This is a genomic window from Streptomyces sp. NPDC041940, from assembly GCF_055589465.1.
Genome location: NZ_JBVJBP010000011.1, coordinates 182916 through 239421, shown reverse-complemented (window position 1 = coordinate 239421; position 56506 = coordinate 182916). Strand labels below are relative to the sequence as shown.

Below are 56506 nucleotides of genomic sequence, written 5' to 3'. Positions count from 1 at the left end.
GGGTCGCCGTGTTCACGGACGGCGGGATGACCGCCGTTGGCCTCCTCGGGCACGTACACGCCCGGGTGCGAGGCGGTGAGCCGCACATCGTGTTCCCCGACGTCATAGGAGACGCGGACCGCGGCGGCACCGGCCCGGGCCGCCTCCAGGGTCTCGGCCACCACCAGGGCCACGAACCAGCCCCGGTGCGGAACCCGGGGGTCCTGGAGCACGGCGAGCGTCGGATCGTCGGGCTCGGCGAGCCGCGGCGCGTTCTCATGGGTGAGGACGGCGAGGACACCGGGCACGGCCAGGGCAGCCGCCGTGTCGACGCCGGTCACCCGGCCCCGGGCGACAGCCGCCGGCACGGGCCAGGCCTGGGCCCGGCCGGGGGAGTGGTACTCGGCGGCGTAGCGGGCGGTGCCGCTGACCTTCTCCCGTCCCTCCCGGCGCTCGGCGGGAGCGCCCACGCCGCCGGTCACGGGGTCCTCCTCGTGAGCGCCTCGTCCGCGAGCCGGGACAGCACGTCCACGGCGAGATTGCGGGCCAGCGGCACCTTGTAGGCGTTGTCCCGCAGCGGCCGCGCGGCGGACAGTTCGAGATCGACGGCGTGCTCGAACGCGGCGGCGGTCGGAGCGGCCCCCAGCAGCGCCTCCTCCGCCCGCCGGGCCCGCCAGGGCCGGTGCGCCAGCGCCCCGAAGGCGAGCCCGGCGTGGCCGACCACACCGTCCGACACCCGCAGCACCACCGCGACGGACGCGAGCGCGAAGGCGTACGAGGCCCGGTCACGGGCCTTGCGGTACGCCGACGGCACCCCGGCCGTGGCAGCGGGCAGCACCACACCGGTGACCAGTTCGCCGGGGCGGATCTCGGTGTCCTGCTCGGGCCGGTCCCCGGGCAGCCGGTGGAAGTCCGCCGCCGCGACACTCCGGGCGCCCTCCGGCCCGGACAGCTCGACCCGCCCGTCCAGAGCGGCCAGCGCCACCGCCATGTCCGACGGATGGGTGGCGATGCAGTGCGCGGAGTGCCCGAGCACCGCGTGATCGCGGTGGACACCGTCCCGCGCTCCGCAGCCGCTGCCCGGCTCACGCTTGTTGCACGGCTTCGACACGTCCTGGAAGTACGGGCACCGGGTGCGCTGGAGCAGATTTCCGCCGGTCGTCGCCGCGTTGCGCAACTGCCCCGAGGCACCCGCGAGCACCGCCTGCGACAGCGCCGGGTACCGGTCGCGTACGAGGGGGTGCGCCGCGAGGTCGCTGTTGCGGACCATCGCCCCGATCCGCAGCGCACCGTCCGGCAGCTCCTCCACCGCGTCCAGCGGCAGCCGGGTGACGTCGATGAGGGCGGCGGGCCGCTCGACGCCGAGCTTCATCAGATCGACGAGGTTGGTGCCGCCGCCGAGAAAGCGGGCGCCGGTGTGGGAGGCGTACGCGGAGGTCGCCTCCTCGACGCTCCCGGCACGGACGTAGGCGAACTCCTTCACGGGATCACGTCCTCCACCGCCTCGGCGATCCGTGGATACGCCCCGCAGCGGCACAGATTGCCGCTCAGCCGCTCCCGGATCTCCTCCCGGCCCAGCGGCACCGGCTCACCGGAGGGCGTCGCCGGGTCGGTGACGTGCGAGGGATGACCGGCCGCCGCCTCGGCGAGCACACCGGCAGCGGAGCAGATCTGGCCCGGGGTGCAGTAGCCGCACTGGAAGGCGTCACGCTCCAGGAAGGCCTGTTGCAGCGGGTGCGGCTCCTCACCGTCGCCGGACAGGCCCTCGATCGTGGTGACCTCGCAGCCGTCGAGGGCGACCGCGAACAGCAGACAGCTGTTGACGCGCCGCCCGTCCACCAGGACCGTGCAGGCGCCGCACTGGCCGTGGTCGCAGCCCTTCTTGGCGCCCGTGAGGCCGAGATCCTCCCGCAGGAGGTCCAGCAGGACCCGCCGGTGGTCGACGGTGAGGGTGTGGGGCTTGCCGTTGACGCGGAGTGCCGTCTCCGAGTGGTACTGGTCGTTGCCCATGTCGTGGAAGACCTTCCCGGGCGGGCCGTACTGCCGTACGGACCGCGTATCCACCTGGCCACGACTGACACGTGCGCCCCGCGAGGAAGGCCTTCTAGTGCTCGTCCCGGGACGAGGTCACGGGGCGCTGGGATTTGCCCTTGAAGCGTTCGAACGTCCGTGTGAGCTGCTGTAGCGGAGACCCGACGGGAGCACCGGAGGGCTGCTGCCGCGCGGGAGCGGCCCCGTCGGACTCCTGGTAGGCGGTGAGGGCCTCGTGGGCGCGCTCGGCCGCCTCCCGGTACAGGTCGCGGGACTTCGTCATGGCCTCCAGCGCGTCGGCGTACATGGCCACCAGACCGCGCTGGCGGTCCAGCTCCTCCTGGAGGTTCAGCAGGTGCCAGTCCTCCCGCAGCGCCTTGAGGGCGTTCTCGGCGCCGTCGGGCAGGGGCCGCGGCAGCGCGGCGAACCGCTTCACCGCGTCGACGAGGTCAGCCGGCTCCGAGCCGTCGAGGAAGACCGCCCGGACGGAGAAGTCCTCGGCGTCGTAACCCTCCGGTGCCGGGGTGCCGGGCAGTACCACGGCACCACCCCGCGGCACCTGCACGCCGGAGTCCCGCAGGGCCCAGTTGAGTCCCCGCGACTGCTGCGGGACGGCGCGGTGCTCCACCACCCGCTGCCGCAGGCCCGGGGGGAGCCAACGCGCCACCGGCCTGCGGCCCTGCTCGTCCGTGGTCATCGCCTCATGGACGACGACGTGGATGTGCCATCCGCCGCGCACCGCGTTGCGGAGCAGGCGCTTTGTCTCCTTGTCGTCCTGGGGGAGCGGATTGATCTCCCGCAGGGACAGTTCCACGGCGGCGTCCTGGTCCCAGGCGGTGTCCGGCTCCCGCGGCCAGAACAGACCGGTCGGCGACGGCCAGTCGTCGCTCCACGGCTCCTCGGCCTCGGCGACCAGGATCCACTCCTGCCCCTCGCCGTCCGGACCGGGCGTCACGCTCAGCCGGGCCCGCACGGTCACCCCGTCGCCGACCTGCCAGCGGGCCTCGAAGACCCGCTCCGACGGGCCGGCCTCGGCCTCGGGCAATTCCAGGAAGTCGTCGATGCCCTGACTGTCCTTGCGCTGCTGGAGCGAGCGCCGGAGAACGTCTTCCGCGGCACCGGAGGCATGACGGCCGCGCGCCAGCCACACCGTGGCGGGCGTCTGGGGACGGACGGTGGAGAAGATCGGCATGGGTCCATCTGTGAGCTGGGGGCAGGTGTGCCTGCCAGTATCGTCACCGCAGGCCGACCGGGATAACCCGGGGTCACACCTATGGGCGTACCCCTGATGAGCGCTGCCATGTGAGGTGCGCCCTGCGCACGGGGTGTGCGCGCCGCGCGCACACCCGTCGGTTCACACTCATGGCCCAGCCGACCCGCGCTCCCGACAATGGACCGCACGAGCAGGGCCCGCCCACCATCCGCATCGGGGCGGGTCCTGCTCGCCGCACCGGGAGTCGGAACCGGGTAGTGGAGATCCACTCAGTAGAACTCGACGGTGTTCACACGGTTGACCAGGTCCTGTCCGTCCAGGAACCGGGTGGCGTTGGCGGCGAAGAGTTCGGCGATGAGGCGGTCCTCCGACGCGTCGAGCGCGGCGGTGTGCGGGCTCACCAGCACCCGGTCGTGGTGCCAGAGCGGGCTGTCGGCCGGCAGCGGCTCCGTCTCGAAGACGTCCAGCGCGGCGAAGCCGACCCGGCCCGAGCCGAGCGCGTCGGCGAGGGCCGCCTCGTCCACGACGGTGCCGCGCCCCACGTTGACCAGCGAGGCCCCGGGCCGCAGCGCGTCGAAGAACCGCTTGCCGAGGAGGTGTTCGGTCGCCTCGGTTCCGGGGAGCGTGTTGACGACGGCGTCCACGGTGGGAGCCACCTCGGTGATGCGGTCGGGATGCACCACGGTGGAGACACCCGGGACGGTCACGTCCCTTCTGCTCGTACCGATGACCGTCGCGCCCAGCGCGTGCAGTGCCGTGGCCACGGCCCGGCCGATCCCGCCCAGTCCGAGCACGAGAACGGTCTGCCGGCTCACCTGCCCCATCGTCCAGCGTCCGCTCCATTCGCCCTCGCGCTGCTGGCGGTTGAGACGGGGCAGATCCTTGGCTCCCGCGAGCACACCGAAGACGGCGAACTCGGCGAGCGGACGTCCGTGCACCCCGGCCGACGTGGTGAAGAGGACCCGGCCGAGCTCTTCGGCGTTCAGGCCGGCGGCTCTGACCTGCCCGCCTCCGCCCGCGGCCATGGTGTGCACCCAGCGCAGACGCGGGTTGGCCCGGACGGCGCGAGCCAGGGCGGCCGGGTCCACATCGGGGATCCCGTACAGGGCGTCGGCCGAGTCGATCGCCGCCTCGTAGGCACGCTGCTGCTCCGGAGTACGCTGCCAGCCCGGCTCGCCCGAGAAGTCCGCGGGCCAGCGCATCGGGGGCAGCAGGGCGTGGTCGACGACGAGGTCGATCCGTGGCTCAAGACGCCGGACGAGCGCGGCGTTCTCCTCGGACAGCGGGGCCGCGACGGCGACGCGCAGGCGGCCAGGCACCCGGTCCCGGCCGGTCACCGGACGGCCTGGGCACGCAGCGCCTCTACCTCGGCGTCGAGCGCGGCCTCGCGGGCGACGATCTCCTCCACGGCCCTGAGCGCCTCCTCGGCGCGGTGCGGCGGGATGACGATGACGCCGTCCCCGTCGGCGGCGACGATGTCGCCCGGGTTCACCACGACACGTCCGATGGCGACGGCTTCGCCGATCGTGCCCGGGCCGTTCTTGAAGGGCCCGGCGGGGGTCAGCCCCCGCGCGAAGACCGGGACGCCGAGCTGTTCGATGATCGCGGCGTCGCGCACATATCCGTCGACGACCGCGCCGGCGGCACCGTGCACGGCGAACCGCTGGGCGAGGTTGTCGCCGATGACCGCGCGGCCGTCGTGGCCGAAGGCGTTGATGACGAGGACGTCGCCGGGGCGGATGTGCTCGAGCGCCTCGATCACGGCCTTGTTGTCGCCCGCGACGGTGAGGACCGGGAGTGCCGTGCCGACGGCTGTGGCGCCGTTCCAGATGGGGGCGATGCCTCCGTCGACGATGTTCAGCCGGTCGAGGGCGTCGCCGAGGTTGGCCACGGAATGGGCGCGGAACTGCTTGAGCACCTGCTCGTCGACGCGTTCCCACGCCGTGTGGACGCGCACGTTGTCCTGGGTCATCGCAGAGTCCTTCCAGAAAATGCGAAAGCTTTCGCGTTTCGCGTCAGTCAGTGTGCATCCATCGGACGTGCGGCACAAGGGGTGGCCGATGGGGGCGGTCGGGGCGCGAGCGCGAGTTCGACGAGAGGGTGAACACATCCTTGACCGCCCGAGAATGCGAACCTATTCTCATTCGCGATTCCAGTCGCAACTCGGCTCCGGTGCTGCTCCGCGGTCTTCCACCGCGACACTTCCGCCCGCCCCCTCAGGCGCGGGCCGCATGCGAACAGCGCCGAGTCACCCGCCCCTGAGGCACTGTCACCGCTTTCCCCTCCTGGTCCCACCTCCGTGGGCGCATCTCGGCGCATGAGCGATCACCGGCACTCCCTCCGCTCGGCGCACGATCCTCAGGACACCGTCCCCGGAGTCCGCGACACCGAAAGTGAACGCGTATGACAACGTCAGATCGGCTCGACATCCCCTCAGACCGTGACGAGGCATCCTCGGAGACGCCCGGCGCGGCAGCGGTCGACGTCGTCTCCGCCAACCGCAAGGTCGTCCGCAAGGCCACCGTCGCGGGCTCGGTGGGCTCCTTCGTCGAGTGGTACGACTACGGCATCTACGGCCTGCTCGTCACCTATCTCGCGATCAACATCATGGGAGAGGCCGAGGCCGGAGGCCTCTTCCTCACCAACGTCGGCTTCCTGGTCAGCTTTGTCGCCCGCCCCTTCGGCAGCGTGATCTGCGGTTACCTCGGCGACAGGCTCGGGCGCAAGAGCCTTCTCGCGGCCCTCCTGGTACTGATCTCCGCGGCCACCGCGGCCATCGGCCTCATCCCCTCGCACGCCGCCATAGGCGTGGCCGCGCCCGTCCTTCTGGTGCTGCTCCGGGTACTGCAGGGCTTCTCCGCCGGCGGCGAGGTGGCCGGCGCCATGTCCTTCGTCGGCGAGTACGCGCCGGACGCCCGCCGCAACTACATGATGAGCTTCATCGCCGTCGGCTCGTTCGTCGCCCTGATGTTCGGCAGCGCCTTCTCCGCCGTCCTCATCACGACCCTCGGCGACGACTCCATGACCTCCTGGGCGTGGCGGGTGCCGTTCCTGCTCGCCGTACCGCTCGGCTACGTCGGCTTCTACATCCGCCGCCGGCTGGAGGAGACCCCGCACTTCAAGGCGCTGCGCGAGCAGAACACCGTCGTGCGCAACCCGCTCAGGGAGGCCTTCACCAACCGGCGCCATCTGAAGGCGATCGTCCTCACGATCTTCCTCCCGGCCCTCAACGGCCCCGGCTACTACCTGCTCTTCGTCTACATGCCGACCTACTTGAAGACCTCGCTCGGCGAGCACAACTTCTCGATGCTGCGGGCGCTCACGGTCACCGCGGTCAGCCTGGTCGCCATCGTCGTCTGTATCCCGTTCATGGCCCGCCTGTCGGACCGGATCGGCCGCAAGCCCGTACTCGCCGGCTCGGCCGTGGCCATGGCCGTCGTCTCGTACCCGATGTTCCGGCTCATCACCACCGGCGAGTTCGGGCTCGCCTGCGTCGGCACCGTCGTCCTCGCGATCGCCTTCTCCGGGCACGCCGCCGTCGTGCACACCATGCTCGCCGAGATGTTCCCGACCACCGTGCGCTACTCCGCCTACAGCATCGGGTTCAGCCTCTCGACGATCATCTTCGGCGGCAGCGCCCCGCTGGTGATGACCGAGCTGATCGAGTCGACCGGCTCCAACCTCGTCCCGGCGTTCGCCTCCATCATCACCGCCCTGATCACCCTGGTCACGATCGCCTTCCTGCGCGAGACCAAGGGCCGGCCCCTCGCGGCCCGCTGAATCATCCCCCCCCCCCACCAGGAGAGACACCATGGGAATCAACTCCGTAGCCGTCGTCGCCGACCTCGGCGAGAGCTTCGGCAACTACACGATCGGCGACGACGGCGCCCTGCTCGGCCTGGTCACCTCGTCGAACATCGCCTGCGGCTTCCACGCCGGTGACCCGCGCATCATGGACCGGACGGTCGCCGACTGCGTCGCGCGCGGCATCGAGCTGGGCGCCCACCCCGGCTACCCCGACCTGGTCGGCTTCGGCCGCCGGCTCATCGAGGCGTCCGAGGAGGAGATCCGCACCGACGTCCTCTACCAGCTCGGCGCCCTGGACGCCTTCGCGCGGGTGCACGGCGGCACCATCAGCCACGTCGCCCCGCACGGCCGGATGGGCTCGATCGCGCAGACCGACGCCAAGCACGCCCGCGCCATCACCGACGCGATCGCCGCGTACAACACCGACTACATCGTCATCTGCCAGCGCGGCCTGCTCGCGGAGGAGTCGCGCAAGCGCGGACTGGAGGTCGGCTACGTCTTCCTGGCCGACCGCGGCTACGGCGACGACGGCATGCCCGTGCCGCGCTCCCACGAGGGCGGACTCATCCACGACCCGGAGCTGATCGGCGAGCGCTCGGCCCAGGTCGTGCGGGAGGGGACGGTGCGCTCGGTCGACGGCAACGTGGTCCCGCTCGGCCACGACGCCGACGTCCTGCTGCTGCACGGCGACCATCCGACCGTCCTCGCGAACGGCACCGCACTGCGTGCCGCGCTCGACAAGGCGGGCATCCAGGTGGGAGGCCTGCGCGAGGTCCTGGCACAGAAGGCGGAGGTCGCGCTCGCCGGCTGACGGCGGGGCGCACCAGGTGATGACCACAGCACAGTACGGCGACCTCACCGTCGAGCCCTACGGCGACTCGGCGGTGATGGTGACCATCCCGCACGCCGACCAGGCCGTCCGCAGGGCCGGGATCGTGGCGTTCCGCGACCGCTTCCTGGCGCACCGCCCGCACGGTGTGCTCGACGTCGTCTCCGGTCTCGAATCCCTGCTCATCGAGTTCGACCCGCTGGAGACCGCGCACCCGCACGTGGAGTACGCGGCGCGGCTGGTGGCGCGGTGGGCGCCGTCGCCCGCGGACGCCCCGGCCCGCGCACGGCAGGTGCGGACGTTCGCCATCCCCGTGGTCTTCGACGACGACACCGGCCCCGACCTGGTGTCCGTCGCCGAGGAACTCGGCCTGGACACCACCGATGTCGTCGAGGCGATCGCCCGGTCCACCTTCACCGTCTGCCTCCTCGGGGCGGCGATGGCCCCGATGATGGACGGCCTCAAGGTGCCCCGGCCGGTGCGCCGGAGGGCCGAGCCACGCACGGACGTCGCCCCCGGCGCCGTCATGATCGCCGGGACCAACGCGATCATCCAGCCGTTCCCCGGCCCGACCGGCTGGCGGGTGGTCGGACGCACACCGCACACCATCGTCGACATCTCCCGCCCGGACCCCGTGTCGTTCGGCACCGGCGACGTCGTGCGCTTCGTCCCGGTCTCGCGGGACGAGGCCGAGGCGCTCGGCGAGGGCTTCCTGCTGCCGACGGAGGTGGCCGTATGACGACCGTGACGCTCGACTTCACCGGCACCGGATGGATCACCACGTTCCAGGACCTCGGCCGCAGCGGCACGGAACAGCGCGGCGTTCCCACCGGGGGAGCGGCCGACCAGCATTCGGCGGCCGTGGCCAGTCTCCTCGTGGGCAACCCGCGCGGCGCGACCCTGCTGGAGAACCTCGGCGGCGAACTGGCCCTCGTGCCCGACGCCGACGTGCTGCTCGCGGTGACCGGCGCGCCCGCCCGGGTCACCGTCGCGGGCTCGCCCGCCGACAGCTGGTCGCCGCTGGTGGTGCCCGCGGGCCACGAGGTGCGGATCCGCGGGGACATGAGCCGGGGGACCCGCACCTATCTGGCGGTGAACGGAACACTGAGCACCGAAACGCTCCTGGGTAGTGCCGCCCCGGATGCCCGGATGGGTTTCGGGCAGACCGTGGCACGCGGCTCGCGCGTCCTGCTGGAGACGGAGTTCCGGGGGTTCAGGCGCCGCCCGTTCGAGGCGCAGTTCTTCCGGCTCCCCGTGCCCGTCCCGCGCTTCGACGACGGACCGTGGGTCGTCGACGTCGTCCCCACTCCCGGCATACGGACGATCGCGGGGATCCGCGAGGTGATCGAGGAGGCGACCTACGTCGTCACCCCGCGCTCCGACCACGTCGGGCTCAGGCTCGACGGACCGGTGCTGCACCCGGACACCGACACCGAGATCGTGTCGCACGGCGTGCCCGTCGGGGCGCTGCAGATCCCGCACGCGGACGAGCTGATCGTCCTCGGCCGCTACCGGAGCCTGACCGCCGGCTATCCCGTCGTCGGTGTCGCCGCGCGGGCGTCCCTGCCCCTGCTCGGGCAGGCCGGGCCGGGGCGGGAGCTCAGATTCCGCTGGATCGACCGCGAGACCTCGCTGCGCCGGTTCGCCCGCCGCGAGTCCGAGGTCCGCGCGCTCGCGAGGGCGGCGGCCGAGGCATTCGGCGCACTCGGTTTCACCCCGCCCCTGCCCACGTCCTTGCCCGAAGCCTTGCCTCGAACAATCTGAGAATCTATTCTCATATGCAAGGTGAATCTCATATCACCCATGGAGGAGGAACGGTGACGACATCGTCCGGCGCGATCGCGCTCATCACAGGAGCCGGCAGCGGAATGGGGCTGGAAACCGCCCGGCTGCTCGCCCGGGACGGTGCCGCCGTCGTCCTCGTCGGCCGCAGACAGGAAGCCCTCGACTCGGTCGCCGACACGATCCGCGCCGAAGGCGGGACCGCTCTCGCCCTCGCCGCGGACATCACCCGCGCGGACGACGTGAGCCGCGTGCTCGACCGGGTGCGGAGCGAACTCGGCCCGGTCGGCATCCTCGTCAACAACGCGGGCAGCTCCTCCACGGTGCTCAACCCGCAGTGGCTCCCGCACGACGAGTGGCGCCAGGTCCTCGACGTGAACCTCACCGCCGTCTTCCAGCTCACCCAGGCCGTCCTGCCCGACATGCTCGACCGCGGCGCCGGGACCATCGTCACCGTCTCCTCGCTCGCCGCCGTCAACCCCAACCTGCTCGGCGGTGCCGCCTACGGCGCGGCCAAAGCGGGCGTACGCAACTTCATGACCTTCCTGCACAACACGTTCCGCAACCAGGGCCTGCGCGCGATCACCGTGCTGCCGGGCGAAGCGGACACCCCCATCCTCGACAACCGCGCCCGGCCCCCGGCGCCGGAGGAACGCGCCGGCATGGTGCGGCCCGAGGACGTGGCCGAGGCCATCCGCCTGGCCGTCGCACTGCCCCAGCGCGTCGTCCTCCAGGAGATCGTCGTCGCCCCCACCCGCCAGCGCGACGTCTCCGCCGACCTCGAGATCAGCCGCCGGGCGGGCGCCCCCGCCGACACCGCACCGCACGCCTGACACCCCGTCACCAGGAGGAGCGCATGCCGCCCACCGTCACCACACAGCCACCCCTGTACGACACGGCCGCCGCCGTCGCCCGGATCGCCGCCGCCTCCCGCCGGACCCAGCAGCCGCAGTCCCGGTCAGACCTCGTCTCCCTCGCGATGGGCGAACCCGACTTCGACACCCCCGAGCGGGTGACCGAGGCGGCCCACGCCGCGCTGCGCGCCGGCCGCACCCACTACTCACCGCTCCTCGGCGAACCGGCCCTGCGCGAGGCCCTCGCCGCGAAGCTGACCGCCACCGCCGGGACCCCGGCCTCCGCCGGCGACGTCCTGATCACCCAGGGCGGCACCGCCGGGCTGGCCGCGTCGATCCTGTCCCTCGTCGACCCCGGGGACAAGGTGGTCGTCCCCGACCCCACCTACTCCCTCTACGGCGACCTGGTCGCGATGGCCGGCGGCACCGTCGTCCCCGTCCCGCTCGCACCCGACCTGCACTGGGACCTCGACCGGCTCGCCGACGCCCTCACCGATGCCAAGCTCTTCGTCTTCTGCAACCCCGTCAACCCGACCGGCATCGTGCACAGCCGGGAGGAACTCGAAGCCCTCGCCGCCCTGCTCGACGGCACCCCCACCATCGTCATCTCCGACGAGGCGTACTCCGACCTCGACTACACCGGGCGCCCCTTCACCTCGGCCCTCTCCGTCGACGGCCTGCGCGAGCGGACCGTCTACTGCCAGACCTTCTCCAAGAGCTACGCGATGACCGGCTGGCGCGTCGGCTACCTCTGGGGTCCGTCGCCGCTCGTCCAGGCGGCCGCGCGCGTCCACAACACCTTCAACGGCTCCGTCAACACCGTCATCCAGGACGCCGCGCTGGCCGCGGTGGAGAGCTGCGACGACGACGTCGCCCGGATGCGCGCCGCCTACCAGGAGCGCGGCGAGCTCATGCGCGGGGAACTGGCCGCCATCCCCGGCCTCACCCTCAGCGCACCGGAAGGCGCCTTCTACCAGTTCCCGCGCTACGACATCGATCTGCCGTCCGTGGAGGTCGTGGCGGCGCTGCGCACGCGGCACGGCGTCGCGGTCCGGCCCGGGAGCGAGTTCGGAGCGCGGGGTGAGGGGCACCTGAGGCTGTCGTACGCTGCCAGCCCGCAGTCCATCACCGAGGGTGTCCGCCGCCTGGCCGCCGGTCTTTCGGCCCTGCGATGAGCACCGTCCCGTACACGACGAGGAATCGACCCATGCGCAGTGACACCGAGCGCAACCGCAGGCACCTCATCAAGGCAGCCGCGCGACTGTTCGAGAACTCGCCCACGCCCGTCAGCCTCGCCGAGATCGCCAAGCACGCCGAGGTGTCCACCGCGACGGCCTACCGCCACTTCTCCTCCGTCGAGGAGGTGCTGCACGCCTTCCGCGCCCAAGTGGGCTCCGAACTGAAGGACTTCAGCGCAGCGCAGACCACCCGCGGCATGACGAAACTCGAAGCGGTGTCGAGGCACTGGGTCTCCCTGGTCCTCGAACACGGCGGCGCGATGGCCCAGATGCGCTCGCATCGCGGCTATCTCGAGCGCCTGCGCGAAGGAACCGGCTACCTCGCGCCGCAGGCCGAGGCGCTCGCCGAACCGCTGCGGCAGACCACCGAGGAGCTCGGCCTGGAGGACCTCGGCGACGAAGCCCTCTATCTGTGGAACGCGCTGTTCGACCCGCGCGACATCCTCGACCTCATCAAGAGCGGACGCACCGAGGACGAGGCCGCGGGCCGTCTGGTGGCCGCACTGCGCGGCGCCCTGACCGGCTGGGCGGCGGCGGACGAACTCCCCCGCGACTGAACGGGAAGACCCGGGGCGGCGGCTCCTCCGCCGACGCCGGACCGCGCCGCTTCGCGCCCGGCGGTGAGTATTTCGGCGCGCTCGCGCGTGGTGGTGGGTGTCCGCCATCGCGAACAACCGAGCATCCGGCCGGCACGGGTCCGGCCCGCACCTGAGCGAAGAGAGACGACGCACATGGACGTCAGCGCCCGCATCGAGGCCGTCTACGACACCCTCCGCCGACGGGACCCCGGTGAAACGGAGTTCCACCAGGCGGCACACGAAGTCCTGCACGCCATTGGCCCCGTGCTGCGGGCTCACCCGGAGTACGCCGAGGCCCGGATCGTGGAGCGGCTCTGCGAGCCCGAGCGGCAGCTGATGTTCCGGGTTCCGTGGGTGGACGACCAGGGCACCGTACGGGTCAACCGCGGTTTCCGGGTGGAGTTCAACAGCGCGCTCGGGCCGTACAAGGGAGGCCTGCGCTTCCACCCCAGCGTGAACCTCGGCATCGTCAAGTTCCTCGGCTTCGAGCAGATCTTCAAGAACGCCCTGACCGGCATGGCGATCGGCGGCGGCAAGGGCGGGTCGGACTTCGACCCCAAGGGCCGCTCGGACGGCGAGGTCATGCGCTTCTGCCAGGCGTTCATGACGGAGCTGTACCGCCACCTGGGCGAGCACACGGACGTGCCCGCCGGGGACATCGGGGTGGGCGGCCGCGAGATCGGCTACCTCTTCGGCCAGTACAAGCGGATCACCAACCGCTACGAGGCCGGCGTCCTGACCGGCAAGCCGGTCGGCTGGGGCGGTTCGCACGCCCGCACCGAGGCAACCGGCTACGGTGCGGTGTACTTCGCCCAGGCGATGCTCTCCACCCGCGGTCAGGACTTCGACGGACGCCGGGTCGTGGTCTCCGGGTCGGGAAACGTCGCCGTCTACGCCGCCGAGAAGGTGCATGCCCTGGGCGGGCGCGTGGTGGCCTGTTCCGACTCCTCCGGGTACCTGGTCGACGAGGACGGCCTGGACCTGGATCTGCTCAAGGAGGTCAAGGAGGTGCGCCGGGCCCGGCTCTCCGCCTACGCCGAGGCGAAGCCGACCGCGCGGATCTCCGCCCGGGGGTCGGTCTACGACGTGCCGTGCGACATCGCCCTGCCGTGCGCCACACAGAACGAGCTCGGCCGGCAGGACGCCGTCGCGCTCGTCAAGAACGGCGTACTCGCCGTGGCCGAGGGCGCGAACATGCCCTGTACGCCCGAGGCGATCGAGGTGTTCCGCGAGGCACAGACTCTCTTCGCCCCCGGCAAGGCGGCCAACGCGGGCGGGGTCGCGACCTCCGCGCTGGAGATGCAGCAGAACGCCTCACGCGACAGCTGGACCTTCGAGCGGACGGAGGAGCGGCTCGCCACCATCATGGGACAGGTGCACGCCCAGTGCCGTGTCACCGCCGAGACCTACGGCGGCGACGCCGACGACTACGTACTCGGCGCCAACACCGCGGGCTTCCTCCGCGTCGCCGAGGCGATGACGGCCCAGGGCGTCGTATAGGCGGCCGGCCGGCGTCACCGGCCTGCGGCGGACCCCACGGCGAGGACACGATCACGCAGGACGGGGAGTTCGGAGCGGATCCGGGCGACCTCGCCCATGTCGACCTCCACCGACACCGTCTCCGCCGCGGTGCCGGCCTCGCCCAGAACGGTCCCCCAGGGGTCGACGGCCACGCTGTGCCCGCCCTGCCGCATCCCGCCATGGGTGCCCGTGGCGCAGCAGGCCAGCAGGAAGACCTGCTCCTCCAGGGCCCTCGTGCGGGTCAGGAGCTGCCAGTGGGCGAGCCGGGCCGCCGGCCAGGCGGCGGGCACCACGATCAGCTCCGCCCCCTCGTCGATCAGGCCCCGGAAGAGTTCGGGGAAGCGCAGGTCGTAGCAGATGGCGAGGCCGATCACCCCGAATTCGGTGGGCACGGTGACGATGTCGCCGCCCCCGCCCATCATGGTCGCCTCGCCCGTGTCGAAGCCGTACCGGTGGATCTTGCGGTAGCTGCCGCGCAGGTCACCGGCCCGGTCGAAGAGGAGCGCGGTGTTGTAGAGCGTCCCGTCCGCGTCCCGCTCGACGATCGACCCGGCGTGCAGCCAGACCCCGGCCGCACGCGCCGCCGCGGACATGGCCTCGGCGGTGGGGCCGTCGACCCCTTCGGCGTCGCGCCCCCAGCCGTCGTACGACCAGGCGCCGGCCGTCCACAGTTCCGGCAGGACCACCAGATCGTCGCCGGTCCGGCCGCGGACCAGCGAGGACGCCCTGCGGCGGCGTTCCTCGGCGGAGTCCGTCGCGTCCACGGACAGCTGTATCAGCGAGGCTCGCATGACTGTCACCTCCGGGAAAACCCGCTCCCTACGAGCGTAAGGAGCCGGACGCGCATCCCGCCTGTTCTCAGGGCTCGCACACCAGGCCGGCGATGTGCGCCATGACCGTGTCGAGGATGCCCGACCAGGCGTCGTCGTCGCCGAGCACGAGATAGTTGAGGGTCAGGCCGTCGGTCATGGCGGCCAGGTAGCGCGCCAGGACCGGGGCGGGGACGCTCAGGCGCAGGCCCATGGTTTGGCGCAGCTGGTCGATGAGCTCGATGTACGTCTCGGCGTACAGCTCGTACTGGCGCCGCGCCAGGTGCTCGAAGCCGGGCTGGCGCAGCGCGTACTGCGTGAGCTCATAGGTGAGCATGTGCTCGTCGGGATGGGCCCTGACGTGCTCCCAGTACGCCTGGAAGCCCGCCCGGACGGTCTCCTCGAGGGTGGCCCTGGGGCGCAGGGCCTCCTTCACCACGGTCACGTAGTGCCCGGTGATCGTGGTGATGACGGACTCGATCAGCTCCTGCTTGGAGTCGAAGCAGTAGTGGAAGACGCTCAGCGAGACGCCCGCTTCGGCGGCGATGGACCGGGTCGTCGTCCTGGGGACGCCGTCCCGGGCCATCGCCCTGATCGCCGCTTCGGTGAGCTGTCGCCGCCGCTCGGCGGACGGCAACCGTGCCATGGAGCCCCTCTCGTGGGTGTCAGCCGCCGTGGACCCCGACCTCGTAGAGGGAGTAGCCCCAGTCGGTGCCGCGTTCCAGACCCTGGACGCGTACGTACCTGGCCGGTGTGGCGGTGAATCTCGCGGTGTCCAGGCCGCCGTCGCCCGCGGTCGTGGACCAGGCGGTCCGCCAGTTCTCCCCGTCGGTGGAGAGCTCGATCCGGTACGACTTCGCGTACGCGTCCTCCCAGTCGAGGGTCACCTGCTTGACGCGCTTCTCCGACCCGAGGTCGAGCCGGTACCACTGGTCGTCGCTCCAGTCGCTCGCCCAGCGGGTACCCCGGTCGCCGTCGACGGCCCGGTGCGGCTTGTAGCTCGTGAACAGGCTCCACTCCGAGGAACTGGCCGACGTGGCCGCGCCGCGCGCGAGATCGGCCCCGGCCTCGTGCTTCTCGGAGGCCCCCCAGGTGTCGAGGTAGGACTCGGCGCCGCGGAAGAGGTCGTCCACCACGTCCTGGCCGCCGACCCGGCGGATGTCCTCGATCCAGTCCGGCACGAGACCGTAGTGGGCGGCGCCGTCGGTGTTCAGGTCCCAGGTGCGCTGACCGGTGGTCTGCCGGTCGATCACGGAGCCGCCGTCGACGCTCTTGAAGGGATACGTGACCTTGTTCGGGGCGTCCGCGCCACGCGGGCCAGGCCAGCCGCCGACGCCGTTCATGTCGGTGCCGTACCCGTAGCCCACGCCGTACTTGTCGCGCAGGGCCTCGGTGCGCTTCGCCTCCGAGATGAAGCCCTCGGAGCCGTGCATGTACTGGGCGATGAAGCCGCCCAGGCCGTAGACCCGCTCGGTCCAGTCCAGGTCCATCCAGCTGTGCGAGGAGAGCACGCCGGGGTAGGACTCGGCCTCGAAGATGTCGAGCACCCGGCCGGTGGCCTTGACGCTCATGTGGTCGATCTCCAGCATCATCCCGCGCTGCATCATGCCGCGGACGGCGTACTCGCCGAGTCCGGTGAGTCCTCTGACGTTGCACTGGGCGCCGGCGCTGTACGAGGGGACCTCCTCGCCGGCCGGAAGCTTCTTCTCGGCCGCGGCCGCCGAGGCGTTGCCGATGGGGTTGTCGGCTTGCGGCCCCTTGCACTGCTCCGTCTTCCAGTACGTGCCCGTCGACAGGAACTGCCCGACGTTGATGGCCGTTCCGAGCGAGCCCGAGTCGAAGCGGACACCGCACAGCGCGTTGTCGAACTTGTGGCACAGGAACATGCTGCGCACGCCCAGCGAGTACAGCTCGTCCAGGCCCTTGTCGATGTCGGCCCTGCTGCACTGCGCGATGTCGAGGATCTGCTTGCAGCCGAACGGCTCGGAGGTCTCCACGCCGAGGACGACCGCCAGTTTGCCCTGCTCGGCGACCTCGCGGGCCTGCGCGCTGTCGGTGACGATCCGGAAGAAGCCCTTGCCCGGCCCGCCGTAGATCTTGTCGATGTAGGCCTGCATGTCGTACGTCAGCTTGGCCTGCAACCGGATGGACGTCATCTCGTCGCAGCCGCGGTCCTTGAAGAAGTAGACCGAGCAGATGACGCCGTTGGTGACGAGGTCGTTGACCAGCACCCGCTGGCCGCCGCGCCAGGCCCGCTCCACCCAGGCGTAGTAGTTCTGCTGGTGCGTCAGCGAGTCGTGGGCCGGCCAGTCCTTGAAGGTGGGCCAGCCGTTCGGGTCGTGCTTGCCGTCACCGCCGTTGGTGATGAAGTCGAAGATCGCGAGCGAGCCGTCCGGGTAGTGCTCGGGGCAGTCCTTGAGGGCGTCCGCGACGCCCTGCTCGGAGAACGGCTTTCCGCAGATCAGACGGCCGCCGAAGGCCTCGTTGGAGAAGATGTGGTCGTGCGCGTCGACGAAGCCGCGCACCTCGCCCCGGGCGTCGGTGCCGCTGAAGGGCTCCCCCGTGACATTGACCCCGGAGTCCGGCGCGGGCCGCGCGGTCGGGTTCCACCAGTCGGTTCCGGCCGCCGAACTCGGCGTGGGACCGAGTGCGATCGACAGCACGAGCAGGAGGAGCGACACAACGGTGATGTTCTTGCGTCTGCGGTACGGGCGTCCGGAACTGGTCACAGCCCACGTCCCTTGGTCGGCGGGATGGCGGGGTCGACGTATCGGGCTGTCCTGAGCCTTGTGGGCCGGGGAGCGACAGCCCGATTGTCATGACCTCGCCCATGGTGCGACGAGGATGACCACTACCGCCGTACGAGTCAAGAGTCCGGGACAGATGACCTACTGACGGGTCATCAGAACGACATCACGGGCGAGAGCCGGATCCGCGTCGGCCGAGCCGTCGGCGCAGGGCCGCCGCCAGTCCGACCGGCGCCACGCGCAGCACCACGGCCCCCTCCGAGCACCGGGGGAGTGGCTTCGCGTAATAGGGGCGGCCGAACCGGGCGGCGCGGAACCAGCGGGTGCCGGTCATTCCCCTCAGAGGCGGGACGGGAATCCGGCTGTCCGGCTCATCCGTACGGAGGGTCAACGTCCACCGCCCTGGAGGCAGTCTCCTGACCGGCAGGCGTGCGGTGAAGCCGGTGCCGCCGCCGTCCGGCGTGTACCGCAGGGGCACCTCGCGCACCGAGCCCGAGTCGCCTTCGGCGCGCAGGGCCGTGGGTCCGGGGCGGCCAGCGGCTTCGCCGGTCAGGCGTCCGGTGACGACGAGCGTGCCGGGTGCGGACGTGTCCCAGGCGATCCCGGTCACCCGGCAGAGCGGCTCGTCCTCGGTCCGCCGGATGTCCAGGGAGAAGTTCCCGTACGGAGTGAAGAACGGGCGTGCGGTGGTGGCCACGACCTCGTGGTGCGGCGGGGCGGGCCTCTCGCCGTTCGCGTCCGTCCGGGTCTGCCGGAGCCTGACGATCCGGCTGACTCCCTGGGCACGCACATCCAGGTGGAGGTCCCACACCCCGGCGCCCAGCGGCGCGCCCGAGTCGACGGTGGTCAGGTCCACCTCGGCGAGGAAGCCGGTGGCCTGGTCGTCGGGTCGCTGGGAGGCGGTCCGGACGGTCACGGGCACCCGGATGTCCGGGTGCGGGAAGCCACGCGGGCGCAGGATCAGCCGGGTGGTGGGTTCCAGGTCGCCGAGAGACTCGATACGGGCGTGGCCGGCGAGCCGGAGCACACCGCCGTCGCCCGTCCATACCGCCTCGGCCAGTTCATGGCGGACCGGGAGCCGGTCCGTGGCGTCGAAGCAGGCGTCAGGGACGGCCTTCGCGGGGTCCCGGAAGAAGGGATGGCACCAGTAGACGCGGCCCTTGTCGACGACGTTGCCGCGCGCCGCGTCCTCCTTGGCGTGCCGGGCCACGGTGAGAAGGTCCTCGTACCGGTCCGCGCGCAGTAGGTGGACGATGAGCCGGTCCGGCGGGGCGAGCTGCTGGAAGACACCGTCGGTCACATAGGTCAGTGCCCAGTGCCGGAACTGCGGATAGAAACGCTCCCGGGCCTCCTCTTCGCTCTCCTTGTGCAGCAGGCCGCGCAAGGGCCCGCACAGCTCCCACTCCACATGGCGGCGCATGATCTGGTCCCGGCGCGGTCCGGGTTCCAGACAGCGGGCGACCGTCTCGAAACACAGCCGGGTGCCGTCCATGCGGTGGGCCAGGCCGGCGGCGGTGAGGGTGAGGTTGTTGCCGTTCTGGCGGTTGCGTGAGTAGTAGCAGTCATAGTCGGCCACGACCGAGATGCCGTCGGCGTTGAGGAAGGCCGCGGCCGTGAACGGCTTGTCCTCGCAGTTGCGGTACGGCGGGAACCTCAGGTCCAGCCGCTCGATCAGCGAGCGCCGGAACAGCTTCCAGCAGCCGAGCGTGCGGTAGGCGGCGGAGGAGAAGACGTCGGTCCGGGGCTGGTTGTGCGAGAAGACGGCCGTCGGTACGGCTCGTCCGCCCACTGACACCATCTTGCCGAGGACCACGTCGGTGCGGTTCTCGTCCGCCATCGCGACCATGCGGCGCAGGGCGTCGGGGCCCAGGTAGTCGTCGGAGTCGAGGAAGAAGACGTAGTCACCGCGGGCCCTGTCCAGACCGGTGTTGCGCGGGCCTCCGGCGCCGCCGCTGTTGGGCTGGTGGACGACGCGCAGGCTGGGGCAGGAGCGCGCGAGCCGGTCCAGCTCGTCCGCTGTGCCGTCGGTCGAGCCGTCGTCGACCGCGATGATCTCGATCCTGTCCAGGCCGAGCGTCTGCTCCATGGCGGAGGTGACGCACTTCGTCAGTTCCGGCATGGAGTTGTACGCGGGGATGATCACGCTGACGCGAGGCGGATTCGTACGGAGCATGACGACTCCAATCTCCTCGGAGCTTCCGGCGCGTCCCGGCCCGGCCGCCCCGCGAGAGGCGCCCTCCTACGCCGACGGAGTGGGTGAACCACCCGTTCGGGCGTTGCGTACGAACAGCGCGTGCAGATCACGCACGGCCCGGGGGACCGAGACGGCGTGGCGGCGCTGCAGCACCAGCAGCACATCGGTCTCGTCCCCCGCCAGCGGCCGGACCGTGAGGGTGCCCCGCCGCTCCAGGGGATCGCCGAGGACGCTGAAGTCGGGCAGCACCGTCGCCCCGAGCCCCTCGGCGACCATCAGCTTGCCCATCTCGGCGCCGTCGGTGGAGTACGAGAAGGACGGTGTCCGGCCGCGCAGCAGCCGGTGGACGTAGCGGTGCATGACATAGCCGGACCGCATCACGATGAGGGGCTCGGCGAGGAGACTGTCCACATCCACCGCGTCCAGGGCCGCCAGCGGGCTGTCCGGGCGTACGCACACCACCGGCCGGCCGCGCAGCAGCTCGGTCGTCTCGAAGCCGGGCGGCATGTCGTCGCCGTGGAGGTAGTTCACCAGCCCCAGGTCGAAGGCGCCCTCCAGCAGACCCCGGTGGATGTCGGCCTGCTGCGCGCCGACCACCTCGACCTGGGTGGCCGGATGCGCGGAGCGGAACTCCCGCACGGTCGGGATCAGCAGCGGCACAGTGGCCGTGTTGACCGTGCCGAGCCGCACCATGCGGCTGACGCGGTGCTGGTCGCCTGCCGCGCCGCGCAGCCGGTCCACCGCGTCCAGCACCGTCATGATGTGCGGCAGCAGTTCCCGGCCCTCGTCACTGACCTTCGCCCCCGACCGCTTGCGCTCCAGCAGGTCCACCCCGAGCTCCCGCTCCAGATTGCGCACGGTCTCGCTCAACGCGGGCTGGGACAGGTGGAGTTCCTCGGCGGCCCGCCGCAGCGAACCGAACCGGGTGACGGCGGCGATGTATTCCAGCTGTTCTATGCGCACGACAGGAGACTGCGTCCCCCGCGAGCCCGGTTCAAGGGAATCCCTGTCACAACCTCGTGAATACCGACTCTCACCATGTGGAATCACCACCGGGTCTTCTTGACCGGCCGGACCCGCACTTGGTTGGATCGTCGACATGAAGCGACCGGACCTCACGCAGCGACGCCACGTCGATCTCGCGCGTGTCTCCAGCTCCTGCTGTCGCAGCCGCGTCTGAGCGCAGCGCACCGAGGGAAACCCTCCCACTCGCTTTCTGCGCCCTCTCCCTTCCTGAATTCCGGTCCCGGACGTTCTCCGTCGTGCTGACGGCTTTCCCGGTACCGCTGTTCCAGCGCGCCTGAATTCCCCTCGCGAGCACGTTCTCGTGCCGACGCCTGTGTGTTTCGCGTGCCTTTCCGCTCTCCCAGGAGTCCCCCATGCCCGTACCGCCCGCATCCGACCCCGTCCGCTTCGCCTACTGGGTGCCCAACGTCAGCGGCGGCCTCGTCACCAGCACCGTCGAGCAGCGCACCGACTGGGGCTACGACTACAACCGCGAACTGGCCGTCCTCGCCGAGAACAACGGTTTCGACTACGCCCTCAGCCAGGTCCGCTACATGGCCAGCTACGGTGCCGAGAACCAGCACGAGTCGACCAGCTTCAGCCTCGCCCTGCTGCTCGCCACCCAGCGCCTCAAGGTCATCGCCGCCGTCCACCCCGGCCTGTGGCACCCGGGCGTCCTCGCCAAGCTCGGCGCGACCGCCGACCACCTGTCGAACGGCCGGTTCGCCGTCAACGTCGTCAGCGGCTGGTTCAAGGGCGAGTTCACCGCCCTGGGCGAGCCGTGGCTGGAGCACGACGAGCGCTACCGGCGCGCGGAGGAGTTCATCACCGCCCTGCGCACCATCTGGACCCAGGACCACGCCGAACTCGCTGGCGACTTCTACCGGGTGCGCGACTTCTCCCTCAAGCCCAAGCCGCTGAACACCCCCGAACGCCCCCACCCCGAGATCTTCCAGGGCGGCAACTCCACCGCCGCCCGCGCCATGGCCGGCCGGGTCTCCGACTGGTACTTCAGCAACGGCAAGGACTTCGACGGCGTCACCGAGCAGATCGCCGACGTACGCGCCTCCGCCGCCGAAGTGGGCCGTACGCCCCCCAAGTTCGGGCTCAACGGCTTCCTCATCGCCCGCGACACCGAGGCCGAGGCCCGCGAGCAGCTCCGCGAGATCGTCGCCCACGCCGACACCGAGGCCGTGCACGGCTTCCGCGACGCCGTCCGGCAGGCCGGACAGTCCACCGGCGACGGCAAGGGCATGTGGCAGGACTCGAGCTTCGAGGACCTCGTCCAGTACAACGACGGCTTCCGCACGGGCCTCATCGGCACGCCCGAGCAGATCGCCGAACGGATCGTCGCCTACAAGCGCCTCGGCGTCGACCTCTTCCTCCTCGGCTTCCTGCACTACCACGAGGAGGTCGAGTACTTCGGCAAGCGGGTGCTGCCCCTCGTGCGCGAACTGGAGGCCCGGGAACCCGACTTCGAGCCCGCCGCGGCCCACGCCTGATCACCGCCCGCCCCGAGCAACAGCCACGAAGGGAACACCCCCATGGCCACCATCCTGACCGTGTCCGGCAGCCCCTCCGCCACCTCCCGCACCCAGCGACTGCTGCGCCACCTCGACTCCCGGCTCACCGCCCAGGGCCACGAGGTGATCCCGCTGGACGTCCGGAACATCCCCGCCGAGGCCCTCCTCGGGGCGGACTTCCGCCACCCCGAGATCGTCCGGGCCACCGCCCTGGTCGAGCAGGCCGACGGGGTCGTGGTCGGCACCCCCGTCTACAAGGCCGCCTACTCCGGGCTGCTGAAGTCCCTGCTGGACCTGCTCCCGCAGTACGCACTGGCCGGCAAGACCGTCCTGCCCCTCGCCACCGGAGGATCCGTCGCCCACGTCCTGGCCATCGACTACGCCCTGCGTCCCGTGCTGAGCTCCATGGGCGCCACGCACATCGTCCCGGGCTGGTTCACCCTCGACAAGGACATCACCGTGAGCGACGACGGCTCCCTGACCGTTGCGCCCGGCTCGGCCGAGGCCCTGGCCCAGGTCACGGACCAGTTCTCCGCCGTGCTGGGCGGCCGTACGACCGTGCTGGCGGCCACCGGATGACCACGGCCCATGTGATCGCCGACGACGCCGAGGCCCTGGCCGTCGCCGCCGGCCTGGCCGCCGACTTCCGCAAGGAAGCCGCCGAACGGGACGTACAGCGCAGGCTCCCGCACGCGGAGCTGGAACGGCTCTCCGCCTCGGGCCTGCTGGCCGTCAGCGTCCCGGCCGGGTTCGGCGGCGCGGACGTCCGCACCGGGACGCTCGCCGAGATCTTCCGGCTGCTGGCATCGGCCGACGCCAGCCTCGCCCAGATCCCGCAGAGCCACTTCGTCTACGTCAACGTGCTGCGCCGCCAGGGCACACGCGCCCAGCAGGAGTTCTTCTTCGGCGAGGTACTGCGGGGCAGGCGGTTCGGCAACGCCCAGTCCGAGGCGGGCACAAAGCACGTCCAGGACATCCGCACCAGGCTCGCGCGGCGCCCGGACGGCTCCTACGTCCTCGATGGCGTCAAGCACTACTCCACGGGCGCGCTGTTCGCCCACTGGATCCCCGTCCTGGCCCAAGCCGACGACGACACGCCGCACGTGGCGTACGTGCCGCGCGACGCCCCCGGCCTGACGGTCGTCGACGACTGGGACGGCATGGGGCAGCGCACCACCGCCAGCGGAACCGTCCGCCTGGAACGGGTGCCCGTCCCCGCCGACCGGGTCCTGCCCCACCACCTCACCTTCCAGGGACCCCAACTCCACGGTGCCGTGGCCCAGTTGCTGCACGCTGCCATCGACGCGGGGATCGCCTCCGGCGCGCTGGCGGAGGCCGTGGAGTTCGTCCGTACGAAGAGCCGCCCCTGGTTCGAGAGCGGGCTGGAGACGGCCGCGGAGGACCCGCTGCTGATCCAGCGGTTCGGCGAACTCGCGATCCGCCTCCGGGCGGCGGAGTCCCTGCTGCGGGAGGCCGCCCGTACGGTCGACGCCGCCCGGGACGACCTGACCGACGACTCGGCCGCCGAGGCCTCGATCGCGGTGGCCGCCGCCAAGGTGACCACCGCGGAGACCGCCGTCGAGATCGGCAGCGCCCTCTTCGAGGTCGCCGGCACCCGCGCCGCGCTCGACTCCCTGGGCCTGCACCGCCACTGGCGCGATGCCCGCACCCACACCCTGCACGACCCGGCCCGCTGGAAGGTCCAGCACATCGGCCGCTACGTGCTGAGCGGCACCCGGCCGCCCCGGCACGGCCTGCTCTGACCACCCCCTCTTCTGAACACCCCCCTGACGATCGGAGATCTCCCGTGTCCCTCACCTTCCACTGGTTCCTCCCCACCAACGGCGACAGCCGCCATGTCGTCGGCGGCGGCCACGGCACCCCGGCCACCGCCTCCGGCCGGGACCGGCCGCCGACGGTCGCCTACCTGAGCCAGATCGCCCGCGCCGCCGAGGACCTCGGCTTCGTCGGCGCCCTCACCCCCACCGGCGCCTGGTGCGAGGACGCGTGGCTGACGACGGCGATGGTCAGCCAGAACACCGAGCGGCTGAAGTTCCTGGTGGCCTTCCGACCCGGCTTCGTCTCGCCCACGCTCGCCGCCCAGATGGCCTCCACCTTCCAGCGGCAGAGCGGCGGACGGCTGCTGCTCAACGTCGTCACCGGCGGCGAGAGCCACGAGCAGCGCGCCTACGGCGACTTCCTCGACAAGGACGCGCGCTACCGCCGTACCGGCGAGTTCCTGCAGATCGTGCGGGAGCTGTGGGAGGGCAAGACCGTCGATCTGCACGGCGAGCACCTCCAGGTGGCGGACGCGACGCTGGCCCGGGTGCCCGACCCGATTCCCGAGGTCTACTTCGGCGGCTCCTCGCCGATCGCCGGAGAGATCGCCGCCCGGCATGTGGACGTGTACCTCACCTGGGGCGAACCGCCCGCGCAGGTCGCCGAGAAGATCGCCTGGATCAGGAAGCTGGCGGCCGAGCAGGGCCGCACCGTCCGCTTCGGCATCCGGCTGCACGTCATCACCCGCGACAGCTCCGAGCAGGCCTGGGCGGAGGCGAACCGGCTGCTGGACGGCTTCGACCCGGAGACCGTGGCGTCCGTGCAGGCCGGACTCGCCCGCAGCGAGTCCACGGGGCAGCAGCGCATGCTCGCCCTGCACGACGGCGGCGACCGGGACGCCCTGGAGATCCACCCCAACCTGTGGGCCGGCATCGGCCTGGTGCGCGGCGGGGCGGGCACAGCCCTGGTCGGCAGCCACGACGAGGTCGCCGAGCGCATCAAGGAGTACGCGGCCCTCGGCATCGAGGAGTTCGTCCTCTCCGGCTACCCCCACCTGGAGGAGGCCTACTGGTTCGGCGAGGGCGTCCTGCCGAGGCTGGAGGCACAGGGCCTGTGGAAGCACCCCTTCCCGCAGGTCGCGGCCGCCGCCCAGGTCCCGTTCGCGGGTGCGGGAAACCCACGATGACGCAGGTCATCGCCGACGACGCCGAGGGCTCCAGAACGGGCCCACCGGCACCACGCTGCGCGAACGTCTGCACGGCCCGGGCAGCGGACCTCGGGTCGGGGCCGACCACCCGGCGGCCGAGTACCGCGAACGGGCCGCGCAGGAGCGGAAGCCGGCCGGGGACCACCGGGTGACCCCTCCCTGGCCGGGGCCGCGGTCCAGGCCGTGCGCGTCCTGCTCGCGCCCTGCGCGACGGACCGGGCGGCGTAGTCCTAGGACCAGGCGACCCACCTTCCCCGCAGCCGGAGCGGCCCGGCGCGGGGAACATGGAAGGCATGGCCAGCAACGTCGATCTCAGCCAGTTCCTGCGCCGATGCCGTGCCCGCATCGCGCCGCGGTCGGTGGGCCTGCCGGAGGGCGGGGCCTACCGGCGCGTGCCCGGCCTGCGGCGTGAGGAAGTCGCGCAGCTGGCCGGTGTCAGCACGGACTACTACACACGGCTGGAGCAGGGCCGCAACATCACTCCCTCGGACAGCGTGCTGGGGGCGATCGCCGAGGCGCTGCGCCTGGACGACGCCGAACGCGCCCACCTGTTCGACCTGACCCGACCCAAACCCGCCAAGGCCCGCCGCGGCGCGCCCGCCGTGCAGAAGGCGCGGCCCGGGCTGCGCCGGTTCCTGGACTCCTTCGGCGACCACGCGGGATTCGTCCTCGGCCGGCGGGGAGACGTGCTGGCCACCAATCACCTGTGCCGGGTCCTGATGGCCGACTTCGACGCCATGCCCTACCGCGAGCGCAACCTGACCCGCTGGATCGTCCTGGACCCCGAGGCGCGAGAGCTGTACGCGGACTGGCAGACGATCGCCGCGGAGATGACCGCGATCCTGCGGCTGGACGCGGGACGGCACCCCGACGACACCCGCACCGCCGAACTGGTGGGGGAGCTGACCATGAAGAGCGAGCACTTCCGCCGCTGGTGGGACGACCACAAGGTCCTCAACCGCACCTTCGGCCAGAAGCGCTTCCGTCACCCCGTGGTGGGCCCGCTGACCATCGACTACCAGGCGTTCACCATGCCGGGCGAGGAGGACCAGACCCTGTTCCTCTACATGCCGGCGCAGGACCAGGCCTCACAGGAGGCCTGGCAGCTGCTGACCAGCTGGAACGCCGACGAGACCACCGTACGGCCCGAACCCGCCGACCCTTCCCCGACAGAACGGAGCACCCCGTGAGCGGCACCGCCTCCCACCCTCACCGTCCGCTGGCCCTGGTGACCGGAGCCTCAGCAGGCATCGGCTACGAACTGGCGCTGCTGCTCGCCGTCAACGGCTTCGACCTGGTCGTGACGGGCCGCAGCGAGGACACCGACAAGGCGGCCGCCGAACTGGCCGCACACGGCGGCGAGGTCAAGGCCGTACGCGCCGACCTCGCCGGGTCCGACGGCGTGGAGACCGTCTGGCGCGCCGTGCAGGAGACCGGCCGGCCACTCGAAGCGGCCGTCCTCAACGCCGGGCGCAGCATCGGCGGAGCCTTCCTCGACACCGACCTCGACGACGAACTGAACCTGATCGATCTGAACGTCACCTCCGTGGTCCACCTGGCCAAGCACGTCGCCCGGCACATGGCGGCCCACCGGCGCGGCCGCATCCTGATCACCTCATCGCTCTCCGCCACCCTGCCCACGCCCTACGAGACCGTCTACGGGCCCTCACGCGCCTTCACCCGCATGTTCGCCCTCGGCCTGCGCGAAGAACTCAAGGAACACGGCGTCAGCGTCACCACGCTCATGCCCGGCGCCACCGACAGCGACTTCCACGCCCGCGCCGGCATGAACAACACGGCCTTCGGCCCCGGCATGAGGAAGAACAGCCGCAAGGACGTCGCCCGTCAGGGCTTCCTGGCGATGATGGACGGACAGGCCCAGGTCGTCGGAGGCGACCGCGCGACCCGGCGCACGGCCCTCAAGCACCGCTTCCTGCCCGAGACTCTCAAGGCGGCGCGACACGCTCGCCTGGCCGATCCGCGCCGCTGAGCTAACCGAGGCCGCGGAGGAGGCGACGCCGCGGGAGTTCCGTCGGCCGGGCCGCGGCTAATCTGCACGGGTGACCACCGACCTGACCCTGCTGCCGCGTGTCGCCTATCGCGGACAGGAGGTCACCGCGCCCCGGCTCCGGGGCCTCCTCGCGCTGCTCGCGGGCGACTTGCGCACCGGCTGCAGCACCGAACGGCTCGTGGCGGGGCTGTGGCCGGACGCGTTGCCGGAGCGGCCGGCAAAGGCGGTGCAGGTCCTCGTGTCCCGGGCGCGGGCCCAGCTCGGCGCCGACGTCATCGCGGGCACGCCGACCGGATACCGGCTCACCCTCGCCGAGGACCAGGTCGACACCTCCGCCCTGCTGCGGCACGCCGCCACCGGAGCGGACCGGGCCAGGGCCGGAGACCACGCCGGATCGCTGGCGGCGGCCGAGGCCGGGCTCGCGCTCTGGGAAGGCACCCCGGTCGACGCCGGCGACACCGACGACCCTCTGGCCGCGCTGCGCGCCGAGCGCGTTCCCGTCCGCGGCGCGCTCGTCCGCGCGCGGGCCCTCGCGCTCGCCCGCCTCGGACGGCACGCGGAAGCGGCCGGACCGCTGGCCGTGGCCGCCGCGGAGCATCCGCGCGACGAGGAAGTGCTCGCCGAACTGCTGCGCGGCGAGGCCGCGACGGCCGGCCCGTCCGCCGCGCTGACCCGGTACGAGGCCTACCGCCGTGAGCTGCGCGACGAGCTCGGCACGGATCCCGGCGCCGCGCTCAAGGCCGTTCAGCGGGAGCTGCTGCGCGGTGAGGCGCCCGCGGTCAGACACGGCGTGCCGCACGAGCCGAACCCGCTCCTCGGCCGGGACGAGGACATCGCCGCGGTGGAGCGGCTGCTGCGCGCCTCCCGCGCAGTCACCGTCGTCGGGCCGGGCGGCCTCGGCAAGACCCGGCTCGCGCACGCCGTCAGCCGCCGGGCCGAGCAGCGCGTGGTGTATTTCGTACCGCTCGCCGGTGTCACCGAGGACGCGGACGTGACCGCGGAGGTGGCCTCCGCGCTCGGCGCGGGCGAGGGACGGCCCGGTGCCGGAATGAGCGGCCACGACCCCGTGTCCGGCATCCTCGGTGTGCTCGGCTCCGGGCCCGCGCTGCTGGTGCTGGACAACTGCGAGCAGGTCGTCGCCGGCGCCGCCGGCCTCGTCCGCGCGCTGGTCTCGTCCTCGAAGGACCTGCGGGTGCTCGCCACCAGCCGGGCCCCGCTGGGCCTCACCTCGGAGGCGGTGTACGCGCTGCCGGAGCTCCGACTAGCCACCTCCGTCGAGCTGTTCACCCAGCGAGCCAGGGCGGCCCGGCCCGGCGTCGAGCTGCCGCCGGACGCGGTGGCCGGGCTGTGCCGCCACCTCGACGGGCTGCCGCTCGCCGTGGAACTGGCCGCGGCGCGGGTACGGGTGCTGTCGGTGCCGGAGATCGCCCGCCGCCTCGGCGACCGGTTCGCGCTGCTGCGCGGCGGCGCGCGTGACGTGCCGGAACGTCACCGTACCCTGCACGCGGTCGTGGACTGGAGCTGGAACCTCCTCGACGAGGAGGCCAGAGCGGCGCTGCGCCTGCTGTCCGTCTTCCCCGGCGGCTTCACCGGCGAGACGGCGGAACAGGTCCTGGGCGAGGACGAGGACGCGCTGTTCCTGCTGGAGCAACTGGCCGACCAGTCGCTGCTCACCGTCGCCGACACACCGGCCGGCGTGCGGTTCCGGATGCTGGAGACCGTACGGGAGTTCAGCGCGGCCCGGCGTACGGAGGCGGGCGAGGACGAGGAGGCCGTCGGCCGGTTCCTCGACTGGGCGCGGGACTTCGGGGTCGCGTACCACGACTGGTTCTTCGGCTCGGGACCGCTGTCCGCCTGGGAGCGCATCAGGGCCGAGCAGGACAACCTCGTGTTTGCCCTGCGGCACGCCCTGGCCCGTACGGACGGCCCCACCATCGCCGCCCTCACCGCGGTCCTCACCGCCCTGTGGTCGACCGGCTCCAACTTCACCCGCCTCACCACCCTCGCCGCGGAGACCGGTCCGCCCCTGTCGCACTACTACCCCGAGCCCGAGTACGTCGAAGTCGCCCGTGCCGCCGCGGTGTTGTCCACGGCGACCCTGTTCATGGGCTACGGCCCGCACGTCGTACGCCAGCTCGTCACCCTCCGGCGGCTGCCCCCGGCCCCGCCGGACACCCTGGTGCGCGCCATCGCGGTGGTGCTGGGCGCGGTCCCCGAGATGCTGCCTCCCGACTACGAGGTGCTGCGGGGGCTCTGCGACAGCGAGCAGCCGCTGCTCGCCGGCATCGCCGAGTGCGTCGCCACCTACGTCTGGGAGTACGAGCACGACATCGACCGCGCGCTCGCCTCGGCCCGCCGGATCGTCACCGCGCTGGGCCCGGTCGAGAACCCGTTCCTGCAGGTCATGGGCCACGCCCGGCTGGGCGAACTGTGCCTGAGGACGGAGCAGGGCGAGGCGGCGTACGAGCATCTCAAGGCGGCGCTGGAAGCGCTGCCCCGGCTCGGTGACGAGCACGACTCCATCGGCGTACGCAGTGGTCTCGTCCTCGCCTGCCTGCACCGCGGCGACCCCGACGAGGCCGAGTACTGGCTGCGGCAGGCCGAGGGCAGCCCCCCGCAGCAGGACGACTTCCACAGTCCCGGCCTCGGCGGGCGCGCCGAGATCGCGCTCTCCCGCGGGCTGACGGAGGTCGGACTCGGCCTGTGGCGCGGCGCCGTGGAGGGGATGGCGGAGGTCGGGCCGGTGGACGGCGGCGATCCCTTCCTCGACCGTTGGGTGCTGCAGATCCGGTCGGCGGCGGTGACGGCGCACGCGCACGCCGGCCGTCTCGAGCCGGTCGCGGACGTGGTCGACCGGCTGCGCCAGGAGCTGCGGACCATGCTCGACGGTCCGGCCGGATCGCCCATGGAGCTTCAGTACGGGACGGCGCTGCACGCCCTCGGCATGGCGGGACTCGCCTCCGGCGACGGCTCGGCCGTACGGATGATCGCGCTGGCCGAACGGCTGCGGGTGCTGCGCGACTACCAGCCGACGATGTCGGCGGCCCGGGCCCGGCAGGCGGCCGAGAACGCCGACAGGGCGGCCTACGCCGACGCGGTGTCGGAGTACGCCGCCCTCGAGCGGAACGAGTTGCGGGATGCGGCCCGCGCTGTCATGGCGGTCGCTGCTACTTCGGGTCGCGGTTGAACTGCGCCGTCGACCAGCGGTAGCCGAGCGCGCTCAGGCCGACGCACCAGGCGACGGCGATCCAGCCGTTGTTGCCGATCTCGGTGCCGAGGAGCAGGCCGCGCAGGGTCTCGATGGCGGGGGTGAAGGGCTGGTACTCGGCGATGGGCTGGAACCAGCCGGGCATGGTGCCGGCCGGGATGAAGGCGCTGGAGATGAGCGGGAGCAGGATCAGCGGCATGGCCATGTTGCTGGCCGCCTCCGGGTTCGGGCTGGCCATGCCCATGCCGACCGCGATCCAGGTGAGGGCGAGGGAGAACAGGGCGAGCAGTCCCACCGCCGCGATCCATTCCAGGAGCGTGGCGTCCGTGGAGCGGAACCCGATGGCCACGGCGACGGCACCGACGAGGACCAGGCTGGCCATCACCTGCAGCACGCTGCCGACGACGTGCCCGATGAGCAGCGAGCCTCGGTAGATCGCCATCGTCCGGAAGCGGGCGATGAGCCCCTCGGTCATGTCCATGGAGACGGCGATCGCGGCCCCGATCACGGTGCTGCCGATGGTCATCATCAGCAGGCCCGGGACGATGTAGGCGATGTAGTCGGAGCGGTCGGCGCCGCTGCCGCCGATGCCCGCGCTCATCACGTCGCCGAAGATGTAGACGAAGAGCAGGAGCAGCATGATCGGCGTGAGCAGCAGGTTCAGCGTCATCGACGGATAGCGGCGGGCGTGCAGCAGGTTGCGGCGCAGCATCGTGGACGAGTCGCGCACGGCGAGGGCGAGGGAACTCATCGGACACTCTCCTTGGACTGGCCGGACTGGCCGGACTGGCCGGACTGGCCGGACTGGCCGGACTGGCTGGGGACGTTGGTGGCGCCGGTGGTGCTGGTCAGGGCGAAGAACACGTCGTCGAGGTCGGGGGTGTGCACGGTCAACTCGTCGGCCTCGACGCCGGCCGTGTCCAGCCAGTCGAGGATGGAACGCAGTTCGCGCTGGCTGCCGTCGCTCGGGATCTGCAGGGCGAGGGCCTCGTCGTCGCGGGTGACCTCGCGCAGGGCGGAGGCGGCCGACCGGTAGGCGTCCGGGTCGGTGAAGCGCAGCCGTACATGCCCGCCGGGGATGAGGCGTTTGAGTTCCTCGGCGCTGCCCTCGGCGGCGATCGTGCCGTCGTTCAGCACCGCGATGCGGTCGGCGAGTTCGTCGGCCTCTTCCAGGTACTGGGTGGTGAGGAAGACGGTCGCACCGTCGGAGACCAGCTCACGGATGATGCCCCACATGTTGTGACGGGAGCGGGGGTCGAGGCCGGTGGTGGGCTCGTCGAGGAAGATGATGCGCGGGTTCCCGACCAGGGTCATGGCGAGGTCGAGGCGCCGCTTCATGCCGCCCGAGTAGGTGGAGGCCGGTTTCTTCGCGGCGTCGGTGAGGTCGAAGCGTCCCAGCAGCTCGGCGGCCACTCGCCGGCCCTCCTGCCTGGGCAGGTGGTGCAGGTCGGCCATGAGGAGCATGTTCTCCTCGCCGGTGATCAGCCCGTCGACGGCGGAGAACTGCCCGGTGACACCGATCGCGGCCCGCACGGCCTGCGGGTCGGCGGCCAGGTCGTGTCCGCCCACCCGCAACTCGCCGGCGTCGGCGGTGATGAGGGTGGAGAGGATCTTGACGGCGGTGGTCTTGCCGGCACCGTTCGGACCGAGCAGGGAGAAGACCGTGCCGGCCGGCACCGCCAGATCGATGCCGTCGAGGACCGTCTTGTCCCCGTAGGCCTTGCGCAGCCCCTGGGCCGCGATGGCGAGAGAGTGCGATGTCGTGGTGGTCATGCCGCAGAGCTTGCGGCAGGGCGCATTCAGCGCGGTTTCACGATGGTTTCAGTGCCCTGGAACCGGGCGGCGGAGCGAGACGGCGATCTACGCTGCCGCCGGAAGGCCGGGCGAGACAGACCGGCATGGGCTGAGGGCGGCGCGGGGCATCGGGTGGGGTGGGAACTGGGGGCGGCCGGGCCTCGCGGTCGGGATGCTGACAGCCGTCATCCGCGTGTTCGCCCTTCCGGGCCCGAGCGTCTTCCGCCTCCTGGTCGCCGCGCTGATGCTGCCGCTCGGCGGCCGGCTCATCGCCCGGACCCCGTACCCCCGTACCCCCGTACCCCCGGAGCTCCGGGGGTACGGGGGTACGCCCCGGACGGTCACGTGCCTGGCCCTCGTGGTCGGCGTCTACGGCATCGGCGGCGGCTCGATCCTCGGCCCCGTCCTGGTCGGGCGCGGTGTCCCCGTCGCCGAGGTCGCCCCGGCCTCCACCTTCGCCACCTCGGTGATCGGCGCCGCCACCTACGCCCTGCTCTCCCTGGCCCACAGCGGCAGCATCGCCCCCGACTGGTTCCTCGGCCTGTCCTGCGGCCTCGGCGGTCTCCTCGGCGGCTACCTCGGAGCCCGCCTCCAGCCGCACCTGCCCGAGCACATCCTCCGCCTCGTCCTCGGCACTCTGGCGACGGCGCTCGGCGCCCTGTACGCGGTCGACTGTTGATCCTGGACGAACCGACCTCGCAGATGGACGCCCGGGGCGAGCACGCCATCTTCCTCGTCTCCCTGTCACAGGACCGGTGAGGCCGCGGCGGAGCGCTTGCCGACGGCAGGCGCGAGGACGATCGCCACGGCGGTGAAGGCGAGGACGACGATCATGGCGACGCGCAGCCCGTAGTGCTCGCCGAGGAAGCCGAGACACGGGGGCCCGACGAGGAACGCGACGTAGCCGATCATCGCCACCAGGCTGACACGCGCCGCCGAGTCGGGCCCGGAGTCACCGGCCGCCGAGAGGGTGACCGGGAAGCCGAGCGAGGCTCCCAGGCCCCAGAGGAGAACGGCGGCCCCCGCGAGGACGGCCGAGTCGGCGAAGACGACGACGGCGATTCCCAGAGTCGCGCAGACGGCGCTGGCCCGGACGACGGGGGCGCGGCCGAGCCGGTCGATGAGGAGTCCGCCGCCGAAACGGCCGATGGTCATGGCGGCGGCGAAGCCCGTGTAGACGGCTGACCCCAGGGCGGGGTCCGTGCCGTGGCCGTCGACCATGAGCAGGGGCAGCCAGTCGTTGGCGGAGCCCTCGGCCAGCGCCATGGCGAGGATGACGCCGCCGATCAGCAGCAGCCGCGGGTCCTTCCAGACCTTCACCTCGGTCTGCGCGGCGGCGTCGGGCCGCGAGCCGTCGTCGTCCCGGGTCTTGCCGACCGCGTGGGGGATGGCTCGGAAGGCATGGGCGAACATGACCGCTGTGACGGCGGCCATGCCGGTCAGGTGCCACTGCACGGGCCAGGAGACAGCCGTGCACAGAATGCCGAACGCGGCCCCCACGACCGTGCCCAGGCTGAAGAAACCGTGGAGCGTGGGCAGCACCGTCCGGCCCGTGATCCGCTCGACGTCGGCGCCGTCGATGTTGATCGCCACCTCCCCACCGCCCATACCGGCCCCGAAGAGGAACAGTCCGGCGGTGGTCGCGGGGGCGGAGGAGAGCATCGTCCCGCCGCCGATGACCGCCATGCTCACCATGACCAGCAGCGTCGCCACGCCCATGACGGGCCGGGTGCCGAACCTGGCCACGAGCGTTCCGGAACTGAGAATGCCGATCATCGAGCCGACCGACAGCCCGAACAGGACGATGCCCATCTGCGCCGTCGAGACGCCGAGTTGGTCCCGGATATCAGGTGTCCGGGTCACCCAGGAGGAGATCGACAGTCCGGGTATGAGGAAGAAGAGGAACAGCGCCGCTCGGCGGCGGCGTGTGGCCAGGTCCATCAAGAAGCTTGCTCTTTCCAGGGGTGCGTCGGACGTCCGATCGTAGTCATGAGGAGAGCCGGGCAACCCGCTCCGACCTCCGAACCGCTCCCCCCCGCGGAGCCACGGACGAGCGGGACGATCAGAGAGGAGGGTGCGTGAGCACCCAGGACAACATGCCGGACGGACGGGGCGCACTGGGTGGTGTGCGCATCGCTGACTTCTCCCGGGTTCTCGCGGGACCCTACGCCACCATGCTCCTCGCCGACCTGGGCGCCGACGTGGTCAAGATCGAGCGGCCGGGCGTCGGGGACGACACCCGGGCCTGGCGGCCTCCGGCGGACCACGACGGTACGTCGACCTACTACCTGAGCGTGAACCGGAACAAGAGGTCGGTCGTCCTCGACCTGGCCACGGACACCGGCCGCGAACAGGCACGGTCCCTGGTCGCCGAGTGCGACGTGGTCGTGGAGAACTTCCGGCCCGGCACGATGGAGCGGCTGGGCCTCGGCCACGAGGAGCTGCGTGCGCGGCACCCGGAGCTGATCTACTGCTCGATCAGCGGCTTCGGCAGCGGTGCCGGCGCCGCGATCCCCGGCTACGACCTGCTCGTGCAGGCCGCCGGAGGCCTGATGAGCGTGACCGGACAGGCCCACGGGGAGCCGGTGAAGGCGGGTGTGGCCCTCGTGGACGTCATCACCGGGCTGCACGCCTCACTCGGCATCCTTGCCGCCCTCCGGCACCGGGACGCCACCGGCGAGGGGCAGCTCGTGGAGGTGAACCTGCTCAGTTCCCTGCTCTCGGCCATGGTCAACCAGGCCTCGGCGTTCGCCGTCGCCGGTGTGGTCCCGGGCCGCATGGGCAACGCGCACCCGAGCATCGCCCCGTACGAGACCTTTCCCACCGGGGACCGTCCGCTGGCCCTCGCGGTGGGCAACGACAAGCAGTTCGCGGTCCTCGCCGAGGTCGTCGGCGAACCCGGTCTCGCTCTCGACGACCGGTTCCGCACCAACGCCGACCGGGTCGCCCACCGCACCGAACTCGCGCGGATCCTGACCCGGCTGCTGAGCACCGAGGGCGCGGACCACTGGTCGGCGGTCCTGCTGGCTGCCGGAGTACCGGCCGGCCCGGTCAACAACCTGGACGAGGCGTTCACCTTCGCCCACGAACTCGGCCTGCCCGGCGTCGTCGACCTCCCCGCAGACGCCGACGGCTCTGAAGGAGACAGGCCCTCCCGTCAGGTCGCCCACCCCCTCGCGCTGAGCGCCACGCCCGCGCGGTACCTGCTGCCCCCGCCCCTGCTGGGACAGCACACCCAGGAAATCCTCCATGGCGTCACTGGCCGTGAAACCGACTGACCCGGACCGGCGCCTCAGGGAGTGGCGTCTCAGGGAGTGGCGTCGAGGTCCACTTCGATGTCCTCGGCGTCGGTCCAGAATCCGTCGTCCGCGTCCTGGAGCCGGGCGGCGGCGTGGTTCATGTGGAGGCGTGCGGCCGTGCGTGCCGCCTCGGCGTCGCGCGCCTCGATGGCGGCGAGGATGGCGTGGTGCTCCGCCCGGACCGCTTCGATGAAGTCGTTCCGGCGTGCCTCGTTCGCCCGTGTGACGCGGATACCGCTGCGCGACACATCGCCCAGGTACCGCAGCGTCGAGACCATCACCGTGTTCCCGGTCGACTCGGCGATCGACCGGTGGAAGGCGAGGTCCTCGTCCACGCCGTCGCCGCCGGCCGCGACCGCCGAGTCGATCGCGTCCAGCGCCTGACGCATCCGTGCGAGGTCGAGGGGTGTGGCCCGGGTGGCCGCGAGATGGGCCGCCTCACCCTCCATGGCGCGGCGCACCTCCACGATCTGCAGCACCTTCGCCTTGGTGTCTGCGGCCTCCAGGTCGAGCGGGCGGGTGCGCCGCGGCAGGACGAACACGCCGATGCCCTGGCGCGGTTCGATCAGGCCCGCGTTGCGGAGCCGCGACAGCGCCTCGCGCACCACCGTGCGGCTGACGCCCAACTGCCTGACCAGCTCGACCTCTGTCGGCAGTCGGTCACCCTCGGCCAGCCGCCCCGACTCGATCTCCTCCGAGAGGGTCGCGGCGACCTGATCCGCGAGCCGGACGGGACCGCTCACCTTAGAAAACATGGTTTTCAGTCTATAGGCCCGGGTCTCGTCGTTCCGCTTTCCACTAGGCCTTGACCAGGACCGCGTCGGGGTGGTCGGCGAGGTAGTCCCGCACCACCGATTCGAAGCTCGGGTCGGGCTCCAGCCCGAGCGCTGCGGCGCGCGTGTTGTCGAAGACGGAAGGCCACGATCCCACGACCGCCTCGACCACGGGATCGGGCGCGACGGTCACCAGATCGGCCGCGGCGTCGCCCGCCACCCGTCGCAGCGTGGCCAGCATCTCGGCGACCGTGACCGTGAGGGCGGGGAGGTTGACGGGCAGTCCGCCGTCGAGCCGGCCCTTCCCGCTGCCGCGCTCGGCTTCCGCGATGCGGAGGATCCCCTCGACGGTGCGCCGCGGTGACGCCAGGGCCACCCGCAGGTCGGGGCGTACGGGGCAGATCGCGGGGAGGCCCGCGAGCGGCTCGCGGACGATGCCCGACAGGAAGCCGGAGGCGGCGGCGTTCGGCTTGCCGGGGCGTACGGACACGGTCATCAGCCGGGCGACACGCCCGTCGATGAAGCCCCGGCGCGTGTAGTCCGCGACCAGCTGCTCGCAGACGAGCTTCTGGATCCCGTAGCTCGACCGGGGCGTGGGCAGGGTCGACTCGCTGACCACCGGCGGGAGCGGCAGTGCCGGGTCGGAGCCGTAGACCGCGACGCTGCTGGAGAACACCAGGCGCGGCGCCGGCCCGCCGGAAGCCGACTGGGCCCGGGCGGCTTCCAGGAGGGCGCGGGTGGTGTCCAGGTTGGCGCTCATCCCGAGGTCGAAGTCGGCCTCGCACTCGGCGGAGACGGCGGCGGCGAGGTGGATCAGCACGTCGACCGGCTCCGCGAACACCTCGTCGAGACACTCGACCAGGTCACCCCGCACGATCTCCACCAGGGGATCGGCCGCCTGCGCCGCCCCGGCCGGCACGAACCGGTCGGTGAGCACCAGTTGATCGATCGGCGTACCACCGAGCGTCCGGGTCCTCAGCAGGGTGTCGGTGATCTCGCGTCCCAGAAAGCCGAAGCCGCCCGTGATGACGATCCTCATGCGCTGTCTCCTCGGTAGTCGTTCAGCCAGCCGAGGCCCTCGCTCGTGCCGGCCCGGGGGATGTACTCGCAGCCGATCCACCCGTCGAAGCCCAGGTCGTCGACGACGCCGAACAGATGCCGGACGTCGAGCTCGCCGCTGTCCGGCTCGTGCCGGTCCGGTACGCCGGCGATCTGCAGATGGCCGACCCGGCCGGTCGGCAGGTCGCGGCGCAGCGTCGTCGTGAGATCGCCTTCGACGATCTGGCAGTGGTACAGATCGAGTTGCACCTTGAGATTCGGGGCGCCCACCTCCCGCACCACCGCGTGGGCCTCCGCCTGCCTCGACAGGAAGTAGCCCGGCATGTCGCGGCCGTTGATCGGCTCGACCAGGATGTCGACGTCCGACCCGGAGGCTCGCTCGGCAGCCCACTCCAGGTTGGCCAGGTAGGTGTCGCGGTGCTGGGCCAGCTCCTTCGGAGTCACGCCCGGCGGCACGAGACCGGCCATCACGTGCAGCCGCGGGCAGTCCAGTGCGGCGGCGTACTCGAGAGCCCGGGCGATCCCGGAGCGGTGCTCCGCCTCGCGGCCGGGCAGCGCCGCGATGCCGCGTTCTCCGGACTCCCAGGCCCCGGGAGGTGCGTTGAAGAGCACTTGCTCAAGGCCCTGGTCGTCGAGCCGGCGCCGCAACTCCTTGCTGTCGTAGGCGTAGGGGAAGAGGTATTCGACGGCGGTGAAGCCGTCCGCCGAGGCCGCGGCGAAGCGGTCGGGGAAGTCGTGCTCGGGATACATCATGGACAGGTTCGCTGCGAACCTCGGCATGCTGGCTCCTGTGGGAGACCGGGAGGGACCGGTCAGCGGTTGACGGTCTGCTTGTCGGTGGTGAGCACCGCGGCGGCGCCGACGACGAGACTGAGTGCCAGGACGTACATCGGGAGCGATGTCGAGCCGGTGGCGTCCTTCACCGCGCCGATCATGTAGGGACTGACGAAGCCGGCGAGGTTGCCGACCGAGTTGATCACGGCGAGGCCGACCGCGGCGGCGGTGCCGCCGAGGAACGCGGTGGGCAGCGACCAGAACAGCGGCGAGCAGGTCAGCACACCGGCCGCGGCGACGGACAGCGCGACCAGGGACAGTGCGGTGGACCCGGACCAGCCGGCCGCCAGCGAGAAGCCGACGGCGCCCATGAGGCTCGGGACGACCAGGTGCCAGCGGCGCTCGCGGCGCTTGTCCGCCGAACGCCCGAACAGGTTCATCGCGACGAGAGCCGCCAGGAACGGCACCGCGCTGAGCACGCCGATCGCGAGGTTCCCCTCGATGCCCGTGGACTCGATGAACGTGGGCATCCAGAAGGTCAGGGCGTACTGACCCATCACGAAGCAGAAGTAGATGAGGCACATCAGCCACACCTTCGGCTCGCGGAAGGCGTCCCAGACCCGGCCGTGCACGGTCTGGTGCGCGGCGTCCTCGGCGATCGCCCGCTCGACGACGTCCTTCTCCTCGTCGGTGAGCCACTTCGCGTCGCGCACGCTGTTGTCGAGGTAGAACAGGGTGGCCACGCCGATCAGGAGGGCGGGGATCGCCTCCAGCAGGAACATCCACTGCCAGCCCTGCCAGCCGTTCACACCCTGGAACCGGTCCATGATCCAGCCGGACAGCGGGTTGCCGAAGATGCCGGCCACCGGGATGGCGGACATGAACATCGCGATCACCCGGGCCCGGCGCCGCGACGGGAACCAGTACGTGCAGTACAGGATCACCCCCGGGTAGAACCCCGCCTCGGCGGCACCGAGGAGGAACCTCAGGACGTAGAACGTCGTCTCGTTGTGGACGAACATGAACGACGCCGAGACGACGCCCCAGCTGATCATGATCCGGGCGATCCAGGTGCGGGCGCCGACGCGCTGCAGCATCAGGTTCGACGGCACCTCGAAGAGGAAGTAGCCGATGAAGAACAGTCCGGCGCCGAGGCCGTACGCCGCCTCGCTGAAGCCGAGGTCGTCGGACATCTGCAGCTTCGCGAAGCCGACGTTGACCCGGTCCAGGTAGGAGACGACGTAACAGAGGACGAGGAAGGGGACGATACGCCGTACGACCTTGCGGAAGACGGCGTTCTCACGGGCGACGTCGGGGGCTTGGGACGCCGATATAGGCATGGACATGGCGATCCTTTGAGCGGCTCAGGGGGATTCTCCGGCAGGGGAGAAGGGGTTCACCACGCGGCGTTGAACGTGGACCTCAGTTCGTCGAGCGCGTGATCGGGGAGCGGCTCGGGGCGACGGTCGGTCAGGAGCCAGAGACGTGCCGTCTCCTCGAGTTCTTCGAGGACGGCGAGAGCGGTGGCCGCGTCGGGGCCCCAGACCACGGGGCCCAGCCGGTCCAGCAGCACCGCCCTGATGGGCGTTCGGCTCGCTGCGCGATCGGCGATGTGGGCGGTCACCAGGTCGGCCACGCGGGGGTCGCCGGGCCGGTGGTAGGGGATGAGCGGGACGTGCCCGACCTTCATCACGTAGTACGGCGTGATGGGCGGCAGCACGTCCTCGGTGCTCCACACACCGGCCAGCGTCAGCGCGACCAGGTGCGTGGAGTGGGTGTGGACGACGAACCGGGCCGTGGGGTCGGCGGCGCAGATGCGCCGATGGAGCGTCAGGGTCTTGCTGGCACGGTCGCCCGCGACCTGCTCACCCCGGGCGTCGACCTGTGCCAGGCGGCCGGGTTCGAGGAATCCCAGGGCGGCGTCGGTGGGCGTGATCAGATGGTGGTCGCCGACCTTGGCACTGATGTTGCCCGCGCTGGCGTGGACGTAGCCCCGGGCGAACAGGCTGGTGCCCACCCGGACGATCTCCTTGCGGACCTGCTCGACACCTTCGTCGGGTGCGGTCGGCTGCGGGTTCATGCGGCCTCCTCGTCCAGGAGCGCGAAGGAGCGGGTGAAGAAGTCGGGGCCGCCGAAGTTGCCGGACTTGAGCGTGATGTGGAGCGTGTCCCCGTCGGGAAGAGCCGCCGCGCACCAGGGCACACCGGGGTCGATCTGCGGGCCGATCCGGAGTCCGGTGACACCGAGCGCCTGGACGACCGCCCCCGAGGTCTCTCCTCCCGCGACGACGAGCCGGCGCACGCCGCGCTCCACGAGCCCCTGTGCGATGCGGGCCAGCGTCCGCTCCACGAGCTCACCGGCCTCGGCGGCACCGAGCCGGCCCTGGACGGTCCGGACCGTGTCGGCGGACTCGGTGGAGTAGACGAGCACGGGACCGTCGTCCAGATGCGACGCGGCGAAGGCCAGGGCTTGCCCGGCCACGTCCTCGCCGGCGGCCACGCGCAGCGGGTCCACGCTGAAGGCGGGCCGGCCGGAGCGCAGGTACTCGAGGACCTGACGGTTGGTGGCCGTGGAGACCGAGCCGGAGACGACGGCCCGGTGACCGGCGGGAGGCGGCAGCTCCGCTGCGGCGCGGGACGGCTTGAACCCCCAGTTGGCGGGCAGGCCGATCGCCAGCCCCGAGCCGGCGGTCACCAGTGGGAACCCCTGGACGGCCGCGCCCAGCCGCACGAGGTCGTCGTTGGAGACGGAGTCGACGATGGCGATCCCGAAGCCGCCCTCACGCAGGGCGTCGACGCGGGCCCGGATCGCCTCGACGCCGTCGGCGACGACCGTGTGGTCGACGAGACCGACCTTTCGCGTGGTCTGCGCGCCGAGTACGGAGACCAGATCGGAGTCGGTCATCGGGGTGAGCGGGTGGTGGCGCATGCCGCTGTCGCTGAGCAGCACGTCGCCGACGAAGAGATGCCCCTTGAAGATCGTGCGCCCGTTGTCGGGGAACGCCGGCGTCGCGACCGTGAAGTCGGTGCCCAGCGCGTCCATCAGCGCCTCGGTGACCGGCCCGATGTTCCCGGCCGGAGTCGAGTCGAAGGTGGAGCAGTACTTGAAGTAGATCTGCTCGGCGCCCATGGACCGCAGCCAGGCCAGTGCTCGCAGCGACGCCTCCACGGCGTCGGCCGCCGGGACGGTCCGCGACTTGAGGGCGATGACCACCGCGTCCGCGTCCACCGCCTCCTCGACGCCGGCCGGTGGTGTGTCGATCAGCTGGACCACCCGCATGCCCGCGCGCACCAGGTTGTTGGCGAGGTCCGTGGCACCGGTGAAGTCGTCGGCGATGCATCCGAGACGGATTCCCATGTCAGGCCTCCACCGGCTTCGGCAGGTCGACCCCGGGGAAGATCTTGATGACCGCGCTGTCGTCCTCGGCCCCCAGTCCGGATGCCGACGCCTGGAGGAACATCTGGTGGGCGGTCGCGGCGAGGGGAAGAGGGAACCGCTCCGGCCGGGCGGCGTCCAGCACGAGCCCGAGATCCTTGACGAAGATGTCGACGGCCGACAGGGGCGTGTAGTCGCCGTCGAGCACATGGGCCATGCGGTTCTCGAACATCCAGGAGTTGCCGGCGCTGTGCGTGATGACCTCGTAGAGCGCCTCGGCGGGAACGCCCGCCTTGATACCGAGAGCCATCGCCTCGGCCGCTGCGGCGATGTGCACGCCCGCGAGCAGCTGGTTGACGATCTTGACCTTCGAGCCGAGCCCCGCGTGCCCGCCCAGACGGTAGACGGTGCTGCTCATGGCCTCGAGCACCGGGTCGGCGAGCGAGTACGCCTCGGCCGAGCCCGACGTCATCATGGTGAGTTCACCGGCCGCGGCACGCGCGGCGCCGCCGGAGATGGGGGCGTCCAGGTACAGCACGCCCCGCTCGGCGAGTCGGCCCTCGAGCGCGGCGGACCAGCCCGGATCGACCGTGGAGCACATGACGAAGACGGAGCCGGGGCGGAGCCGGCCGGCCGCGCCGTCGGCACCGAACAGCACGGCCTCGACCTGCGCGGCGTTCACCACCACGCCCACCAGGACGTCCACCGAGGCCGCCAGCTCGCCACAGGTCCCGAACGCCGTCCCGCCGTCGCGGGCGAAGTCCGCGGCCGTCTCAGGACGCAGGTCGTGAACGCCGACGTCGTATCCCGCCGCCCGCAGACTCCGGGCCATCCCGAGGCCCATGGCTCCTAGACCCACCACGCCCACGCGCGGTCGTTCGGGCTTGTTCTGGTCGCTCATGCCCATCCTCGCCTTGCCGTGCCGTCCGGAGGCAGGTCGCGTCAACCGGCCTCCGGGAGATCAGGTCATATGATGACCTGAGGACGGCGAAATGGGAGGTGTGATGTCCGTCACGCACCGAGAGGGTCGGCGTGCGGCCGGTGGGGGCTGGATTTACTAGGACGTCCAACTATATAGTCGCGGGTGTAGGCCCGCGGTGCAGGGAAGCCGGTGTGAATCCGGCACGGTCCCGCCACTGTGACCGGGGAGTACGCCGTCGAGCAGAACGCCACTGACGAGCTGGATGTCGGGAAGGCGGACGGGGTGCGCTGATCCGGGAGTCAGGATACCGGCCGTGGGATGTTCCGTGTTGTCCACGAGGATGGAGCTGACACGCATGGCACCGGTGTGCACCCACGACCCCGGAGGACCCGCCCGACGCGTCCGTCGTGCCCGACGGATCGTCCCGCGCCCGGTCGTCACCCTCTGACGGTCCAGCCATACGCGATCTCGCGCGGCCCCCGCACCCGTACGCCACCGCGTCCGTGTGCGACGGACCCGCGCGCCGTCCCGGACCACCTGACGAGAGAGCAGGCACCCATGGTCCGTGTACAAGACCACGCCCCTGTGCGTGAGTTGACCCATTTCGTCGGCGGTAAACACACCCCGGGAACCTCGGGGACGTACGGCGACGTGTACGACCCCAACACCGGCGAGGTCCAGGCCCATGTGCCCCTCGCGAGCCGCGCCGAGACCGAGGCGGTGATCACCGACGCCGCGCACGCGCAACGGGAGTGGGGCGAGTGGAACCCGCAGCGCCGCGCCCGGGTGTTCATGCGGTTCCTGCAACTCGTCGAGCAGGAGAAGGACTCGCTGGCCCGGCTGCTGTCGTCCGAGCACGGCAAGACCGTCGCGGACGCCCACGGGGACCTCCAGCGCGGACTTGAGGTCGTCGAGTTCGCCGCCGGCATCCCGCATCTCCTCAAGGGCGAGTTCACCGACAACGCCGGCACCGGCATCGACGTCCACTCCCTGCGCGCGCCCCTCGGCGTCGTCGCCGGGATCACTCCCTTCAACTTCCCGGCGATGATTCCCCTGTGGAAGGCCGCACCCGCCCTCGCCTGCGGAAACGCCTTCATCCTCAAGCCGTCCGAGCGCGCCCCGTCCGTCCCGCTGCGACTCGCCGAACTGTTCCTGGAGGCCGGTCTGCCGCCCGGTGTCCTCAACGTCGTCAACGGCGCCCGGGAAGCCGTCGACACTCTGCTCGAGGACCCCCGGGTCGAGGCCCTCGGCTTCGTCGGTTCCACGCCGGTCGCCGCGCACGTCTACGCCACCGCCGCCGCCCACGGCAAACGCGCCCAGTGCTTCGGCGGCGCCAAGAACCACATGATCGTGATGCCGGACGCCGACCTCGACCAGGCCGTGGACGCCCTGATCGGCGCGGGCTACGGCTCGGCGGGGGAACGGTGCATGGCGATCTCGGTGGCCGTCCCGGTCGGGGAGGACACCGCCGACGCGCTGGTGGCTCGTTTGAAAGAGCGCATCGGCGGCCTGCGCATCGGCCGCAGCGACGACCCCGAGGCCGACTTCGGTCCCCTCGTCGGCCAGGACGCCGTCGACCGGGTGCGCTCCTACGTCGACCTCGGCGTGGAGGAAGGTGCGGAACTCGTCGTGGACGGAAGGGACTTCGTCCTGCCCGGACACGAGAGGGGCTTCTTCGCCGGGGCCTCCCTCTTCGACCGGGTCACCCCGGCGATGCGCGTCTACCAGGAGGAGATCTTCGGCCCGGTCCTGTCCGTCGTACGCGCCGCCGACTACGAGGAGGCCCTGCGCCTGCCCAGCGAGCACCTCTACGGCAACGGCGTCGCTATCTTCACCCGCGACGGTGACACCGCCCGCGACTTCACCCGGCGCGTGAACACCGGCATGGTCGGCGTCAACGTGCCCATCCCGGTGCCGGTCGCCTACCACACCTTCGGCGGCTGGAAGCGCTCCGGCTTCGGCGACCTCAACCAGCACGGCCCCGACGCCATCCGCTTCTACACCCGTACGAAGACCGTGACGTCGCGCTGGCCCGCCGGGCTCCGCGAAGGCGCGAGCTTCACGATCCCCACGATGGGCTGAGCGGCCATGACCAGTACGCTGCTCACCGAGGACCAGCAGGCCCTCGTCGAGACCACCCTCGACTTCGCCCAGGACCACCTCGCCCCGCACGCCCTCGACTGGGACCGTGACAAGCACTTCCCCGTCGACGTCCTGCGCAAGGCGGCCGGACTCGGGCTCGGAGGCGTCTACGTCCGTGAGGAGTCGGGCGGTTCGGGCCTGACCCGCGCCGACGGCGTCCTCGTCTTCGAGTCCCTCGCCTCCGGCTGCCCGTCCATCGCCGGGTATCTCTCCATCCACAACATGGTCGCCTGGATGATCGACCGGTACGGCGACGCCGCCCAGCGCGAGCGCCGGCTGCCCCGGCTGTGCGCCATGGAGGACCTCGCCAGCTACTGCCTGACCGAACCCGGCGCGGGCTCGGACGCCGCCGCCCTGACCACCCGCGCCGTCCGGGACGGCGACCACTGGGTGCTCACCGGCGTCAAGCAGTTCATCTCCGGAGCCGGGGCCTCCCAGCTGTACGTCGTCATGGCCCGCACCGGTGGCGAAGGCCCGGACGGCGTCTCCGCCTTCATCGTCGAAAAGGAAGACCCCGGCGTCACCTTCGGCGCCAACGAACGGAAGATGGGCTGGAACGCCCAGCCGACCCGCCAGGTCGTCCTGGACGGCGTCCGGCTGCCCGCCGGCCGGCTTCTCGGCCGCGAGGGGCAGGGGTTCCGCATCGCGATGAACGGCCTGAACGGCGGCCGGCTCGGCATCGCCGCCTGCTCGCTCGGCGGCGCCCGCAGCGCCCTCGACCGCAGCCTCGCCCATCTCGCCGACCGCGAGGCGTTCGGGCAACGGCTGCTCGACGCGCAGGCCCTGCGCTTCCGGCTCGCCGACATGGCCACCGAACTCGCCGCCGCCCGCGCCCTCGTCCAGCAGGCGGCCCGTGCACTCGACGCGGGCGACCCGCAGGCGCCGTACCTGTGCGCGATGGCCAAGCGGTTCGCCACCGACACCGGGTACTCGGTGGCCGACCGCGCCCTCCAACTGCATGGGGGGTACGGGTACCTCAGCGAGTACGGCATCGAGAAGATCGTCCGTGACCTGCGAGTCCACCAGATCCTGGAAGGAACCAACGAGATCATGCGCGTCATCGTGGCCCGCGGCCTGACGGAGGCACTCGGATGACCGACGTTCAGTTCCGTACGGCGGGCCGGGCCGCCCACATCGTCCTCGACCGGCCCAAGGCCCTCAACGCCCTCACCCACGCCATGGTGCGCCGCATCGACGAGGCCCTGACCGACTGGGAGCGGGACCCGGCCGTCGAGACCGTCGTCATCACCGGTGCGGGGGAGCGCGGCCTGTGCGCGGGCGGCGACATCCGGAGCATCCACGACGACGCCCGCGACGGGGACGGCTCCGCCTCGGCCGCGTTCTGGCGCGACGAGTACCACCTCAACGCCCGTATCGCCCGCTACCCCAAGCCCTACGTCGCCGTCATGGACGGCATCGTCATGGGCGGCGGCGTCGGCGTCTCCGCGCACGGCAGCGTCCGGATCGTCACCGAGCGGTCGAGGATCGCCATGCCCGAGACCGGCATCGGCTTCGTCCCGGACGTCGGCGGCACCTACCTCCTCGCCCTCGCCCCGGGCGAACTCGGCACCCACCTCGCGCTGACCGGCGCGCAGATCGGCGCCGGGGACGCACTCCTGACCGGGCTCGCCGACCACTACGTGCCCTCCGAGGCGCTGGGGCGGTTCGTCGACGACCTCGCCGACACGCCCGTACGGGAAGCCCTGGACCGGCATGTGAGGCCGGCACCGGACGGGGAACTGGCCGGGCGGAGGGAGTGGATCGACTCCTGCTTCGCCTCCGACACGGTCGAGGAGATCGTCCAACGGCTGCTCGCGCACGGCGACCCGGCGGCCAAGGAGACCGCCGAGACCCTGCTGGCCAAGTCGCCCACCGCCCTCAAGGTCACCCTCAAGGCCCTGCGCCGCGCCCGCCGGCTCGGCCCGCTGGAGCGGGTACTGGAGCAGGAGTACCGGGTTTCCTGCGCGGCGCTGAGCGCGCCCGACCTGGTCGAGGGCATCCGCGCCCAGGTCATCGACAAGGACCGCGATCCGCGCTGGTCACCGGCGACTCTCGACGAGGTCACCGAAGCCGACGTGGAGCGCTTCTTCGCGCCCCTGGGCGAGCGTGAACTCGGGCTCGCCGCCTCCGGCAGCACCGAGGAGGTGGCCTGGTGAGCACGACTGTCGCGTTCATCGGACTCGGGAACATGGGCGGTCCCATGGCCGCCAACCTGGTGAAGGCCGGACACCGGGTGCGAGGCTACGACCTTGCCGTCGCGCCCGGGCCAGGACTGGAGCCGGCCGCCTCCGCCACGGACGCCGTCACGGACGCCGACCTCGTCATCACCATGCTGCCCGCGGGCCGCCACGTCCTCGGCCTCTACGACGACACCCTCACCGCCGCCCGGCCCGGCACCCTCTTCGTCGACTGCTCCACCATCGACGTCGCCGACGCCCGCACCGCCCATGAACGCGCTGTCGCCGCGGGCATGCGCGCCCTGGACGCGCCGGTCTCCGGCGGGGTCGTCGGCGCCGAGGCCGCCACGCTGACGTTCATGGCGGGCGGTGGAGAAGCCGAGTTCGCCGAGGCGCTGCCCCTGCTGGAGGCCATGGGGAGGAAGGCCGTGCACTGTGGTGAGGCGGGCGCCGGGCAGGCAGCGAAGATCTGCAACAACATGATCCTCGGCGTCTCCATGATCGCCGTCAGTGAGGCGTTCGTCCTCGGCGAGAGCCTCGGCCTGTCCCACCAGGCCCTGTTCGACGTGGCCTCCACGGCCTCCGGGCAGTGCTGGGCGCTCAGCGTCAACTGCCCCGTCCCCGGCCCCGTCCCGGGCAGCCCCGCCAACCGCGGCTACCGCCCCGGATTCGCCGCCGCCCTGATGGCCAAGGACCTCGGCCTGGCCGCCAACGCGGTCCGCGCGGGGGGCGTGGACGCCGAACTCGGTCTGCGCGCCGCCGAGCTGTACGCGGCGTACGCGGAGCGGGCCGGCGCCACGGAGGACTTCTCGGGCATCGTACGCACCATCAGGGACCGGAGCGGAGAACCCACGTGACCACGGACATGACCACCGACTACGAGACGATCCTCGTCGAGCGCAAGGGCCGCACCGCCCTGCTCACCCTCAACCGCCCGGGGGCCCTCAACGCCCTGAACCTCCAGATGATGAACGAGGTCGTGGCCGCCACCGAGGCCCTGGACCGGGACCCGGACTGCGGCTGCGTCGTCATCACCGGCTCGGCGAAGGCGTTCGCGGCCGGGGCCGACATCAAGGAGATGCGGCCCCAGGGCTACCTGGACATGTATCTCGCCGACTGGTTCGCGGCCTGGGACCGGCTCGGGCAGCTGCGTACGCCGACCGTCGCCGCGGTCTCCGGATACGCGCTCGGCGGGGGCTGCGAACTCGCCATGCTCTGCGACATCCTGCTCGCCGCCGACACCGCCGTCTTCGGCCAGCCGGAGATCAAGCTCGGCGTGATCCCCGGAATCGGCGGCTCCCAGCGGCTGACCCGGGCGGTCGGCAAGGCCAAGGCCATGGAGCTGTGCCTGACCGGGCGCACCATGGACGCCGCAGAGGCGGAACGCGCCGGGCTCGTCTCCCGCGTCGTGCCCGCCGACGAGCTGATCGGCGAGGCCCTGGCCGTCGCCGAGACCGTCGCCGGGATGTCCCTGCCGGTGGCGATGATGGCCAAGGAAGCGGTCGGCCGGGCCTTCGAGACGACCCTCACCGAAGGGGTCCGCTTCGAACGCCGCCTGTTCCACGCGGTGTTCGCCACCTCGGACCAGAAGGAGGGCATGGCCGCCTTCGCCGACAAGCGGCCGCCCGAGTTCCGCCACCGGTAGGCATCGGGTAGGAGCAGGCTCCCGAAGGCCGGTGTCGTCCTGGTCCGGCACCGGCCGCGGCGCGGTCATGGAACACGGGTCTCCACCGGGTACGGCACGTACGCCCGCCGGTCGGGGTCGATGGCCAGCCGTCCGCCGGCCGGAGGCCGGGCCCGCTGCGCGCAGTCGCGGCGCTCGCAGATCCGGCAGCCGAGGCCGATCGGCGTGGCGGCACGCGGGTCGTCGAGAGCGATGCCCTCGGCGTAGACGAGCCGGTGCGCGTGCCGCAGTTCGCAGCCGAGAGCGACGGCGAACTCGGCGCGCGGGGCGTGGTGGCCGAATCCACCGCGCGTGATGGTGCGGGCGATCCAGAAGTACCGCTTGCCGTCCGGCATTTCGGCGACCTGGGTCAGTATCCGCCCGGGCGAGGAGAACGCCTCGTACACCGTCCACAACGGGCAGGTGCCGCCCAGCCGGGAGAAGTGGAAGTCGGTCGCGGACTGGCGCTTGGAGATGTTCCCGGCCCGGTCGACGCGCAGGAACGAGAACGGCACACCCCGGCGGCCCTTCCGCTGGAGGGTGCTCAGACGGTGGCAGACCGTCTCGAAACCGACGCCGAAGCGGGCTGACAGCAGCTCGACGTCGTAGCGCACCTCCTCCGCCGCCGTGTGGAAGAGGGCGTACGGCATGAGCAGGGCGCCGGCGAAGTAGTTCGCGAGGCCGATACGGGCCAGCGCGGACGACTCCGGTGAGGTCAGTTCGGTGGCGCTGTCGGCGAGGTGGCCGAGCAGCGGGCCGTGCTCCAGGAGGGCCAGCTGGGTGGCGAGCTGGAAGGCGCGCTGGCCGTCGCTGAGCCAGGGGGAGAGGAACAGCACTCCGGTGTCGGGGTCGTAGCGGCGGGCGTCGGCGGAGCGGCCCGCCGCCGTCTGGACGACCCGCACCCCGTGCCGTGCCGCCAGGCGTGTGATGAGGGGGTCGGCGGCCCGGCCGGGCCGCAGCTCCATGGCGGCGGCGGCCCGTTCGGCCTCGGTGTCCACCGGCTCGAAGTGGTTGTGGTGGGCGTAGAAGAAGTCCCGTACCTCGTCGTGCGGTTCCACGGGCGGCAGGACCGTGCCGGTTCCGCTTCCGCCGCCTGGTACGGCGAGGGCGGCGGCCTGTTCGGCGGCGTCACGGTAGCGGCGGTGCAGGGCGACCAGGGCGCGGGCCACCTCCGGATGGTCACGGACGGCCTCGGCGACCTCCTCGGCGGCGGGCAGCGACACCCCGCACGCCTCGTCGGCGAGCGCGGTCCGCAGATCGGTGGCGAGCCGGTCCTCCTCCGCTTCGGAGAAGAACTCGGTGTCGACCCCGAAGACCTCCGCGATCCGCAGCAGCACCGGAGCCGTCAACGGGCGCCGGCTCTGCTCGATCTGGTTGGCGTAGCTGGTGGAGATGCCGAGTGCGCGGGCCATGTCGACCTGGTTCATGCCGTGCTCGCGGCGCAGCCGGCGCAGCTTGGCATGGGCGAAGACCTTGCGGCCGGACGGTCGGCGGGACATGGCGCACCTCCTTGTTCTTGCGAACATAGCATCCGCATCATTCGCAGAATTCGCAGTTTCGCAGCGCTGGGATGGAGGGATTCCACAGCGTGGAGTGGTGGTCCGGAGGGCTTGTGCCGGGCAGTCTCGATCACAGAAGGATCGTCGCCACCAGACGCCCACGAGGAGTCCCGTGATCGAGCACCACGTCCGCGTCCACCCCAGCGCCGACCGGCTGCCCCGTGAGGAACAGCTCGCCTGGAAACTCGCCGCCGTGGCCACGGCCACCGAGGAACCGGATGCCGGCAGCGCCGCCATGGCGGTCAACCGGGTCATCGACAATGCCTCTGTCGCGGTGGCCTCCCTGCCGCGCCGCCCGGTCGCCGTCGCCCGCGCCCAGGCAACCGCCCACCCGGCCACCGTGCCAGGCTCCTCGGTCTTCGGTAGTCAGGCCCGCGTCTCCCCGGAGTGGGCCGCCTGGGCCAACGGAACGGCCGTACGCGAGCTGGACTTCCACGACACCTACCTCGCCGCCGACTACTCCCACCCGGGCGACAACATCCCGCCCCTGCTCGCCGTCGCCCAGCACACCGGCCGTACCGGCGCCGACCTGCTGCGCGGTGTCATCGCCGCCTACGAGCTCCATGTCGCCCTGGTGAAGGGCATCTGTCTGCACCGGCACCGCATCGACCACGTGGCCCACCTCAGCGCCGCCACCGCCGGTGGCCTGGGCGCGCTCCTGCGGCTGCCGACGGAGACGGTGTACCAGGCGGTGCAGCAGGCCGTGCACACCACGACCGCCACCCGGCAGTCCCGCAAGGGCGAGATCTCCAGCTGGAAGGCGTACGCCCCGGCCTTCGCCGGCAAGGCCGCCATCGAGGCCGTCGACCGGGCGATGCGCGGCGAGACCTCACCCTCCCCGATCTACGAGGGCGAGGACGGCTTCCTCGCCTGGATGCTCGACGGGCCCGACGCCGACTACACCGTCCGGCTCCCGGAGCCCGGCGAGCCGCGCCGCGCGATCCTCGACACGTACACCAAGGAGCACTCCGCCGAGTACCAGGCGCAGGCGATCATCGACCTGGCGCGGCGACTGCGGGAGAAGACCGGACCGCTGGACCGGGTGCGCTCGGTTGTCCTGCACACCAGCCACCACACCCACCAGGTGATCGGCTCCGGTGCGAACGACCCGCAGAAGTACGACCCCACCGCCAGCCGCGAGACCCTCGACCACTCCGTGCCGTACATCTTCGCCGTCGCGCTGGAGGACGGCACCTGGCACCACGAGCGCTCCTACGCCCCCGAGCGCGCCCGTCGCTCCGGGACCGTCGCACTGTGGCGGAAGATCACCACGGTCGAGGACCCGGAGTGGACCCGCCGCTACCACGACCCCGACCCGGATCGCCGGGCCTTCGGCGGACGCGCGGTCATCACCCTCGACGACGGAGCGGTGATCGAGGACGAACTGGCCGTCGCCGACGCCCACCCGGCCGGCGCCCGCCCCTTCGACCGCCCCGCCTACACGGCCAAGTTCCGCACCCTCGCCGAGGGCATCGTGGCGCCCGCGGACCAGGACCGTTTCCTGGCCACGGCCGAGCGCCTCGCCGAGCTGGACCCGGCCGGCCTCGACGGGTTGTTCCCTGCCGTGGACGTCCAGGCCGTCAGCGACTTCGACGCGAACCTGCCGAAGGGCCTGTTCTGATGCTGCACACCCGCACCACCCCCGCCGCACGCCGGCGAGCGCTCAGGGAGCGGCTCGGCGAGGACCGCCTGCTGCCCATGCCCGGCGCCCTCAACCCGCTCTCCGCCCGCCTCATCCAGGACACCGGCTTCGAGGCCGCCTACCTCTCCGGCGCGGTCCTCGCCGCCGACCTCGGCCTGCCCGACATCGGCCTGACGACCTCGACCGAGATCGCTGGGCGCGCCCAGCAGACGACCCGGGTGACCGATCTGCCGGTTCTCATCGACGCCGACACCGGCTTCGGCGAACCGATGAACGCCGCCCGCACCGTCCAGCTGATGGAGGACGCGGGGCTGGCCGGTCTGCACCTGGAGGACCAGGTCAACCCCAAGCGCTGCGGTCACCTGGACGGCAAGTCGGTCGTCCCCCGGGAGGACATGACCCGTCGTCTCCGGGCCGCAGTGGACGCCCGGCGCGACCCGGACTTCCTGCTCATGGCCCGCACCGACGCCCGAGCCGTCGAGGGCCTGGACGCGGCGATCGACCGCGCGAGGGCGTACGTCGACGCCGGAGCCGACGCGATCTTCCCCGAAGCCCTCGCCGGCGAGCGGGAGTTCGAGGCGTTCCGCAAGGCGATCCCGGTGCCGCTGCTGGCCAACATGACCGAGTTCGGCAAGGGACCCCTGCTCGACGCGCGCACCCTGGAGAACCTCGGCTACGACATCGCCCTCTACCCGGTCACCCTGCTGCGCCTCGCCATGGGCGCCGTCCAGGACGGCCTGCGCACGATCGCGGCCGAGGGCACCCAGGAATCCCTGCTGCCCCGTATGCAGACGCGCTCCCGCCTCTACGAACTCCTCGGCTACGAGGACTACTCGGCGTTCGACTCGGCCGTCTTCGACTTCACTCTCCCGCCCGGCACCTGACGCACCGGAGGCACACCCATGTCCATTCACCGTGGCCTCGCCGGTGTCGTCGTCGACACCACCGAGATCTCCACCGTCATCCAGGAGACCAACTCCCTCACCTACCGCGGCTACCCGGTCCAGGAACTGGCCGCCCACCGCTCCTTCGAGGAGGTCGCCTACCTGCTGTGGCACGGCGAACTCCCCGACGAGGGACAGCTCCGCGACTTCCGTGCCCGTGAACGCGCCTTGCGCCCCCTGGACCGCACCACCTCCGAACTGCTGGCCCGGCTGCCCGAGACCTGCCACCCCATGGACGTCCTGCGCACCGCGGTCAGCTTCTTCGGCGCCGAGGACCCGACGGAGGACGACGGCGGTCTCGCCGCCAACCGGGCCAAGTCCCTGACCCTGCTGGCGAGACTGCCGACCGTGGTCGCCGCCGACCAGCGCCGGCGCCGAGGCCTCGCCCCGATCCCGCCGCATCCCGAACTCGGCTACGCCGAGAACTTCTTCCACATGTGCTTCGGCAGCGTCCCCGACCCCGATGTGGTGCGCTGCTTCGAGATCTCCCTCGTGCTGTACGCCGAACACAGCTTCAACGCCTCGACGTTCACGGCGCGCGTGGTCACCTCCACCCTCTCCGACCTCTACAGCGCGGTCACGGCGGCGATCGGCGCGCTCAAGGGCCCGCTGCACGGCGGAGCCAACGAGGCCGTGATGCACATGCTGAACGAGATCGGCGACCCGCGTGAGGCCGATGACTGGCTCACGGAGGCGCTGACGGCCAAGCGGAAGATCATGGGCTTCGGCCACCGGGTCTACAAAGCCGGCGACTCCCGCGTCCCGATCATGCAGGACGCCCTGGACCGTCTGGTCTCCCGCGCCGCCGACCCCGAGGCCACCCGCCTCGCCACCCTGCACGCGGCCCTGCGCCACGCCATGCTCACCCGCAAGGGGATCCATCCGAACCTGGACTACCCGGCCGGGCTGGCCTACCACCTCATGGGGTTCGACATCCCCGTCTTCACACCGGTCTTCGTGATGAGCCGCGTCACCGGCTGGACGGCCCACATCACCGAACAGCTCGCCCACAACGCACTGATCCGGCCTCTGGCGTCGTATGCGGGACCGGATCAGCACCGGTACCGGCGACCGGCTAGCGCCGCACGGAAAGGAGCCGGCGTGGCACGCACCCGTCCTCTCCGGATGCTCACAGAGGTTGGGCGGCCAGGGACCGGGCGGGGTGGTGAGGGCCGAGGAACACGGCGATGCCCTTGCCGTCGGGGGAAGGGTGGGTGGCCTGCGTCCAGCCCCGGCGCAGATAGAAGGCCATGGCCCGGGGCGACCGCGCGGACGTGAGCAGCCAGGAACGGCCGTCCGGGGCGTCCTCGACGACCGCGTCCAGCAGTGCGCCCGCGAGGCCGGTGCCGTGCGCGTCGGGGCGGACGGCGAGTTCGTCGATCTCGCGGGCGCCGCACAGCCAGTCGGCCGTGTGGTCGGGACCCAGCCCGGCGGCGGCCTGCGGATAGCAGCGGTCGGTGGGGAAGGGGGCGAGGGTGGTCCAGGCCGTGGCGAAGCCGAGGACCTCCGACCCGGCGAAGGCGAGCACGGCGGTGAAGCCCGGCCGCCGCACGGTCACCGGGAGCCGCTCGACGAACTCGGCCGCCTTCACCTCGTCCTCGTTCCAGGGCGGGGCGCAGAAGGCGGCGGCATAGACGGAGCGCAGGGCGGTGGTGTGGGCGAGGAGCCCGGCGTCCTTGAAGGTCCTGATGGTCATCAGGCCGCACCTGCCAGGGCGCTCCCCGGGTGCAGCGCGGCGTACTCCAGCGGTGCCGACGGGTCGATCGACACGCCCAGCGGTGCCGGTTCGGCCCCGGAGCGTACGAGCAGGTCGCCGACGGCGGCGATCATCGCGCCGTTGTCCGTGCACAGCCCCAGCGGCGGCACGCGCAGGTCGATACCGGCGGCACGGCAGCGTTCCTCGGCCAGCGAGCGCACCCGCGAGTTCGCGGCGACCCCGCCGACCACGACGAGGGTGCCGACACCGTGCTCGGCGCAGGCCGCGACCGCCTTGCGGGTCAGTACGTCCGCGATCGCCTCCTGGAGCGAGGCCGCCCCGTCGGCCACCGGCAGCTCCCGGCCCCCGTGGCCCTCGGCCCAGCGCGCGGCGGCCGTCTTCAGCCCCGAGAAGGAGAAGTCGTACGACCCGGGCAGCGGGCGGGGAAAGGGGACGGCGCGCGGATCCCCCGCGCGTGCTGCCCGGTCGACGGCCGGACCGCCGGGGTACGGCAGTCCGAAGACCCGCGCGACCTTGTCGAAGCACTCACCGGCGGCGTCGTCGAGTGTGTCGCCGAGGTGGAGGATCGGGTCCCGGACCAGGTCGCGGACGAGCAGCAGTGAGGTGTGGCCGCCGGAGACGATCAGCACCATGCAGGGATCGGGCAGCGGGCCGTGCTCCAGGGTGTCGGCGGCCACATGGCCGGCCAGATGGTGCACGCCGTACAGCGGGACGCCGAGCGCGTACGCCATGCCCTTCGCCCCGGCCAGTCCCACCTGGAGCGCGCCCGACAGGCCCGGCCCGGTGGTCACCGCGACGGCGCCGATGTCGGACAGCCGCAGGCCCGCGTCGTCCAGGGCCCGCTGGATCACCGGCCGCAGGGCGTGCACATGCGCGCGGGCGGCGATCTCGGGGACGACACCGCCGAAGCGGGCGTGCTCGTCCATGCTCGACGCCAGCGCATGGCCCAGCAGCCGCCCGTCCCGCACCAGCCCCGCTCCGGTCTCGTCACACGACGACTCGATGCCCAGCACGATCCGAGAGCCCATGCCCAACCCTTCCCACGACCTCAGTTCCCCGACCCGGTTCTGCAATCAATAGGCTATTGCAATCAGTGTGCAATAAGCCTCGCGGGATGTGTACCCGAGCAAAGGTGTGCTGGTCGGCGCCCAGTAGAGTGCGCTTCTGTCGCCACGAGAGCTGCCCCCGAATCCCGAGGTACCGCGCAGTGAACCCCGCACGTCCCGCACCGACCGCCGCCGTGACCGTCGTCGGGATCGGGGCCGACGGCTGGGAGGGCCTGACCGACGCCTCCCGTGCCGCGCTGAGCGAGGCCGAGGTCCTGATCGGCGGCCCGCGTCAGCTGGACCTGCTGCCCTCGCGGTGCGCGGGGGAGCGGATCGCCTGGCCCTCGCCCCTGCGCCCCGCGGTCCCCGGCCTGCTCGCGGCACACGCCGGCCGCCGGATCGCTGTACTGGCCAGCGGGGACCCCATGTTCTACGGCATCGGACGCGCCCTCGCCGAGGAGACCGGGGAAGCGGGCGCCCTGCGCGTCCTGCCGCACCCTTCCTCCGTCTCCTACGCCGCCGCCCGCCTCGGCTGGCCCCTGGAGGACATCGAGGTCGTCACGCTCGTCGGCCGGCCCGCCGCCCGTCTCGCCGCCGCCCTGCACGACGGCCGGCGGATCCTCGTCCTCAGCGCGGGCGCCGGCACGCCCGGCGAGGTCGCCGCCCTGCTGCGGGACCGGGGATTCGGCGCGAGCCGGATGCGGGTCCTGGAACAACTCGGCGGCGCGAAGGAGCACACGACCGCCGAGGCCACCGCGGACGACTGGCCGGCCGAGCGGTCGGACGGCGACCCCCTCAACATCGTCGCCGTCACCTGCCACCGCGCCCCGGACGCCCCGCGCCTGGGCGCCGTGCCCGGTCTCCCGGACGGCGCCTACGAGCACGACGGGCAGCTCACCAAGCGGCACGTCCGCGCCGTCACGCTCGGCACGCTCGCCCCCGCCCCCGGGGAACTGCTGTGGGACATCGGAGGCGGCTCGGGCTCGATCGCCGTCGAGTGGATGCGCACCCACCCCTCATGCCGCGCGGTCACCGTCGAGCGGGACCCGGTGCGCGCCGCACGCATCAACCGCAACGCGGAGCGCCTCGGCGTGCCCGGCCTGCGGGTCGTCACGGGCGCCGCGCCCGCCGTCCTGGCCGAACTGCCCCCGCCCGACGCCGTGTTCATCGGCGGCGGTCTCACCGCGCCCGGCCTCCTCGACGCCTGTTGGGACGTACTGCCCACCGGTGGGCGGCTGGTCGCCAACACCGTGACACTGGAGTCGGAGGCGCTCCTCGCGGAGGCCCACCGCCGGCATGGCGGCG

At 71.8% G+C, this 56506-nt stretch carries 49 protein-coding genes, 2 pseudogenes and 1 riboswitch (2 of these 52 only partly in view); of the genes and pseudogenes, 27 read left to right on the top strand and 24 right to left on the bottom strand.

Going from position 1 to position 56506, the window contains the following annotated elements:
- From ACZ6I3_RS20710 to ACZ6I3_RS20685, 6 genes are all read right to left on the bottom strand, one after another.
- Window positions 1-461, bottom strand: the beginning of a protein-coding gene (locus ACZ6I3_RS20710) for a xanthine dehydrogenase family protein molybdopterin-binding subunit (protein WP_469416321.1). It extends 1699 nt beyond the left edge of the window; the window shows 461 of its 2160 coding nt (coding positions 1-461); its start codon is at window positions 459-461; its stop codon lies beyond the left edge, outside the window.
- On the bottom strand, window positions 458-1462 hold the full coding sequence (locus ACZ6I3_RS20705; protein WP_469416319.1) for an FAD binding domain-containing protein: 1005 nt from the start codon (window positions 1460-1462) through the stop codon (window positions 458-460). Before ACZ6I3_RS20705 ends, ACZ6I3_RS20710 begins: the two co-directional genes overlap by 4 nt.
- Window positions 1459-1989, bottom strand: a complete 531-nt coding sequence (locus ACZ6I3_RS20700) for a (2Fe-2S)-binding protein (protein ID WP_469416373.1) — start codon at window positions 1987-1989, stop codon at window positions 1459-1461. The genes ACZ6I3_RS20705 and ACZ6I3_RS20700 overlap by 4 nt, the downstream gene beginning before the upstream one ends.
- A 94-nt stretch (window positions 1990-2083) precedes the next feature.
- A complete protein-coding gene (locus ACZ6I3_RS20695) occupies window positions 2084-3202 on the bottom strand; it encodes a hypothetical protein (RefSeq protein WP_469416317.1) in 1119 nt (372 codons plus the stop codon).
- Window positions 3203-3492: 290 nt separating this feature from the next.
- Entirely contained in the window at window positions 3493-4560 is a 1068-nt protein-coding gene (locus tag ACZ6I3_RS20690; protein ID WP_469416315.1) for a D-2-hydroxyacid dehydrogenase, read from the bottom strand.
- Complete coding sequence (locus tag ACZ6I3_RS20685) at window positions 4557-5195, bottom strand: RraA family protein (RefSeq protein WP_469416313.1); 639 nt, start codon at window positions 5193-5195, stop codon at window positions 4557-4559. Before ACZ6I3_RS20685 ends, ACZ6I3_RS20690 begins: the two co-directional genes overlap by 4 nt.
- 431 nt (window positions 5196-5626) lie before the next feature.
- Between ACZ6I3_RS20685 and ACZ6I3_RS20680 the strand changes: the two genes are divergently transcribed.
- The 8 genes from ACZ6I3_RS20680 (at window position 5627) to gdhA (ending at window position 13811) form a co-directional block, all read left to right on the top strand.
- Entirely contained in the window at window positions 5627-7003 is a 1377-nt protein-coding gene (locus tag ACZ6I3_RS20680; protein WP_469416311.1) for an MFS transporter, read from the top strand.
- A gap of 31 nt (window positions 7004-7034) precedes the next feature.
- Window positions 7035-7841, top strand: a complete 807-nt coding sequence (locus ACZ6I3_RS20675) for a LamB/YcsF family protein (protein WP_469416309.1) — start codon at window positions 7035-7037, stop codon at window positions 7839-7841.
- A gap of 19 nt (window positions 7842-7860) precedes the next feature.
- Window positions 7861-8598, top strand: coding sequence for a 5-oxoprolinase subunit B family protein (locus ACZ6I3_RS20670; RefSeq protein ID WP_469416307.1), 738 nt, complete (start codon window positions 7861-7863; stop codon window positions 8596-8598).
- Window positions 8595-9623, top strand: coding sequence for a 5-oxoprolinase subunit C family protein (locus ACZ6I3_RS20665; RefSeq protein ID WP_469416306.1), 1029 nt, complete (start codon window positions 8595-8597; stop codon window positions 9621-9623). Before ACZ6I3_RS20670 ends, ACZ6I3_RS20665 begins: the two co-directional genes overlap by 4 nt.
- Window positions 9624-9676: 53 nt before the next feature.
- Window positions 9677-10474: an SDR family oxidoreductase gene (locus tag ACZ6I3_RS20660; protein WP_469416304.1), complete on the top strand. Its 798-nt coding sequence runs from the start codon at window positions 9677-9679 to the stop codon at window positions 10472-10474.
- Window positions 10475-10497: 23 nt separating this feature from the next.
- Complete coding sequence (locus ACZ6I3_RS20655; protein WP_469416302.1) at window positions 10498-11670, top strand: pyridoxal phosphate-dependent aminotransferase; 1173 nt, start codon at window positions 10498-10500, stop codon at window positions 11668-11670.
- Between the two features lie 32 nt (window positions 11671-11702).
- Complete coding sequence (locus tag ACZ6I3_RS20650; RefSeq protein ID WP_469416301.1) at window positions 11703-12290, top strand: TetR/AcrR family transcriptional regulator; 588 nt, start codon at window positions 11703-11705, stop codon at window positions 12288-12290.
- Window positions 12291-12464: 174 nt separating this feature from the next.
- Window positions 12465-13811, top strand: coding sequence for an NADP-specific glutamate dehydrogenase (gene gdhA, locus ACZ6I3_RS20645; protein ID WP_469416300.1), 1347 nt, complete (start codon window positions 12465-12467; stop codon window positions 13809-13811).
- A gap of 14 nt (window positions 13812-13825) precedes the next feature.
- Here the strand turns inward: gdhA and ACZ6I3_RS20640 are convergent, their stop codons facing one another.
- The 5 genes from ACZ6I3_RS20640 to ACZ6I3_RS20620 form a co-directional block, all read right to left on the bottom strand.
- Window positions 13826-14623: a nitrilase-related carbon-nitrogen hydrolase gene (locus ACZ6I3_RS20640; RefSeq protein WP_469416298.1), complete on the bottom strand. Its 798-nt coding sequence runs from the start codon at window positions 14621-14623 to the stop codon at window positions 13826-13828.
- Window positions 14624-14690: 67 nt separating this feature from the next.
- The gene (locus ACZ6I3_RS20635) at window positions 14691-15287 is read right to left on the bottom strand and encodes a TetR/AcrR family transcriptional regulator (RefSeq protein WP_469416296.1); all 597 of its coding nucleotides are present in this window, start codon (window positions 15285-15287) and stop codon (window positions 14691-14693) included.
- 19 nt (window positions 15288-15306) lie between these two features.
- Window positions 15307-17370: a galactose-binding domain-containing protein gene (locus tag ACZ6I3_RS20630; RefSeq protein WP_469416295.1), complete on the bottom strand. Its 2064-nt coding sequence runs from the start codon at window positions 17368-17370 to the stop codon at window positions 15307-15309.
- Between the two features lie 184 nt (window positions 17371-17554).
- Window positions 17555-19561 (bottom strand): glycosyltransferase family 2 protein, encoded by a 2007-nt coding sequence (locus ACZ6I3_RS20625; protein ID WP_469416293.1) that lies wholly within the window; start codon window positions 19559-19561, stop codon window positions 17555-17557.
- Between the two features lie 66 nt (window positions 19562-19627).
- Window positions 19628-20545: a LysR family transcriptional regulator gene (locus tag ACZ6I3_RS20620; RefSeq protein ID WP_469416291.1), complete on the bottom strand. Its 918-nt coding sequence runs from the start codon at window positions 20543-20545 to the stop codon at window positions 19628-19630.
- Between the two features lie 136 nt (window positions 20546-20681).
- On the opposite strand from ACZ6I3_RS20620, the gene ACZ6I3_RS20615 reads away from it, so the two are divergent.
- From ACZ6I3_RS20615 to ACZ6I3_RS20580, 8 genes are all read left to right on the top strand, one after another.
- The gene (locus ACZ6I3_RS20615) at window positions 20682-20762 is read left to right on the top strand and encodes a putative leader peptide (RefSeq protein WP_382487002.1); all 81 of its coding nucleotides are present in this window, start codon (window positions 20682-20684) and stop codon (window positions 20760-20762) included.
- 199 nt (window positions 20763-20961) lie between these two features.
- Window positions 20962-22089 (top strand): dimethylsulfone monooxygenase SfnG, encoded by a 1128-nt coding sequence (sfnG, locus tag ACZ6I3_RS20610; protein WP_469416289.1) that lies wholly within the window; start codon window positions 20962-20964, stop codon window positions 22087-22089.
- 42 nt (window positions 22090-22131) lie between these two features.
- The gene (ssuE, locus tag ACZ6I3_RS20605) at window positions 22132-22689 is read left to right on the top strand and encodes an NADPH-dependent FMN reductase (RefSeq protein ID WP_469416288.1); all 558 of its coding nucleotides are present in this window, start codon (window positions 22132-22134) and stop codon (window positions 22687-22689) included.
- Complete coding sequence (locus ACZ6I3_RS20600) at window positions 22686-23873, top strand: SfnB family sulfur acquisition oxidoreductase (RefSeq protein ID WP_469416286.1); 1188 nt, start codon at window positions 22686-22688, stop codon at window positions 23871-23873. The genes ssuE and ACZ6I3_RS20600 overlap by 4 nt, the downstream gene beginning before the upstream one ends.
- Before the next feature lie 44 nt (window positions 23874-23917).
- Window positions 23918-25075 carry an LLM class flavin-dependent oxidoreductase gene (locus tag ACZ6I3_RS20595; RefSeq protein ID WP_469416284.1) on the top strand — a complete coding sequence of 386 codons (1158 nt, stop codon included), beginning with the start codon at window positions 23918-23920 and terminating at the stop codon, window positions 25073-25075.
- Window positions 25076-25389: 314 nt separating this feature from the next.
- On the top strand, window positions 25390-26286 hold the full coding sequence (locus ACZ6I3_RS20590; RefSeq protein ID WP_469416283.1) for a helix-turn-helix transcriptional regulator: 897 nt from the start codon (window positions 25390-25392) through the stop codon (window positions 26284-26286).
- On the top strand, window positions 26283-27086 hold the full coding sequence (locus ACZ6I3_RS20585) for an SDR family NAD(P)-dependent oxidoreductase (RefSeq protein ID WP_469416282.1): 804 nt from the start codon (window positions 26283-26285) through the stop codon (window positions 27084-27086). Before ACZ6I3_RS20590 ends, ACZ6I3_RS20585 begins: the two co-directional genes overlap by 4 nt.
- Before the next feature lie 70 nt (window positions 27087-27156).
- Window positions 27157-30294 (top strand): ATP-binding protein, encoded by a 3138-nt coding sequence (locus ACZ6I3_RS20580; RefSeq protein ID WP_469416281.1) that lies wholly within the window; start codon window positions 27157-27159, stop codon window positions 30292-30294.
- Here ACZ6I3_RS20580 and ACZ6I3_RS20575 read toward each other — a convergent pair.
- On the bottom strand, window positions 30275-31066 hold the full coding sequence (locus ACZ6I3_RS20575; protein ID WP_469416279.1) for an ABC transporter permease: 792 nt from the start codon (window positions 31064-31066) through the stop codon (window positions 30275-30277). The two genes, ACZ6I3_RS20580 and ACZ6I3_RS20575, sit on opposite strands and share 20 nt — an antisense overlap.
- On the bottom strand, window positions 31063-32088 hold the full coding sequence (locus ACZ6I3_RS20570; protein WP_469416278.1) for an ATP-binding cassette domain-containing protein: 1026 nt from the start codon (window positions 32086-32088) through the stop codon (window positions 31063-31065). Before ACZ6I3_RS20570 ends, ACZ6I3_RS20575 begins: the two co-directional genes overlap by 4 nt.
- Before the next feature lie 175 nt (window positions 32089-32263).
- Between ACZ6I3_RS20570 and ACZ6I3_RS20565 the strand changes: the two are divergent.
- Window positions 32264-32788 (top strand): annotated as a pseudogene (locus ACZ6I3_RS20565) (TSUP family transporter); the annotation flags it as partial.
- A gap of 65 nt (window positions 32789-32853) precedes the next feature.
- Here the strand turns inward: ACZ6I3_RS20565 and ACZ6I3_RS20560 are convergent.
- On the bottom strand, window positions 32854-34050 hold the full coding sequence (locus tag ACZ6I3_RS20560) for an MFS transporter (protein WP_469416277.1): 1197 nt from the start codon (window positions 34048-34050) through the stop codon (window positions 32854-32856).
- Window positions 34051-34205: 155 nt separating this feature from the next.
- Between ACZ6I3_RS20560 and ACZ6I3_RS20555 the strand changes: the two genes are divergently transcribed.
- A complete protein-coding gene (locus ACZ6I3_RS20555; RefSeq protein WP_469416371.1) occupies window positions 34206-35387 on the top strand; it encodes a CaiB/BaiF CoA transferase family protein in 1182 nt (393 codons plus the stop codon).
- A 29-nt stretch (window positions 35388-35416) separates the two neighbouring features.
- Here ACZ6I3_RS20555 and ACZ6I3_RS20550 read toward each other — a convergent pair whose 3' ends face one another.
- From ACZ6I3_RS20550 to ltnD, 7 genes are read right to left on the bottom strand one after another with little or no spacing between them, the layout of a single operon-like run.
- Window positions 35417-36163, bottom strand: a complete 747-nt coding sequence (locus ACZ6I3_RS20550; protein WP_469416275.1) for a FadR/GntR family transcriptional regulator — start codon at window positions 36161-36163, stop codon at window positions 35417-35419.
- A 43-nt stretch (window positions 36164-36206) separates the two neighbouring features.
- Window positions 36207-37220, bottom strand: a complete 1014-nt coding sequence (gene denD / locus ACZ6I3_RS20545; protein ID WP_469416273.1) for a D-erythronate dehydrogenase — start codon at window positions 37218-37220, stop codon at window positions 36207-36209.
- Complete coding sequence (otnI, locus tag ACZ6I3_RS20540; protein ID WP_469416272.1) at window positions 37217-38020, bottom strand: 2-oxo-tetronate isomerase; 804 nt, start codon at window positions 38018-38020, stop codon at window positions 37217-37219. Before otnI ends, denD begins: the two co-directional genes overlap by 4 nt.
- Window positions 38021-38052: 32 nt before the next feature.
- Window positions 38053-39360, bottom strand: a complete 1308-nt coding sequence (locus tag ACZ6I3_RS20535) for an MFS transporter (protein WP_469416271.1) — start codon at window positions 39358-39360, stop codon at window positions 38053-38055.
- Window positions 39361-39410: 50 nt separating this feature from the next.
- Complete coding sequence (locus ACZ6I3_RS20530) at window positions 39411-40094, bottom strand: class II aldolase/adducin family protein (protein ID WP_469416269.1); 684 nt, start codon at window positions 40092-40094, stop codon at window positions 39411-39413.
- Window positions 40091-41371, bottom strand: a complete 1281-nt coding sequence (gene otnK / locus ACZ6I3_RS20525; RefSeq protein ID WP_469416268.1) for a 3-oxo-tetronate kinase — start codon at window positions 41369-41371, stop codon at window positions 40091-40093. Before otnK ends, ACZ6I3_RS20530 begins: the two co-directional genes overlap by 4 nt.
- A 1-nt stretch (window position 41372) precedes the next feature.
- Entirely contained in the window at window positions 41373-42290 is a 918-nt protein-coding gene (gene ltnD / locus ACZ6I3_RS20520; protein ID WP_469416266.1) for an L-threonate dehydrogenase, read from the bottom strand.
- 157 nt (window positions 42291-42447) lie between these two features.
- Window positions 42448-42641, top strand: a riboswitch (cobalamin riboswitch).
- Between the two features lie 228 nt (window positions 42642-42869).
- Between ltnD and ACZ6I3_RS20515 the strand changes: the two genes are divergently transcribed.
- Genes ACZ6I3_RS20515 through ACZ6I3_RS20495 form a run of 5 tightly spaced genes read left to right on the top strand, consistent with a single transcriptional unit; the run spans window position 42870 to window position 48275 of the window.
- A complete protein-coding gene (locus ACZ6I3_RS20515; protein ID WP_469416264.1) occupies window positions 42870-44393 on the top strand; it encodes a CoA-acylating methylmalonate-semialdehyde dehydrogenase in 1524 nt (507 codons plus the stop codon).
- 6 nt (window positions 44394-44399) lie between these two features.
- Complete coding sequence (locus ACZ6I3_RS20510) at window positions 44400-45548, top strand: acyl-CoA dehydrogenase family protein (protein ID WP_469416263.1); 1149 nt, start codon at window positions 44400-44402, stop codon at window positions 45546-45548.
- A complete protein-coding gene (locus ACZ6I3_RS20505; protein WP_469416262.1) occupies window positions 45545-46609 on the top strand; it encodes an enoyl-CoA hydratase/isomerase family protein in 1065 nt (354 codons plus the stop codon). Before ACZ6I3_RS20510 ends, ACZ6I3_RS20505 begins: the two co-directional genes overlap by 4 nt.
- Window positions 46606-47487 (top strand): 3-hydroxyisobutyrate dehydrogenase, encoded by an 882-nt coding sequence (gene mmsB, locus ACZ6I3_RS20500; RefSeq protein WP_469416260.1) that lies wholly within the window; start codon window positions 46606-46608, stop codon window positions 47485-47487. The genes ACZ6I3_RS20505 and mmsB overlap by 4 nt, the downstream gene beginning before the upstream one ends.
- 8 nt (window positions 47488-47495) lie before the next feature.
- On the top strand, window positions 47496-48275 hold the full coding sequence (locus ACZ6I3_RS20495; protein ID WP_469416370.1) for an enoyl-CoA hydratase: 780 nt from the start codon (window positions 47496-47498) through the stop codon (window positions 48273-48275).
- 65 nt (window positions 48276-48340) lie between these two features.
- On the opposite strand, the gene ACZ6I3_RS20490 is transcribed toward ACZ6I3_RS20495, so the two are convergent.
- On the bottom strand, window positions 48341-49792 hold the full coding sequence (locus tag ACZ6I3_RS20490; protein ID WP_469416258.1) for a short-chain fatty acyl-CoA regulator family protein: 1452 nt from the start codon (window positions 49790-49792) through the stop codon (window positions 48341-48343).
- 172 nt (window positions 49793-49964) lie between these two features.
- Here ACZ6I3_RS20490 and ACZ6I3_RS20485 point away from each other — a divergent pair, with 172 nt between their 5' ends.
- The 3 genes and pseudogenes from ACZ6I3_RS20485 to ACZ6I3_RS20475 all read left to right on the top strand — a co-directional run.
- Complete coding sequence (locus tag ACZ6I3_RS20485; RefSeq protein WP_469416256.1) at window positions 49965-51473, top strand: MmgE/PrpD family protein; 1509 nt, start codon at window positions 49965-49967, stop codon at window positions 51471-51473.
- Window positions 51473-52378 (top strand): methylisocitrate lyase, encoded by a 906-nt coding sequence (prpB, locus tag ACZ6I3_RS20480; RefSeq protein ID WP_469416255.1) that lies wholly within the window; start codon window positions 51473-51475, stop codon window positions 52376-52378. The genes ACZ6I3_RS20485 and prpB overlap by 1 nt, the downstream gene beginning before the upstream one ends.
- An 18-nt stretch (window positions 52379-52396) precedes the next feature.
- Window positions 52397-53494, top strand: a pseudogene (locus tag ACZ6I3_RS20475) (bifunctional 2-methylcitrate synthase/citrate synthase); the annotation flags it as partial.
- Window positions 53495-53567: 73 nt separating this feature from the next.
- Here the strand turns inward: ACZ6I3_RS20475 and ACZ6I3_RS20470 are convergent.
- Window positions 53568-54134: a GNAT family N-acetyltransferase gene (locus tag ACZ6I3_RS20470; RefSeq protein ID WP_469416254.1), complete on the bottom strand. Its 567-nt coding sequence runs from the start codon at window positions 54132-54134 to the stop codon at window positions 53568-53570.
- Window positions 54134-55183: a tRNA (adenosine(37)-N6)-threonylcarbamoyltransferase complex transferase subunit TsaD gene (gene tsaD, locus ACZ6I3_RS20465; RefSeq protein WP_469416253.1), complete on the bottom strand. Its 1050-nt coding sequence runs from the start codon at window positions 55181-55183 to the stop codon at window positions 54134-54136. Before tsaD ends, ACZ6I3_RS20470 begins: the two co-directional genes overlap by 1 nt.
- 179 nt (window positions 55184-55362) lie before the next feature.
- Between tsaD and cbiE the strand changes: the two genes are divergently transcribed.
- Window positions 55363-56506, top strand: partial view of a precorrin-6y C5,15-methyltransferase (decarboxylating) subunit CbiE gene (gene cbiE, locus ACZ6I3_RS20460; protein WP_469416252.1) — the 5' portion only. The gene runs 128 nt beyond the window's last position; the window shows 1144 of its 1272 coding nt (coding positions 1-1144); it begins with the start codon at window positions 55363-55365; its stop codon lies beyond the right edge, outside the window.

Excerpts from the sequence above, each read along its gene's own strand:
- ACZ6I3_RS20655 (WP_469416302.1), top strand. The coding sequence starts at position 10,498 with ATGCCGCCCACCGTCACCACACAGCCACCCCTGTACGACACGGCCGCC.
- gdhA (WP_469416300.1), top strand. The coding sequence starts at position 12,465 with ATGGACGTCAGCGCCCGCATCGAGGCCGTCTACGACACCCTCCGCCGA.
- ACZ6I3_RS20615 (WP_382487002.1), top strand. The coding sequence starts at position 20,682 with ATGAAGCGACCGGACCTCACGCAGCGACGCCACGTCGATCTCGCGCGT.
- prpB (WP_469416255.1), top strand. The coding sequence starts at position 51,473 with ATGCTGCACACCCGCACCACCCCCGCCGCACGCCGGCGAGCGCTCAGG.
- denD (WP_469416273.1), bottom strand. The coding sequence starts at position 37,220 with ATGAGGATCGTCATCACGGGCGGCTTCGGCTTTCTGGGACGCGAGATC.
- ACZ6I3_RS20700 (WP_469416373.1), bottom strand. The coding sequence starts at position 1,989 with ATGGGCAACGACCAGTACCACTCGGAGACGGCACTCCGCGTCAACGGC.
- ACZ6I3_RS20590 (WP_469416283.1), top strand. The coding sequence starts at position 25,390 with ATGGCCAGCAACGTCGATCTCAGCCAGTTCCTGCGCCGATGCCGTGCC.
- ACZ6I3_RS20510 (WP_469416263.1), top strand. The coding sequence starts at position 44,400 with ATGACCAGTACGCTGCTCACCGAGGACCAGCAGGCCCTCGTCGAGACC.
- ACZ6I3_RS20560 (WP_469416277.1), bottom strand. The coding sequence starts at position 34,050 with ATGGACCTGGCCACACGCCGCCGCCGAGCGGCGCTGTTCCTCTTCTTC.
- otnI (WP_469416272.1), bottom strand. The coding sequence starts at position 38,020 with ATGCCGAGGTTCGCAGCGAACCTGTCCATGATGTATCCCGAGCACGAC.
- ACZ6I3_RS20530 (WP_469416269.1), bottom strand. The coding sequence starts at position 40,094 with ATGAACCCGCAGCCGACCGCACCCGACGAAGGTGTCGAGCAGGTCCGC.
- ACZ6I3_RS20550 (WP_469416275.1), bottom strand. The coding sequence starts at position 36,163 with ATGTTTTCTAAGGTGAGCGGTCCCGTCCGGCTCGCGGATCAGGTCGCC.
- ACZ6I3_RS20470 (WP_469416254.1), bottom strand. The coding sequence starts at position 54,134 with ATGACCATCAGGACCTTCAAGGACGCCGGGCTCCTCGCCCACACCACC.
- tsaD (WP_469416253.1), bottom strand. The coding sequence starts at position 55,183 with ATGGGCTCTCGGATCGTGCTGGGCATCGAGTCGTCGTGTGACGAGACC.
- ACZ6I3_RS20650 (WP_469416301.1), top strand. The coding sequence starts at position 11,703 with ATGCGCAGTGACACCGAGCGCAACCGCAGGCACCTCATCAAGGCAGCC.
- ACZ6I3_RS20665 (WP_469416306.1), top strand. The coding sequence starts at position 8,595 with ATGACGACCGTGACGCTCGACTTCACCGGCACCGGATGGATCACCACG.
- ACZ6I3_RS20685 (WP_469416313.1), bottom strand. The coding sequence starts at position 5,195 with ATGACCCAGGACAACGTGCGCGTCCACACGGCGTGGGAACGCGTCGAC.
- ACZ6I3_RS20490 (WP_469416258.1), bottom strand. The coding sequence starts at position 49,792 with ATGTCCCGCCGACCGTCCGGCCGCAAGGTCTTCGCCCATGCCAAGCTG.
- ACZ6I3_RS20575 (WP_469416279.1), bottom strand. The coding sequence starts at position 31,066 with ATGAGTTCCCTCGCCCTCGCCGTGCGCGACTCGTCCACGATGCTGCGC.
- ltnD (WP_469416266.1), bottom strand. The coding sequence starts at position 42,290 with ATGAGCGACCAGAACAAGCCCGAACGACCGCGCGTGGGCGTGGTGGGT.
- ACZ6I3_RS20600 (WP_469416286.1), top strand. The coding sequence starts at position 22,686 with ATGACCACGGCCCATGTGATCGCCGACGACGCCGAGGCCCTGGCCGTC.
- ssuE (WP_469416288.1), top strand. The coding sequence starts at position 22,132 with ATGGCCACCATCCTGACCGTGTCCGGCAGCCCCTCCGCCACCTCCCGC.
- ACZ6I3_RS20570 (WP_469416278.1), bottom strand. The coding sequence starts at position 32,088 with ATGACCACCACGACATCGCACTCTCTCGCCATCGCGGCCCAGGGGCTG.
- otnK (WP_469416268.1), bottom strand. The coding sequence starts at position 41,371 with ATGGGAATCCGTCTCGGATGCATCGCCGACGACTTCACCGGTGCCACG.
- ACZ6I3_RS20680 (WP_469416311.1), top strand. The coding sequence starts at position 5,627 with ATGACAACGTCAGATCGGCTCGACATCCCCTCAGACCGTGACGAGGCA.
- ACZ6I3_RS20640 (WP_469416298.1), bottom strand. The coding sequence starts at position 14,623 with ATGCGAGCCTCGCTGATACAGCTGTCCGTGGACGCGACGGACTCCGCC.
- ACZ6I3_RS20555 (WP_469416371.1), top strand. The coding sequence starts at position 34,206 with ATGCCGGACGGACGGGGCGCACTGGGTGGTGTGCGCATCGCTGACTTC.
- ACZ6I3_RS20625 (WP_469416293.1), bottom strand. The coding sequence starts at position 19,561 with ATGCTCCGTACGAATCCGCCTCGCGTCAGCGTGATCATCCCCGCGTAC.
- ACZ6I3_RS20635 (WP_469416296.1), bottom strand. The coding sequence starts at position 15,287 with ATGGCACGGTTGCCGTCCGCCGAGCGGCGGCGACAGCTCACCGAAGCG.
- ACZ6I3_RS20515 (WP_469416264.1), top strand. The coding sequence starts at position 42,870 with ATGGTCCGTGTACAAGACCACGCCCCTGTGCGTGAGTTGACCCATTTC.
- ACZ6I3_RS20695 (WP_469416317.1), bottom strand. The coding sequence starts at position 3,202 with ATGCCGATCTTCTCCACCGTCCGTCCCCAGACGCCCGCCACGGTGTGG.
- ACZ6I3_RS20535 (WP_469416271.1), bottom strand. The coding sequence starts at position 39,360 with ATGTCCATGCCTATATCGGCGTCCCAAGCCCCCGACGTCGCCCGTGAG.
- ACZ6I3_RS20675 (WP_469416309.1), top strand. The coding sequence starts at position 7,035 with ATGGGAATCAACTCCGTAGCCGTCGTCGCCGACCTCGGCGAGAGCTTC.
- ACZ6I3_RS20670 (WP_469416307.1), top strand. The coding sequence starts at position 7,861 with ATGACCACAGCACAGTACGGCGACCTCACCGTCGAGCCCTACGGCGAC.
- sfnG (WP_469416289.1), top strand. The coding sequence starts at position 20,962 with ATGCCCGTACCGCCCGCATCCGACCCCGTCCGCTTCGCCTACTGGGTG.
- ACZ6I3_RS20495 (WP_469416370.1), top strand. The coding sequence starts at position 47,496 with ATGACCACCGACTACGAGACGATCCTCGTCGAGCGCAAGGGCCGCACC.
- ACZ6I3_RS20505 (WP_469416262.1), top strand. The coding sequence starts at position 45,545 with ATGACCGACGTTCAGTTCCGTACGGCGGGCCGGGCCGCCCACATCGTC.